This window comes from Magnetospirillum fulvum MGU-K5 (assembly GCF_000442515.1).
Classification (GTDB): Bacteria; Pseudomonadota; Alphaproteobacteria; order Rhodospirillales; family Magnetospirillaceae; genus Phaeospirillum; species Phaeospirillum fulvum_B.
The window spans coordinates 1-55,416 of sequence record NZ_AQPH01000003.1 but is presented as its reverse complement, the minus strand read 5'-3'; the positions used below and the strand labels follow the sequence as shown (position 1 = coordinate 55,416).

Below are 55,416 nucleotides of genomic sequence, written 5' to 3'. Positions count from 1 at the left end.
CAATGGAGCCGGTTCCTTCGAACGGTCGGCCTTGGCGGCAATCGCGGCGGCGATATGGCGATGGATCAAACCGCCTTCCCAACCGGGATCGGTGCGGCCCAGCCTTCGTTCCGCCTGACGATAGGCATTGATCGCCTTGTCGGCCCAGACGGTGGCCTGCTCGGCCGGAGCAATCGCGGCGACGGCGGCGGCGATATGACCGAACAGCATCTGCACCGAACGCTGCTGCGGCATCGCCATCTGGACCGGCGGCTTGGCGGCCAAGGGCTCGGCGGCGATCGCGGCGGGCAACAACAGGCGGCGCAACGCGGTGCGGCGCGGCTCGCTGCCCGGATCGGTCGCCGCCAGCAGAGCGGCAAACAGCAGATTGACCACCGGCTCGGACAGATCAAGCGGCAGTTCGATCCGGGTGGCGGGACCGAACCGTTCCTCGTCGCTGGCGGCGGTGGCCAGCCGCAGACGGTAGCCGTCCTTGGTCAGATCACCCCACAGCAGGAGATCGGCATCTTCCTCGACGACGGCATGACGGGTGTTCATCGTCACCGCGGCAACCAGGGCCGGGTCTTCCAACCCGTCGAGGCTAAACAGCTTGGGCAGCGCCTTGACCTTCAGCGCGGTCCGCGCCGACAGCGCCTGATTGAGCCGGGTTGCCCCCGCCCCATCGGCATCGTTGCCCAAAGCAGCGACGACGACGGTCAGAACCGGAGGATCGGGCAGCGGCGCGGCGGGCTGAGCCACTGCCGGTGGCTTGGGCCGCAACAAGCCGGTCAGCATCTCGATCAGGCTTTGCCGCAGGGTGCGGGTCAGGTCCGCCGAAGCGGGGGCCGGTGCGGCAGACGGAGAGGCAGAGGGGAGAACGGGGTCGGGTTTGACCGGCTCGGCGCGTGCGGGGGCCGCAGGGGTCCCGCCGCCGGTCTGTCCCGCCAGCGCTCGTGCCCGCTTCAGCCGTTCCGCGCGTTTATCGCCGTCATCCTCGTTGGCCATGGCGTACCCTATACGGCACCGGCGCGATGGGGGCAACCGGCCCGGCTCGAAACGGGGCGATCGCCGATGGCGACCGCCCCACCTCGGAGACTTTAGATGGCTTCGCCCTTGATCGCCTTGTCGAGCAGGGCGATGGTCTCGGGGATACCATAGAGGCGGATAAAGCTGCCCAGACGCGGCCCCTGCTCGGCTCCCAGAAGCACTTCGTAGCACGCCTTGAACCACGCCTTGAGGTCGGTGAAGCAGGGACGCTTGCCGATCTCATAGACCAGGGCCTGAAGGTCCTCAACCGAGGCATCGACAGGCAACGCCTCCAGCCCGGCCTTCAGCGCGGTAAAGGCCTCGGCCTCGTCCGCCGTCGCGGCCCGATAGCGCAGCGACGGTTTGACGAAATCGCGGTAATAGGCGATCGCGTAGCCGACCAGCGAATCGAGGATCGGCGCGGTTTCCGGGCTGGCGCCGGGAACATAGCGGCGGATGAAGCCCCACAGCACCGCCGGATCCTCGGAATGGCAGACGCTGGCAAGATTCAGCAGGATGCCGAAGGTCAGGTGAGCCTCTTCGCGGGGCGGCTGGCCCTGATGGATGTGCCAGACCGGATTTTCCAGCCGCTTGGCATCGTCCTCGGCCGGGAACTTGCCAAGGAAGGTCAGGTAATCATCGACCGCGCGGGGAATGACGTCGAAATACAGCCGCTTCGCCGCCTTGGGCTTCTGGTACATGAACAGGGCCAGGCTTTCCGGCGGGGCGTATTTCAGCCAATCCTCGACAGCGAGACCGTTGCCCTTCGATTTCGAAATCTTCTGCCCCTTGTCGTCGAGGAACAGTTCGTAGGTCAGGGTCTGCGGCGGCTGGCCACCGAGAATGCGGGCGATCCGGGTCGACAGCTCGACCGAGGGGATCAGATCCTTGCCGCTCATTTCGTAATCGACGCCGAGCGCGACCCAGCGCATTCCCCAATCGGCCTTCCATTGCAGCTTGCACTGCCCGCCGGTCACCGGGGTTTCGACCAGGGTTCCATCGGTGTCACGATAGATGATGGTGCCGTCGTCGGGACGGGTTTCGACCACCGGCACCTGCAACACGATCCCGGTCTTGGGACAGACCGGCAGGAACGGCGAATAGGTGGCGCGGCGCTCTTCGCCCAGGGTGGGCAGAACGACGTTGATGACCTCGTCATAATGACGCAGCACACCGAGCAGCGCCTGATCGTAACGCCCGGACTTGTACCAGTCGGTCGCCGACTGGAACTCATACTCGAAGCCGAACGCATCCAGGAACGAGCGCAGGCGGGCGTTGTTATGGTGGCCGAAGCTTTCGTGGGTACCGAACGGATCGGGGATCGAGGTCAGCGGCTTGCCGAGATGGGCGCGGACCATCTCCTGATTCGGGATATTGTCGGGAACCTTGCGCAGGCCATCCATATCGTCCGAAAAGGCAAACAGACGGGTCGGAATCTCGGGGGCCAGCAGCGAAAAGGCGCGCCGGACCATGGTGGTGCGCACCACCTCGCCGAAGGTGCCGATATGGGGCAGCCCCGACGGACCGTAGCCCGTCTCGAACAGAACGTAGCCTTTATCCGGTTTTTTCCCCTGCAAGCGGCCATCCAACAGAGCGCGGGCTTCCTGGAACGGCCAGGCGGCGGCGGAACGGGCGAGGTCGCGAAGATCGGGCATTTTCTAGAACTTCCAGAAGACGGATAAAGCCGGTGACGATATTCCCGCCGGGCGGTCGCGTCAATCGTCCGCCCCGAAATCGGCCGAGTCGACACAGTCTGACACCGATTGCCACGGCGCAGCCAACATTCGTCTTGCCCGGATCAGGAGTTCTTACCTATAGGTTAGGGCCGGAAGGCTGACTACACTGAATTTTCCCAAAGCTGGGCGATCGTCCCTGTCGGGCGGTCGTCGGGCCATCCTGCCACGGGGGGAGCAGATAAAGGTGAGGGACCCGCGAGCGATCCAGGCGGCCGAACAACGCCTCAAAGCGGTTCGTCGCGCCTTCGTCGCAATCGTGCCCGAATCCCGGGTGCTGATCCGCCGCGCCGACGGCACGGCTGTCCAAATCGCCCTGGGTCGGGGACGGCTGGTTGCGCTGGGCGCCGCCGTCGCGGGCTGCGTGTTGTGGGCGGCCGCCTCCACCCTGATGCTGCTCCATCATCCCGAAGAACTGGTCCAGCGCGAACAGCGGCTGGAAGAAATGCTGTCGGCGACCCATAGCGCCCAGCAACGATTGATCGCCTCGCAGAAGATGGTCGCCGACATCACCCGCGAGGTCGATCTGGTCCAGTCCAGCCTGATGGTTCTGGCCGAATCCAATGCCGCCTTGGTCAAGGGCGCCCCGGAAAAACAACGCTCGCTGCCCGGCCCGGTCGCCGATCCGGTCAAAACCGACGACGCCCCGGCCGAGTCCGAGGTCCGCGCCGTGCGCGATCAGGTCCGGCGGCTGGAAACCTCGCTGGAACGTCTGCGGATGGCCTATGCCCAGGCGGTGCAGACCACCAGCGACGCCGCCGCCGCTCGCATCGCCGATGCCGAACATTCGCTGTCGCGGCTGGGGATCGATCCCGGCCGGGTAATCGAAACGCGCCACCCCGAACGTGGCCGCGGCGGTCCGTTCGTCCCGGTCAACGCCACCGCGACCGAGCCCGGGCTGAACGGCCTGCTCGACCGGCTCGATCGCTGGAGCGGGGTCAAGGCGGCGATGCAGACGATGCCGTTGGGCGATCCGCTGCAAACCGACTACGACGTCAGCTCACCGTTCGGCCGCCGCAACGATCCGCTCAACCGCCGCACCGGGATTCACGAAGGCGTCGATCTGACCGCCCCGTTCGGCTCCCCGGTTCATGCCACCGGCGAAGGTCAGGTGCTGTTCGCCGGGCCGTGGGACCGCTATGGCCTCGCGATCGAAATCGACCATGGCGGCGGCGTTACCACCCGCTACGCCCACCTGTCCCGCATCCTGGTCCGCGAGGGCCAGCATGTCGGCCGTTCGACCGTGATCGGACTGCTCGGCAATACCGGCCGTTCGACCGGCCCGCATCTGCATTACGAAGTTCGACTGTCCGAAGTCCCCCGTGACCCCCTCAAATTCATCGCGGCAGGTGACCATGCTCTCAAGATTTGGTAAAGGCGGCGGCACGTCGTCCCGGAAGTCGCCGGCTGGGGGAACCCTGTCGCTGATCGGTGCCGATGTCCGCATCGTCGGCAACATCACCACCGAGGGCGAAATCCAGATCGACGGCCAGTTGGAAGGCGATATCGTCTGCCATCGGCTGTTGATCGGCGAATCCGGTCGGGTCACCGGCGAAATCACCGCCGAAACCACCCAGGTGCACGGCGAGGTGATCGGCAAGATCACCGCCGGGGCGGTGGTGATCGCGCGTGCCGCCCGCATCGCTGGCGACATCATTCACGACAGCATCGAAATCGAAGCCGGGGCGCAATTGGAAGGTCGTCTGGTCCGCAAGCAGGAAACGCCCGCCGCGGATGCCGCCCCCGCTCTGGCGGCGACCCCCACTCCGGCCCGGCTGGCCCCGCCACGCAAGGACACCGGGACGGACAAGGGCAAGGACAAGGCCGCCGAGGGCGATCTGTCGCCCGCCACCGGGGCCGCCTGAGGTCAGGCCGGTCCAATAGGAGCGCAAGCCGCGACCACGCCCCGGCTGGAGCGTCCGTTTGTTCTGATTTCACAACAAAGGGAAGTCTGGCGCGGGGCGGCCGACAGGCGGGATATTTGGGATTAGCGGCGGAAAACCGGGCGACGCCAGCGCGGACGATGGCGGCACACGATCGAAAGAGTCACACCCATGGTTCCGACCACGACCCAGGCCGGAAGATCGAGAACCATCGCCTGGACCGTATCGAACAGGCTACGACCGGTTTCGGCGGTGTCGGGGGTATGACCGGCAAGCAACAAAACGAAATCGGCGGTGATCAGTCCGACGTAATCGGCCGGGCCTAAGGCCATGACCGCGTCAGCCGATGCCATGATGACGGCGAGACCGACCAGCAGCCACCCCGTCACACGTCCGAAGAGCATGATTTCCCCCTGGGCAAATCGAATCATATTGTCTTGATAAGCGAGGTTTGCTCCGACCTGGGGATAATTTCAACACCTTTTCTATGGCATTACACATGCGTAATGTGCGGGCGCATTCGGCTCTCGCCAAGGCGACGGAATTTTGCCATGGTGCCGCCCATGAGCACCGCCCAATCCCTTCTCTTTCGCGGTTCTGAGCTGGCCTGCCGACGTGGCGGACGGCTGGTGTTTTCCCATCTCGGCTTCACCCTCGAACCGGGGGGAGCGCTGTTGCTGCTCGGCCCCAACGGATCGGGCAAATCCAGCCTGTTGCGGGTGCTGGCCGGTCTGTTGCGCCCGTGTGCCGGGCAGTTGGACTGGAACGGCCAGTCCCTAGCCGACGATCCCGAAGCCCACGCCGCCCGGACTCACTATCTCGGCCATCACGACGCGATCAAGCCGGTGTTGAGCGTGGCCGAGGCCGTGCGCTTCTGGGCCCGGCTGCACCGGAGCGACACCGCCGAGGCCGACCGTGCCGCCGATGCGGCGATCGACCGCTTTGGCCTTGGCCATCTGGCCGACATGCCGGGACGGATGCTGTCGGCCGGGCAAAAGCGCCGGGTCAATCTGGCCCGGCTGCTGGCCGCGCCCTGCCCGCTGTGGCTGATGGATGAACCGACCACCGCGCTTGACCGCGCCTCGATCGCGGTGCTGGAAACGGTGCTGGCCGAGCATCGCGCCGGTGGCGGGATGGTCGTTCTGTCGACCCATGCCGACATCGTGCTGCCCGACGCCGCAATCCTGACCCTCGACCGCTTCGCCCCCGCCCCCGAAGGCCTGTCATGACCCGTTTCTTCGAAGTGGTCCGCCGCGATCTGCGTCTGGCGCTGCGCCAGGGATCGGACAGCGTGATGGTGGTGACCTTTTTTATCCTGACCGTGATCCTGTTTCCGTTCGGGCTGGGGCCGGAAACCAATCTGCTTGAGCGGGTCTCGCCCGGGGTGTTGATGGTCACCGCACTGTTGGCCTCGATGCTGTCGCTCGATCGGTTATTCCAGGCCGATTACGAGGATGGCTCGCTGGAATTGCTGGCGATGTCGCCGATGCCGCTCGAACTGGCGGTCGCGGCCAAGATGCTGGCCCACTGGCTGACGACCGGCCTGCCGCTGATCGTCGTCGCTCCGGTGCTCGCGGTGCTGCTCCACCTGCCCGCCGACGGTTTTGCCCCCCTGCTGGCGGCGATGGTGTTGGGCACCCCGGTTTTGTCGCTGATCGGCGGGATCGGTGCCGCCCTGGTGTTGGGAGCGCGGCGCGGCGGCGTGCTGTTATCGCTGCTGATCCTGCCGCTTTACATTCCGGTGCTGATTTTTTCGGTGGGAGCGATTGATGCCGCGATCCAGGGACTGGAAGCGGGACCGCATCTGCTGATCTTGGGTGGAATTCTGATCGCGTCCCTGGCGTTGTCGCCTTGGGTTGCCGCTGCCGCGCTGCGTCAGGCGGTCGAGTAATCAAGCCCCAATCAGAGGATGATGATCGGTGACGGAGCGGCGGCGCGACGAAGCCCCCCGCCGTCTTCGGCTGGTCGCCTCGACATAGGGCCGCATCTCGATATCGCCCCGGGTGATATGGAACACCATCCAGGTCGCGAGCGAATCCCCGAGGGTGCGTAGAATGCCAGCCCGGATTTGATCGCAGCCCACGGCGAAATGGCTGAGCACGGCATCCAGGCGCTTCAACAGCATCTGGTGGCCGAGGCGGTGAGCCTCGATATCGGGAAAGCCGATGCGGTGCTGGAGCGCCTCTTCCCGCAGGAAGTGGCCGAAACAGAGATCGCGCAATTGGGAAATGGCCGAGACAATGGCTTCACCATCTCCCAGGCCGGACGTGATAGTTTGCAGCCTACCGATCAATGCCATCATCGCCCGATGGTCGGCATCGATCTCGTCGTCACCAATCGCAAACGAATCGTCCCAGGCGATCGCCATCGTTCCCTCCCGACCGACACGGTAACGCCTAATTTGTTACCATACCGCGTCACCCCCCATCCTGGGAAGCCCGATGGTGGTACGGTCAGATTGCCGTTTTTTCCGTCTGGATTGTGATTGGTGAAGATAATAGAGTTTCGTATATATTCTGACGTCTATATCGAATTTCCCGGCCCTTCCGCCACGACCTTAGGGGTTACCTCAAGATGACCGCGCGCCGCCCCAGCCACAGCACCGCAGCCCGCATTGCTGGCTCAATCATCGCCTTGGGCCTTCTGGCCGGGTGCGCCACCCCTCCCCCGGACTCCGATCCGGAGGCGGTGGCGGAATGGGAACAAGTCAATGATCCGCTGGAGCCGATGAATCGCGAGATCTTCGCGTTCAACGATTTCCTCGACACCTATGCGATTCGCCCCGCCGCCGAGGGCTATCGTACCGTGGTGCCGCAATTCGGCCGCGACCGTATCCACGATGCCCTGCAAAACCTGAAATCGCCGTTGGTGTTCGCCAACGACCTGTTGCAGGGCGAACCCGACCGTGCGGTCCAGACCTTCTTCCGCGCTGCGTTCAACACCACCTTCGGTCTGCTTGGCTTCATCGACATCGCCACCGAGGCCGGTATCCCCGCCCACGAGGAAGATTTCGGTCAGACCCTGGCAGTGTGGGGCGTCGGCGAAGGACCGTATCTGGTCCTGCCGCTGTTCGGCCCGTCGAATCCGCGCGATGCCTTTGGCACCGCCGTCGAATGGTATGGCGATCCGGTTGATATCGTCATGGTCAACATGGGCTACGAATGGGCACCCTGGGCTCGCAGCGGCGTTTCCGGTCTTGACCGTCGTGAACGGCTGATCGACACCCTGGACGATGTCAAGCGGACCTCGCTCGATTATTACGCCTCGCTGCGCTCGCTCTATCGTCAGAATCGCGCCTCCGAGATCGCCAACGGGCACGACCGCTCTCCGCTCACCCCCGCTCCGTCTTCGTCGGGAGCGGCAGTCCGATGATTTCCCGCCGTCCGTTTTTGCTGGCTGCCCTGGGCGGCATCTCGCTGCTGGTTGCCCCGCTCCGTTTCGCCGCCGCCGACACGGCACCGATTGACCCGGCGATCGTCTTCGTCAACCGTCTCGCCGATACGGCGATGCAGACAATGGTCGGTAAGGGCGTTCCCGATTCCGAACGGGCCGCTCGCTTCCGCACCTTGTTCACCACCGAAGTCGATCTCGCCGAAATCGGCCGACGCGTGCTGGGCCGCTATTGGCGGAGCGCCACCCCCGAGCAGCAGCAGGACTTCCTGCGTTTGTTCGAGGATATCGTCGTCCTCACCTGGTCGACCCGCTTCAAGGATTACGGCGGCGACCTGCGCCACACCGTCATCGGGCTGGTCGATGATGGCGAGCGCGGGCTCACCGTCACCTCGCGAGTCGAGCGCGACCGCCAGCAGCCAATTACCCTGCAATGGCGGTTGAAGAGGACCGAAGGCGGATTCCGGGTCGTCGATCTGATTGTTGAGGGCTCGTCGATGGCCGTCACCTATCAGTCGGAATATGCCTCGGTGATCCGGGCCAATGGCGACCGGATCGACGGTTTGCTGTCCGCTTTGCGCAACAAGGTGGCCGATCTTCAGTCCAGTAGCGCCGCGCCGCGCAACTAAGGCCATCGGATCCGATGTTTCTTCCCTTCCCTAAACTGAACCGTATGGTTTAGTTTAGGGAAGGTGTATGGAGGAACAATGTCGGACTCGAGTCGCTGTCACCGCCCTTCGGCCAAACGTGAGGCCATTCTTGACGCTGCGGGCAGCGTTTTTCTTGAAGTTGGCTATGCCGCCGCCAGCATGGACACGGTCGCCAACCGCGCCGGGGTGTCCAAGGCGACGATCTACGCCCACTTCACCGACAAGGACGATCTGTTCCGCGCGGTGATCCGGATGCGCTGCGAGCGCAACATGACCTTTGCCGCCGTCGATAACACGTTGGATGCCCGCGCCACCCTGACCATCATCGGCCAGCGCTTGCTGGGATTGCTGCTTCAGCCCGAGACGCTGGCGATGTTCCGACTGGTCACCGCCGAAGCCCACCGCCAACCCGATCTTGCCCGCGCTTTCTATGAATCCGGCCCCGGTACCGGCAAAGGCCAGATCGCCCAGGTGTTCGTCGATCTGGGTCGACGCGGCTTGCTGTCGGTTGACGATGCGTGGCAGATGGCCGACCTGTTTATCGGCATGTTGCGCACCGATCTGTTCATGCGCACCCTGCTGGGCCTGCCCCAGCCCGAAGGACGCACCGTCGACAAGGCGATTTCCGCCGCAGTCGAAACGATGCTGCGGGCTTTCGCTCCCTAAAACGCCAAAGGCCTCCCCCGTCCGGGACGGGGAAGGCCGCATCGGCACAAACCGATCGCGCTATTTCTTGGCAGCGGCCTTGGAGAACGCCTCGCGGGCTTCATCCAGGCTCTGGCTGAACCGCTTGTTGAGCAGATCGAAGGCATCCGAATTGGCCTTGGTGATCAGCTCGGCCAGCTCGCGGGCGTTGACCAGCGCGCGTTCGAACGCATCCTTGGCCAACTCGGCCTGACGAGCCGCCTTTTCATGCGGCGCCCCCGGCTCGACGATATCCTTAGAGAGATGAGAGACCTCATCAATGGCCTGGCGCAGAATCTCGACCTGACGCTTGACGACGTTCTGAAGGCCTTCGAAGGCCAGCTTGTTGGCCTGAGTCAGCGCCTCGATATTCTTGCGCTGGCTGGCAACGATGGTTTCAACATCGACACCGGGAACCTTGAAGTCACCGAGATATTTGCTGACGTCGAAATCAAAAATGTTATCGGACTGATTCGCGGCCATGCTGACACCCTCCATCCGCTGCACGATATTGCAGTGCAGCGGAGGGTGCCAAACCGCCATCGGAGAGTCAACAATTGTGACTCCCCTACGTACATTTCCCCGTTCTTTTTTAAATCATTACGGGGGGATGGTCCCCCCTATCCAGCCAGTTCGCGGCTGCGATGCTCGGCGGCGGCCAGGGCGTCGCGCAGCAACGGGCCGAATCCAGCCGCCTCGTCCATCAGCACCGCCAGAGCGGCAGCGGTAGTCCCTGCCGGACTGGTCACGGCGCGACGCAGATCACCCGCCGAATCGGCGGACAAACGAAGCAATTCGCCCGATCCGGAAACGGTGGTGCGGGCCAGACGCACCGCCAGAGCGGGATCGAGGCCCAGCGCCGCCCCGGCCTCGGCCATCGCTTCGGCCAGCAGGAAGACATAGGCCGGACCCGAACCGGACAGAGCGGTGACAGCATCCATCTGGGCTTCGTCGGCGATCCAGCCGACCTCGCCCACCGCTTCCAGCAACGATTCCGCCAGGGCGCGGCGGTCGGCGGAAACCGTTTCGTCGGCAAAACAAACCGTGATGCCACGGCGCACCGCCGCAGGCGTGTTGGGCATCGCCCGCACGATCGCCAGGTCGTCGCCAAAGGCGCGGCGGAAAATAGGCGGTCGGCTTCCCGGCGGCGATCGACAGGAACAAGGCCGACGCGACGAAACGACGATAGGGCGGCAACGCCGCCTCCATCATCTGCGGCTTGACCGCCAGCACGACGACATCAGGAACAAAACCGGCGGGGATCGAGTCGGCATCGGCCACCACATTCACCGGCCCGACGGTGGGGCGGGTGGGATCGACCACCACCAGATCGGCGGCGGCGATGCCGCGATCAAGCCAGCCCGACAGCAAAGCGGACCCCATCCGGCCGCACCCGACCAGAAGCACCTTCGTCATGTCAATTCGTCCCCGAAATAATTAGGCCTCGCCCGCCGTTTCCAGCATCGACGCCGCGACGGCGTCCCGGGCGCTTTTGCCGCCCCAGATCACGAACTGGAACGCGGGATAAAAGCGCTCGCACTCGCTGACGGCGATATCGACCAGATCCTCGACCTGCTCTTGCGACAGAGCGGTCCCGTTGCGGAGCAGCGAGGTGTGGCGGAACATCGGCACCGCCTCGTCCTCCCACAGGCCGAAATGACCCAGCCAGAGCTTTTCATTGACGATGGCGAGCAAATCGCAAATCGGTGCCCGCTTGGTTTCGGGCACCTTCATGTCGAACGCACAGGTGAAATGGATCGCGCCCATATCTTCGCGCCAAGCGAAGTAAAGCGAGTAATTACACCATTTCCCCGGGACCTCGGCGGCCAATTCCTCGTCGCTGCGCCGGTCAAAGGCCCAGTCGTTGGCGGCGACGAATTGTTCGACCAGATCGACCGGGTTGGCCTGAGGCTCATCGTCGTGACAAGCAGCGGTCAACGTCATGCCGTGAGTCCTCCTTGGCATGGCACCATTCGGCAGAAGCGTCCCGGAATCAAATTGTTGTATCCGGTACGCTTCTTTCCGACAAAGGATAGCCTAAGCACACGCTTTCCGAGGACGCAAGGCAATCCTCGGTTAAAGCGTGTGAATTTTTGTGGATAACCGGCCGATTACAGCCGGGTATCGCTCACTTCAGCCAGACGGGCTTCGAGAACCCGAATGCGCGCCTCAAGCGATTCCTGTTCCTGCCGCGCCTTGCGGGCAATCGCGCTCACCACCTCGAACTCTTCGCGGGTGACCAGATCAAGACCGGCGGTGAAGCGCTCGAAATGCTCGCGAAGCCGAGACTCGACCTCGCCACGCAGACCCGACAGCGCTCCCAGGGCGCCATTGGCGACGCGGCCGAAATCGTTGAGAAGCGGATTATGAATGGACATGATGATTCCTGGGCTGGAAAATTGCGGCGACATTATGGACAGGCCGACGCCGAAGCGCCAGCCTGTTGATTGTACTTTTCCTCACCCCTGCCCCACCGAGATGTCAGCCCTTGTCGCTGACACCCGCCTCGTCAAAGGTCGCCATCCCGTTATGGCAGGCAATCGCGCCGCGCAACAGGCCGACCGCCAGCGCCGCCCCCGAGCCTTCGCCCAACCGCAGACCGAGATCGAGCAACGGATCGGCCCCCAGCGCCGCCAGCAAACGACGATGGCCCGGCTCGGCCGAGACGTGGGCGACCCGGCAATGGGCCAGCGCGCCCGGCCGCGCCACTTCGAGCGCCGCCACCGCCGCAGTGACGACATAGCCGTCAAGCAGCACCGGCACCCGGCGGAACCGCGCCGCCACCGTCGCTCCGGCCAGCGCCACCAATTCGCGACCGCCCAGGGCGCGGAGGATTTCCAGCGGCGGCAGGCCGCGATGACGGGCCACCCCGGCGGCAACCACCTCGATCTTGCGGGCCAGCGCCCCGCCTTCGACCCCGGTGCCCCGCCCGGTCCATTCCACCGCCTCGCCGCCATAGAGCGCGCAGGCCAGCGCCGCCGCAGGCGTGGTGTTGCCGATTCCCATCTCGCCCAACACCAGCAGATCGGCGCCCTCTGGCACCGCGTCGATCCCGGCCTGGAAGGCGTTTACGAACTCGGCTTCGGTCAGGGCCGGTCCCTGGGTGAAATCGGCGGTCGGACGGTCGAGATCGAGCGAGACGACATCAAGGCCGACGCCATAGGCCCGGCACAATTGATTGATCGCCGCGCCGCCATGCTGGAAGTTGGCGACCATCTGCACCGTCACTTCGGCGGGAAAAGCCGAAACGCCCAGAGCGGCAACGCCATGATTTCCGGCGAAGATCCGGGCGTAAGGCGCGTCGAGCCGCGGGGGATGACGCCCCTGCCAGGTCGACAGCCAGCCCGACAAATCTTCAAGCCGACCCAGCGACCCAGCCGGTTTGGTCAGGCGCGGTTCGCGCGCGGCCCAGGCGGCGGCGGCGGCTTCATCGCCCTCCGGCAGTCGCGCCAACAGAGCGGAAACGTCGTCCAGACCGGAAATCGTCAGGGTCACGAGCTTGCCCCCAAGGTGTTGCTGTTAAAAGTGCTTCGACCTATAACCGAACCATCATGGCCGAGTCACCCCACATTCCCGCGAACCCGCCCCGCGGCTGGCTCGCTGATCTTCATCTTGCCGCCACCTTTCTGACCCGTCTGCCCCTGCCCGATCCGGGTGCGGTGCCGCCGGGCGGTCTGGCCGCCGCGATGCGCTGCTTTCCCCTGGTGGGCGCCGGGCTGGGACTGGTCGCCGGGCTGATCGCCGCCGCCGCCTCAACCGTGCTGCCGCCGCTGGCCGCCGCGCTGCTGGCGGTGCTGGTGCTGGTGCTGGCCACCGGGGCGCTGCACGAAGACGGGCTGGCCGATTTCGCCGATGGTCTGGGAGCCCGGGGCGGACCCGAACGGCGGCTGGAAGTGATGCACGATTCCCGCAACGGCACCTTCGGGGTGCTGGCGCTGGTGTTCTCGGTCGCGTTACGCGCCACCGCCCTTGCCGCCATTACCGGAGCCGCCGCCAAGATCGGCGCGCTGGTCGCGGCGGCGGCGCTGTCGCGCGCCCTGATCCCGGTGGCGATGCGTTGCCTCCCCCCGGCCCGGCCCGATGGGCTGGCCGCCCTGGCCGGACGACCGGGCGCCGATTGCGCCTTGACCGCCTTTGCCCTGGGCGCATTGTTCGCCGGGCTGGGATTGGGCTTGGCGGCGATTCCGGCCATCGCCTGTGCCGCCCTGGTTGGGCTGGGAGTGGCCGAACTGGCCCGACGCCGCCTGGGCGGCTATACCGGCGATGTGCTGGGTGCGGTGGCTCAGGCTTCGGAAATCGCCTTGCTGCTTGCCGCCGCCGCCCTGATCTCCGGTTGATCCGCCACCGTCGGTCTTAGGCGCGCAGGTCGGACTCTGACACCAGGGTTTCCAAGCGGTAAAAGCCGCCGTCAGGTGCCAGCACTTCGGTCAGCCAGGGCAGCAGGTCGGCCAGTTCGCGGTCGAGCCCCCACGGCGGATTGACCACGACCAAACCGCTGCCGTTCAGCCGGAACGGATCGACCGGGGGACGCAGCATCAGCTCGACCGCCAGCGTCTCGGCCGCGGCCTCGGTGCGCAACGCGTCATACAGCCGATCAATCGGCTCCATCCCCTTGATCGGATACCACACCAGGGTAACCGCGTTGGCCCAGCGCCGCCGGATCCGGCGCAGCGCCGACAGCAGGCGCTCGTGCTCGTTCTTGACCTCGAAGGGCGGGTCGATCAGCACCACACCGCGCCGTTCCGGCGGCGGCAGCAGCCCCTTGACCGCGACATAGCCATCCATGTGATGGACCCCAACGCGGCGGTCGGCGGCATAGCGACGGCGTAACACCTCGACATCCTCGGGATGCAGTTCGACCAGGGCCAGCCGGTCGGTCTCGCGCAGCATCCCGCGCACCAGCTCGGGCGAGCCGGGATAGGTGGTGCAGCCCCCGGCCGGATTGGCGGCCCGCACCGCCGCCAGATAGGGATCGAGCGCGGCGGGGGGAGCGGCAGCCTCGAGCAGCCGGGTAATACCGCTTTTGAATTCGCCGGTCCGCTGTGCTTCATCCGCCTCAAGGTTGTAAGAACCGATACCGGCATGGGTATCCAACGCGAAGAAAGGCTTATCCTTTCGCTTTAATGCCGATACTACCATCGTCAATAGCGTATGTTTTACGACATCGGCGAAATTGCCGGCGTGATAGGCGTGGCGGTAATTCATGGCGTTTCCGTGATTTTGATACAAATTGTTGCACGATGTCATAGACCGAAATCACCTATATCGTATAGTGTTTACCTCTGTCTGATTGGCCTAACCGATTAGGCGGGGAATAGCTTATTTCGTTCTTCTTTTTCAACGAGTGTCCGACATGAGCAAGCAGGATATATACCTGACTGGCGTCGAGCGTACTTTCGGGCGGGACGAGATTATCGTTAGCAAGACCGATCCCAAAGGACGGATCATTTATGCTAATCAAATCTTTCTAAATATCGCCGGCTATACTGAAGATGAAGCACTGGGGGCGCCTCACAGCCTCATCCGGCACCCGGCCATGCCCCGCTGCGTCTTTAAATTGCTGTGGGAAACGATTGAGTCGGGCAAAGAAATATTCGCCTATGTCTTGAATCGGGCAAAAAACGGCGACCATTACTGGGTTCTGGCCCATGTTACCCCGACTTTTGATAGTGCGGGAAATATCGTCAGCTACCACTCGAACCGCCGCTCGCCCCGACGCGACGCTGTCGCCAAAGCGGAAGCGCTGTATCGCGAGTTGTTGGCCATCGAGCAGGCGAACCCCGATCGCAAGGCGGGGATGGATGCCGCCTTCCAGGCCATGGTCTCCAAATTACAAGCGGCGGGAATTCCCTATGATGAATTCGTCTTCACTCTTTAAGGCCCTGGTCGCCGCCGCTCTGGCCTCGGTGATCTGCGCCGTGGCCGCGGGGCTGGCTCTGCTGCGGGGCCAGATCGTCGATGCCTCGATCATCGCCGTGGCGCTCAGCGCCGGATTGATCGCAATCGCCCTGATGCTGCGCACCAACAAGGCGATCAACCGCGCCACCGAGGTTCTGAACGCGGCGGCGGCGGGACGGCTTGATTCCCGCGTGATCCACATCACCGAACGCGGTCAGGTCGGCGCTTTGGAACACTCGATCAACCGCCTGCTTGATCTGACCGAAGTGTTCACCAAGGAAGCCGATGCCGCGATGGCCCTGACCTCCGAGGGACGCTATTTCCGCCATATCCTGACCGAAGGGATGGTCGGGGAATTCGCCGATCACGCCCGTCTGATCAATCGGGCCTTGAGCGAGATGGAACGCCGCTCACGCGAATTCACCATCGAAGCGACCGGGGTTGGCAACACCATCAAACACGTCACCAGCGTCGTCGCCTCGACCGCGACCGAACTGGAAGCGACCGCCCAGCAGATGTCGTTGATCGCCACCCAGACCAGCGATCAGTCGAGCCGGGTTGCCGCCGCCGCCGAGCAGGTTTCGTCGGGGATTCGCGAGGTTGCCAGCCGCATCCAGCATTCCGCCCACATGGCGCAGGACACGATGCACGTCGCCCTGTCGACCGATTCCGCGATCAATGGCCTGAACGAGGCGGCTCAGAAGATCGGCGAGGTGGTCAATCTGATCACCGAGATCGCCAGCCAGACCAATTTGTTGGCGCTGAACGCGACGATCGAGGCCGCCCGTGCCGGTGAAGCGGGCAAGGGCTTTGCCGTCGTCGCCAACGAGGTCAAGCACCTCGCCAACCAGACCGCCCGCGCCACCGAAGAGATTTCGACCCAGATCGGCAGCATGCGCGAAGCGACCCAGACCGCCGTGTCCGCCGTCCGGACCATTGCTGGCAAGATCCGTGAGATCAACGACGACGCCACCGGGATCGCCGCCTCGACCGAGCAGCAGAGCAGCGCCGTCGCCGAAATGAGCCGTTCGATCCGTACCGTCGCCAGCGACGTCCAAATCGTCGCCGACACGATCGGTCAGGTCGCCGACACCGCCGGTACCGCCACCGACGCCGCCGGTCAGGTGTTGATCGCGGCGGGCGATCTGGCCTCGCGGACCGTTTCAATGAATGACGACATCGAAGCCTTCGTCACCCGGGTCTGCTCGGGTCTGCGCCAGCAATAACCCAAAACGATCAGTGGAACAGCCAACTCTCGCCGCGTGATTGACAGCGGCCCCGGCATGAAGGAAATTTTCTGACATTCCTATTCGCGCCCTGGTTGGGGCCTGGGGCCGAGACATGACCGATACGGAATTCACCGAAACGCTGGCCCGGTTGGGGCTGTCTCAGGCAGCCCTCGCCCGGCTGCTCGACGAACTGGGAGAGCGCCAGCCCGCATCGACCACCGTCTGGCGCTGGGCCGACGGTCGCTCTCGCGTTCCGATTGGGATCGGGGCATTGCTCCGTCTGCTGGAATCCCTGCCCGCCGATCTGCGCAGCGACCTCACCCGCAAGGCGACCCGGCAATAGCGGGCCGCGCCGGGTGACAGTCGGCGCGGATCGGCTTCGATCAGCGGCCGAAGATTCCCTTCAACAGATCGTCGATGGTATCGCCCAATCCACCGCCGGACTCCTCGGTCGGAGTCCCACCCGGTTCGCCCGACGGCTCGCCCGGAGCGGGTTGTTCCATCGCAGGCATCGTCAGCGGCCGGGGCGGCAGACCCTGGTTGGCGGCGACCATCACCTGCTTCCACAATTGAGCGGGCAGACCGCCGCCGGTCACTTTTTTCATTTCGTTTCTGTAATCGTCATTGCCGAGCCACACCCCGGCGACGTAATCGGCGGTAAAGCCCATGAACCAAGCGTCACGGTAATCCTGGGTGGTTCCGCTCTTGCCTGCGGCGGGACGATCAAGCCGAGCCGCCTTGCCCGATCCGTTTTGAATCACGGCAGTCATCATGTCCTGCATCCGCGCCAGCGCGGTGGGCGAGATCACCTGACCAAAGCCGCCGCCCTGACGCTTATACAGGACATGGCCGGAAGGATCGGTAATCTGGGCAACGCCATAAGCGGTCACCCCCTGGCCGCCATTGGCAAAGGCAGCATAGGCGTTGGTCATCTCCAGCAAGGTCACCTCGCTGGTCCCCAGCGCCAGGGTCGCGTCGCGGCGCAGATCGGACGAGATGCCAAGACGGCGGGCGGTGGAAATCACCCGGTTGGGACCAACCGCTTCGACCAGCCGGACCGCGACGGTGTTGATGGATTCGGCCAGGGCCTGACGCAGGGTGATGGTGCCGAGATAGCGGCCGGTGTAATTGCCCGGACTCCAATTGCCCAGCTTGATCGGCGCATCTTCCATGGTGTCGTCGGGGCTATAGCCGCGTTCCATCGCAGTCAGATAGACGAACGGTTTGAACGCTGAACCGGGCTGGCGCAGGCCTTGGGCGGCTCGGTTAAACTGGCTGTCGTCATACTCGCGACCGCCGACCATCGCCCGCACCGCGCCATCCGGGGTCATCACCACCACCGCGCCCTGGCTGACATTAGCCTTGGCCCCCGGGCCGGCCAGCAGCGCCTTCAGATCGGCCTCGACCTTGCGTTGCAGGCCAAGATCAAGCGTGGTCTGGATCACGATGTCGCGCCCCGCCACTTCGCCGAACTGGTCGAGATGGCTCATCATCCAGTCGGCAAAGTACCGCCCGGCGGCGGGAGCGCGGTGGACCAGTTCGGCCGCCCCGGTGACCTGGGCAGCATCGGCGGTTTTCTGGTCGATATACCCAGCCTCGACCATGTTCTGCACCACGTCAGCGGTGCGACGCCGCGAGGCCTCGGGATCGTTAATCGGGCTATAGCGCGACGGCGCCTTCAACAGCCCGGCGATCACCGCCGACTGATACAGCCCGATCTTGCGGGCGGAAACATCGAAGTAGCGCCGCGCCGCCGCATCGACGCCGAACGTCCCCGATCCCAGATAAACCCGGTTGAGATACAGCGCGAGGATCTGTTCCTTGCTGAAGCGCCGTTCCAGCCACAGCGCCATCAACACTTCCTGCATCTTGCGCTTCATCGTGCGGTCGGGCGTCAGAAACAGGTTCTTGGCCAACTGCTGGGTGACCGTCGAGCCGCCCTGCACCACATGCCCGGCGCGAAGATTGGTGTAGAAGGCTCGGGCCAGACCGAACAGATCGATTCCGAAATGGCTGAAGAAGCGGCGGTCCTCGGTCGCCAGCACCGCCTGGATCAGATAGGGCGAAATCTCGGGCAAGGTCAGCGGCTCGCCGTACAGATCACCAAAGGCGGCGAACACCTCGCCTTCGACCGACTGGAACACCACGCTGGGCCGCCTCGTCGTCGCGGTCATCTTGTCGATATCGGGCAGATCGACCGCGTAATAGGCGACAACCCCGCCGATACCGACCCCGACCCAGATCGCCAGGGTCAGGCCCCAGATCAGCAAGCGGCGTCCCCAGCCACCACCGCGACGACCGCCACTGCCGTCTCCACCGCCACTCAAGCGACGGCGCAGCCCCTTCGATGCACGGGGCGGCGCGGGCGGCATCGGTTCGGGCCGCAACCGGCCTTCCTGCGACTTCGCCGCCTTGCGCGACAGACGCGGTTCGAACGCCTCGCGCGGGTCTGGACGCAAGGGGGGAGCGGGCGGCTCGGGCGGACGGGAATGCTGCTGCTGTACCTCGCGATAAAAGCGCGGCTCGCGCTTTGGCTCACGCGCCAACGCCGGAAAGGGCTTCGGCGGCGCGCTCTCTTCGCTCGAGATCAGACGATCGGACGGATCGACCGACAACGGCGCGGCAGGGGTTGCGGCGCGGGGGCCGGTCTCGGACACAACGCGGGGAGTGGAGGGAGCGGCCATGGCGAGTCTAAAACATGTCCCGGACACGGGGGAAAGGGAACGATCGGTCGTGGTGCGGGCGTCCCAGCAGGGCGATACCGATGGACGTCAGGCCCGGCCAGCCAGCAAGGAGGCGACACCGTTGGCGACGAGATCGTGACAATGCACCGTCAATTCCTTACGCGACGGAAACGAGGCCAGCGAGGTTGCCGGATGGAACGTCACCTCGATCGTGACCCGGCCCAACCCCAGCGCCCCCAACAAGTGACCAGCCAGCGTCATGTCGCCGTACCAGGCGAGAAACGGGCGCATCGCCCGGGTGAGCGGCAGCCCTTCCAGCCGGGTGTAGGCCAACGACACCGGCTGAACCGGCAAGGGACGGACAATCCCGTCCGGGCCGGTCAGGCCGGTTTCGGCCACCGACAGCAGCGCGCTTTTGAACGGCAGAACGTGATTGCCGTCGTTGCTGGTCCCCTCGGCGAACAAGATCAGCGAATCGCCGCCTTCCAACCGGTGGCGAACGCTGTCCCGCTCGCGCCGGGTCGCCGCGGGGCGGCGATCGACGAAGACGGTCCGGGCCAGACGGGCCAGCAGGCCGAACCCCGGCCATCCCGCCACTTCGGATTTGGCGATGAAGCAGGCGGGAATCAGACTGCCCAGCACGATGATGTCGAGATAGCTGGCGTGATTACAGACATAGAGTGCCGGACCGGCCCCGACGGCGGGCGCACCGCGCGCCACCACCTGAAAGCCGATCAACCGGACCACCACCTGCCAGTAAAACAGAACGACCCGACCGCCCAGGCGGTTGGAAAACAATCGCACCGCCAGATAGGGAGGAACCAGCAGCAGCGTCCACACCGTGAACGCGGCAAAACGCACCAGACCGAGAACCGGCGAGACCATCACGGTCTCAGACTTCAGAGGTGGCGTCACGCACGTTGCGTCCGTAGTGGCTGCGATATTTGTCGGTAATCAGGTCGGTCTTGACCAGGACGCAAATGTCGGTGGTGTTGAACTGGTGATCGATCACCGCGCCATCGCCGACAAAACCGCCCAGCCGCAGATAGCCCTTGATCAGCGGCGGCAGTTCGGCCAGGGCACGACGGGGATTGAGGCTTTCCTTCTCCGCCAGTTCCATATCGACATAGAGATGGGGCAAGGCACGCGGGCGCAGATGCTCGGGGGCCAGATGGTAATGGTAGAGATAGCCGAGATGCCCGGCCAGACGCCCGGGATCGGTGCCGGGCAGGCTGGCGCACCCGAACATCAGTTCGATATCGTGCTCGAAGACATAGGCGGCAATGCCGTCCCACAGCTTCTTCATCGTCGCGCCGTTGCGATACCCGGCATCGACGCAGGACCGCCCCAGTTCCATGAACCGGCAGCCATCGGCCAGAATGCGGGAAATGTCGTATTCGCCAGCGGTGTAAAACCGCCCGAACGCTTCGCCTGCCGCACGCGGCATCAGGCGATAGGTTCCCACCACGCCGTCCGGCCCGTCGCCGCGGGCGCGGTCGATCACCAGAAGATGGTCGCAAACGGCATCGAAATCGTCGACATCGCGGCGGCGGTCGCGGGTCGCCTCGGTGGGATGGGCCCCCATCTCCTCGTAGAAGACGCGATACCTCAGGGCCTGGGCAGCGGCAATTTCGTCCGGACCCGCGGCGAGCCTGACGTCGAGGCGGTCGGTTGGTTCATCTGCCGAGAGAGCGGATGGCATGATTCCTCTGAATCCGTCGGGACGCGCGGAAGGGCCGCGCTGCCTATTTCTCTGCCCGTTCGTCGTCGGGAGTCAACGGAACTCCGTACAGTTCCAGGCGGTGACCCACCAGCCGAAAGCCATATCGGCGCGCGATCTCGCGCTGAAGCGCCTCGATTTCGGAACTGGTGAATTCGATGACGGCCCCTGACTGCATGTCGATCAGGTGGTCATGATGATCCCCGGCCGCCTCTTCATAGCGGGCACGGCCGTCGCCAAAATCGTGGCGTTCCAGGATCGCCGCTTCTTCAAAGAGACGAACGGTACGGTAGACCGTCGCAATGCTGATGTTCGGATCGATATCGGTCGAGCGTCGATAGACTTCCTCGACATCGGGATGATCGGCCGAATCCGACAGCACACGGGCAATCACCCGCCGCTGCTCGGTCATCTTCATTCCCTTGTCGATACAGCGCTGTTCGATGCGCGAGACCATGGCGTATCCGTTGAGCGGCGACGGGAGAACCTGTTACCCACAAGCGGACGCCGCCGCACCTTGATCGACGGCGTCCGAATACCACCTGCGTTCGCTCAGACCGCCCGCTTGCGCGTCCGCGGCTTGGTCCCCAGGCCGATCTTCTTGGCCAGGCTGGACCGGTGCTGGGCGTAATTCGGGGCCACCATCGGGTAATCGGGCGGCAGGCCCCAACGCTCGCGATACTCTTCCGGGGTCATGTTGTAAGCGGTCTTGAGGTGCCGTTTCAACATTTTCAGTTTCTTGCCGTCTTCGAGGCAGATGATGTAGTCAGGCGTTACCGACTTGCGCACCGCGACGGCGGGCTGGGGCCGCTCGGGAACGGCCGGAGTGGTTCCGACCGACGACAGGGTGCGATAGACCTCCTGGATCAGGTGGGGCAGCTCTCCGATCGCCACGCTATTATTGCCGACATGCGCCGACACGATCTCGGTGGTGAGCGCAAGAAGTTCATTGTTACTCGAACGCTCCGACATTTAGAGCACCCCTCCCATTTCCTAACGATCGGCCTTATATAATTCCTTAAATCCGGCGAAGCAATAACCAATATGACAAAGCAAGATGACTGGAATCACATGACTGAAAACCCTAACTACTGTCTTGACATCACAGCGGAGGTCTGTCCGATGACCTTCGTCAAAGCCAAGTTGCTGATCGAACGGATGGCTCCCGGACAAACAGCCGAAATATGGCTAAAGGGTTGGGAACCTATTGAAAATGTGCCACGTTCGATACGCGAACTGGGGCACGAAATTCTGGAGATGACTCAAGTCATCGACGGCGATCCGCTTGGGCCGCATCGCCTTTTGATATGCAAGAAATAGTTTAGGGAGTTTTATCGGGATACTCTGCCGCGACATCGCTGAATTGCGGCTGATCCAGTGCCCGACGCATCGTTATCGCGTCAACACCTCCGTAATATCCCTTACGCCGCCCAAGATGAGCAAAGCCATGGCGGCGATAAAGCGCCTGACCGGCCGGGTTATCATCGGCGACTTCCAGGAACATCGCGGTCGCCCCCTGCGCTGCCGCGTCGGCCATCGCCGCGTCCAGCAGTCGCCCGCCCACCCCGCGGCCCCGCCAGGGCGGCAGCACCGCCAGGGTCAGGATTTCGGCTTCATCAAAGGTGCGCCGCCACATCACCAGCCCGGCCGGACCGGGCGGAACCGCGCTGGGCTGCCACTGGCCGCCATCGACGGCAATCAGCGCGCTGGTGCCCGGCATCAGCAGGACTTCAGCCATCGAGCGGGCGCTCCACGGTTCGGCGAAGCACACCGCATGCATCCCGGCCAGCAATTCGGCATGAAGCATCGCGGCCGGGACCAGCTCGATCATCGCTTCTGTCCGGGCAGAGTGACATCGGGAGCGCGCAGATACAGAGGCTCGGCCGACAAAGCCCGGCCTGTGCGCCACAAATCCTCTCCCACCCGCGCGACACAAGCCGCATCGGGCCAACCCGGCGAGGACGCCGCCACCGCCCCCGGCAGCACCGCCAGCAACCGCGCCCCGGCATCACCCGCCACCAGCACCGGGCCGGTCAGTTGCGCGGCAATCGCCTCGGGCTGGTGCGCCGCGACCGCGCCCAGCGGAGTCAGATCGGCGTCAAACAACTGAATCCAGGGATCGGCGCGGCGCGACTCGAGCACGACGGCGATGGTCTTTCCCTCGCGCTCCGCCTCGGGGATCGCCGCCGCGACCGCCAGCGAGGTCGGCACACCGGCCAAGGGCAGACCGGCAGCCAGGGCAAAGCCGCGCGCGGCGGCCAGACCGATCCGCAGGCCGGTGAACGCCCCCGGCCCAACCGTCACCGCCAGCAGATCAAGCCCGGAGACGGCGAGGCCGGATTCGTCCAGCACCGCCTTTATCATCGGCATCAGGGCTTCGCTTTGACCGCGAGCCATTACAGTCAAACGGCGGGCGACGACATGGCCATCCCGCAGCAGAGCCGCCGAACAGGCCGAGGTCGAGGTGTCGATGGCAAGAACATTCATCAGGCGGCTATACTGCGCCCGGCCAATCAAGGAAAGACCTAAGATGTCGCCTCTGGTACCCATTGCCCCGTCCGCCTTCAATATCGAGTTGGCTCTGGCCTATGCCACCGCCGACAACTTCACCGGCCGCCCGGTCTATCGTCCCGATGCCGGGAGCTGGCTTCATGCCGACGCCGCCCCGTTGCTGACCAAAGCGGCCGCGCTGGCCTATCCGCTGGGATTGCGGCTGCGCATCCTCGACGCCTTTCGTCCCGCCGAGGCGCAGTGGGTGTTGTGGGGCATTTGCCCCGATCCTGAATTCATCGCCGACCCGCATCTGGGCTCGACCCATTCGATGGGCGTCGCCGTCGATCTCGACCTGATCGATATCGCCACCGGCCAGCCGCTGGACATGGGAACCGGCTTCGACGCCTTTACCCCGCTCTCCCATCACGCCCGTCTCGACATCTCGCCCGAGGCCCAACGCCATCGCGCCTTGTTGCTGGGGCTGATGATTGCTGCGGGCTGGGAGTATAATCACCATGAATGGTGGCACTATCAGATGAAAGAGGCCCGCTCTTTGTATCCCATACTGTCCGATACGGTGCTTGGCGGTCATCCGATGATGCCCTGACGGCCTTGAATGGTTGCACCGGAACCCGGCCTGCAAAAAATTTGAAAAAAGTGCTTGCGCCGACCGATTCTTTTCGTAATATGCGGGCCTCCGGACGCCGGGACTTCCCGGCACCGGGCGCCAGACAGAGCGGGCGTAGCTCAGGGGTAGAGCACAACCTTGCCAAGGTTGGGGTCGAGGGTTCGAATCCCTTCGCCCGCTCCAAGTCTCTCACTTCGGTGAGAGCATCATCAAAAGGCTGGACCCTCCGGGTCCGGCCTTTTTGCTGTCTTTGCGCCTGCGTGTCGAAGAATAGTTCCGTGCTATCGGTAAGGCTTGTATTTTTCCACGAAAATCAGTCATGAACATGACTGGTCCGGATGCGGCAATTCCTGAGGCGCTGAATATTCGTATCTTCAGCAGCAAAGGCCCGGACTGGGCGCCGACGATGTCTCCGCCAGCCCAGCCGCGCAATTCACGCTCTGCACCGCACCGTGCCGCCTGTTTGGAGTCCGTCTGTATGATCCGCCTGACCTCGAAAATCGTGGCCGCCTACCTCCGCAACAACGCCGTGGCGACCACCGATCTGCCCGATCTGATCCGCAGCACCCACGCCACCCTGGTCAATATCGACAGCCCGGCCGCCGAAGCGCCGGAACGGCAGCAGCCCGCCGTCTCGATCCGCAAATCGGTGACCCCGGACGCGGTGTACTGTCTTGAGTGCGGCAAGCCGCAGAAAATGCTGAAGCGGCATCTCCAGACCGCGCACGATCTGTCGGTGGACGCCTACCGCGCCAAATGGTCGCTGCCGACCGATTATCCGATGGTCGCCTCGACCTATGCCGCACGCCGCTCGGAACTGGCCAAGTCGATCGGGCTGGGCACCAAGCCGCGGCAGGATCGCGCCTCCACCGCTTCCGAGCCGGTCGAGACCGCCGCGCCGGACTCGCAGCCGCAGCACCGCTACCCTGCGTCGCGCTGGTCCAAGCCGGTCGGCTGATCGAAGACCAAAGGAAGAGGCCGCATGGCGAGCGATCTCGACAAGCTCAAATCGCGGCTTCAGGCGTTGCGGGCCAAGACCACCGCCAACGGCTGCACCGAAGATGAAGCCCTGGCGGCGGCGGCAAAGGTCGCCGAACTGCTTGACCGCCACGATCTGTCGCTGAGCGATCTCGACCTGCGCGAGGAGCAGTGCGAACAGGTCGCGGTCGAGACCAACCGCAAGCAGCGCCAGCCGATTTCGGCCTGCATCCCCGCCATCGCCGATTATTGCGATTGCAAGGTCTGGCGCGAGAAAGACGAAACCGGACGGATCCGCTACATCTTCTTTGGACTGCGCCCCAGCCTGGAACTGGCCCGCTACGTCCATGACGTGATCGCCACCGCGATGCAGACCGCCTGGGAAGCCTATGCCCGCGACCAGCGCTTCATCCGCTATGGCCATGACGAACGCGGCTCGTTCCTGTTCGGCATGGCGGTATCGATTGCCGACAAGCTAGGCGCGATGAAGGCCGAACGCGACGAAGCCAACCGCCGTTCCAGCGGGCGCGATCTGGTCGTCGTTCGCCATGCCATCGTCGAGGCCGAGTTCGCCAAGCTTGATCTATCGCTGCGCCGTAGCCGCGCCTCGGGCAAGAAAGTCGCCGCCGCCGCCTTCGAAGCCGGGCAGTCCGCCGGGCAGGCGGTGACGATCCGCTCCGCCATTAGCGACTGAGGCGTTCGACCGCCGCCGGGCGTCGTTTTGATAAAGTAACGAGATTTCCGTTTCGGGACGAACCGACATGAGCAAACGCACCCCCGCCACCGCCGCGATGGACAAGGCCAAAAAGCCGTTCGACCTGCTGGAATATCGCTACGATCCCGAGGCGGCCTCGATCGGGCTGCATGCCGCGCAATCACTGGGGCTGCCCGCCTCCCAAGTGTTCAAGACCCTGATGGTCGAAGCCGCCGATGAGGCGATGATCGCGGTGGTCCCGTCCGACCACGAACTGAATTTGAAGGCACTGGCCCACGCCACCGACAAAAAATCCGTCCGGATGATGGCGATCCCCGATGCCGAACGCCTGTCCGGCTTCAAGGTCGGCGGCATCTCCCCGCTTGGCCAGAAAAAGCACCTGCGCACGATCTTCGATCAAAGCGCCCTGCTGCTGCCCTTCATCGTCGTCAATGGTGGCCAGCGCGGACTTCAGATCAAAGCCGCCCCGCTTGATCTGATCGAGGCCACCGGAGCAATCGTGGCGGCCATCGCGACGAAATAGCCGCGAACGTTTGGGGCGTTGCCCCAAACCCCACCGGGAGGACATCCTCCCGGACCCTCCCCGTTATCCAAGCGATCAATCAAACGGGTGTTTGCGGGCTGGCCCGCAAGCGGGTTTGGGCGGCAGCCCGGTCGCGCCAGCGACATCAATCCGGCACGTCCCGGAACAACCCGGTCAGATAATCGGCGACAGCGCGGACGCGAGGCACGGTGGCGAGATCGCACCGCAGCAGCAACCGCAATTCACGCTCAAGCGGCTTGGGGGCGATGCTAGGGTCCTCTGCCCTCGCCCTTCATGCTGTTCATTATACACACCCGAATTATATGGAATTTATGAAGAACGTATGCAGCCTGTTCCAGCTAAAAACGATTATAGATTCAATACGTAAACAATAAATATATAACCATATATTTAATATTCGAACCCCACACTCCCATCTTATCTCCCCCTTCCAATCCCTATAATAAATGTTGGACATGGGCACAATCCACCCAATGTCGACAAATATTACATCTACCTTAATGAGCAGAAAGGTTTCATTCTCCCAAGATGTGACCTTTGATTTATAACAAAGGGCTTGCTGGCATAATGAGTTCGGACATACATTGTATTATGTAGGCGTTTTGGCATAGGTCTCCGACTCGGAGGAAAGGGACTCGCTATGGCTCTCGTCAAAAAAAACCAGATGGCCAGCCCGGCGGCGGCGAAGCCCCTCGCTTCCGAAGAGCTCGGCGGCAGTCGGCTTCTGGCCGAAGCCCAAAAAAAGAAAAGCCCGCACCTTCGCCCGCCAGCAAAAAGCAGCCGAACGAATCGCCGCGGCAACCACCGAACTGGCCAGCGGCATCGCCGAGGCGGCATCGGCCTCTGAGGAATTGCGCAAAGCGGCGGAACAGATCGCTTCGGGCGCCGAAGAGGCCGCCGGTGCCGCCCAGCAATCGATGAAGGCGGTGACCCACGGGGGCGGATTAATCCGTAAGGCCAAGGAAAACGCCGACGTTTCTCTGGTCAAGGTCGACATGCTGCAAAGCCTGCTTGGTAGCGTCGCCGGGCAGATCACCAACTCGATCCTCGCCATCGGCCGCGCCGCCGAACGCCAGCTCATCTCTGTCGAAATGGTCGAGGAACTGGAACGTCAGGCCGCCGCCATCTCGGAAGTGGTCAAGGCCGTCGCCCGCATCGCCGACCAGACCAACCTTCTCGCGCTGAATGCCGCGATCGAAGCGGCCCGGGCCGGACAGCACGGCAAGGGCTTCGCCGTCGTCGCCGACGAAGTGCGGACCCTGGCCGAGACCTCGGAAAAGAGCGCCCGCGACATCCAGGATCTGGTCAGCCAGATTCAGAAGGACGTCAAGGCGATCGCCGAAGGGATCAATGCCTCGGCCTCCACCGCCAAGCAGGAGGTGGAAAAAGGGCGTCAAATCGCCGCCCAGCTAGATCAGATTCGCGCCGACATGACCGAGATCGGCGCTGGCTGCCGCGATATCGTCAATGCCTCGGAAGAAAGCGAAGCCGCCGCGAAGGAAGCACAGAAGGGGTCCGAGGTGATCGCCGCTGCCGCCGAGGAGCAGAGCGCCGCCTGTCAGGAATCGCTGAAGACCGTCGACCAACAGGGTACCGCGCTGCAACAATCGGAGCAGGCGGCGCAGGAATTGTCGGAATTGGCCGACGAATTGAAGAATTCCACCGACATCGCCAAAAGCAGCGAGGAAGTGGCCTCCGCCGCAGAGGAATTGTCGAGCGCCGTCGAGGAAATCAACCGCGCCGCCGCCCAGATTCAAACCGCCCTCGACCAGATTCAGCGCGGTGCGCAGCAGCAGGGCAGCGCCACCCACCAATCGTCCGCCGCCATCGCTCAAATCGAAAAGGGCGCCCAGGTTTCGGCCACGCGCGCCCGTGTGTTGGTCGAGAAAGGCACTCAGATTTCGGAATTGCTCAGCCGCAACACGATCGCCGTCAACGAATTGATTGATGGCGTGCTGGCCTCGGTCGAATCCGGTCGCCAGAGCCGCGAACAGATGGGAGCGCTCGAGCAGGTCAGCCGCCGCATCGACAAGATCGTCGATGCCATCACCACGGTGTCGATCCAGACCAACATGCTGGCGGTCAACGGCTCGGTCGAAGCGGCACGCGCTGGCGAATTCGGCAAGGGATTTGCCGTGGTCTCCACCGATATCCGCAATCTGGCCCGTGATTCGGCCGAAAACGCCGACCGCATCAAGGATACGGTGAAGGCAATCCAGGACCAGATCGGCACCGTCCGCCGCGATCTCGAAGAGATCGCCGCCGCCGCCGCCCTGGAAGTGGAAAAGAACAAGGCAACGACCGCCGACCTTGAAACCTGTTCCCGCGACATGGCGGTGGTGCTTGAGGGCAGTCGCGAGATTCTGGACGGCAACGACGAAATCGTTCGCGTGGTCAAGGAAGTGCAGACCGGGGTCGAACAAATCGCCGCCGCTGCCCAGCAATCCAGCCGAGCCTCGACCGAAGCCGCCGCCGCCGCCAAGCAGCAGGCCAAGGGGGCCGAGGAACTGGCCGCCGCGATCGAGGAAATCGCCTCGCTCGCCGACGAACTTCAGGCCGGGGCCTGATCGTCCGTCCAGACAGGTGCAGGTGAAGGAGGACTCCCATGTCCGAAATCGCACAGACGCTGGACGCCCCTGACGCTCCGCCCGATATCGTGGCGGTGGGTCAGGCCGGGCGCGACGACGACGGCGAAACCCATCAGTTCGTGATCTTCCAGGTCGCGGCGGAAAGCTTCGCCGTCCCGCTCTCGGCGGTCCAGGAAATCATCCGGATGCCGGACGTGGTGCATGTCCCGCTCAGTCCGCCCGCGCTGGAAGGACTGGCCAATCTGCGGGGCTCGGTGCTGCCGGTGGTCCGGCTGCGCCACGTATTCGGGATCGAGGCGGCAGCGCATGACGACGCCACCCGCGTGGTGGTGCTCGACCAGGGCCGCCCGGTCGGGCTGGTCGTCGATCGGGTCGCCAACGTCGTCTCGGTCGAATCCAGCCGGATCGAGGCGGCGGGATCGATCCAGGGCACCGTCGATACCGACCTTCTGACCGGCATGATCAAGGGCAAGGACGGCCAGTCGATGGTGATGATCCTGGATTCGGCCAAGGTGGTGTCGCGCGAGTTCGAAGCCTTCGCCCGCGCCAACGCGGCGGGCAGCGGACTTGGCGACCGGAGCGGCGATTTGGGCGACGACCGCCAGGACACTCGTCCTGGCAGCGACCTTGAAGACGAAAGCCAACTGGTCAGTTTCGACGTCGCCGACCAGGAATACGCGCTGCCGATCGAACGGGTGCAGGAGATCGTCCAGATCCCCGAACAGATCACCGAGGTCCCCAATACCGCCGCCCATGTCCTGGGGGTGATGACGTTGCGCAACCGCCTGCTGCCGCTGGTCTCGCTGCGGCGGATGTTCGGCCTTCCCCCGCAAGAGGTGTCGGACGCCAACAAGATCGTCGTCATCGCCCTCGACGGCGGTACCGCCTCGGTCGGGGTGGTGATGGACAGCGTCAAGGAAGTGCTGCGGGTTGGCCGCTCGGTGATCGACCCGATGCCACCGCTTCTCGCACGCGGCGGCACTCTGGGCGAAATCGAATCCATCTGTCGCCTCAATCAGGGGCAACGTCTGGTGTCGATTCTGTCAGCGGAAAAGATGTTCAACGTCAGCGACATCCGCGCCATCGCCCACGACGCGGAGGGGGAGCAGGGCCCGATGAGCGACGACACCACCCAGAGCCGCGCCACTGCGGCAGACGACGAGGAACAGTTCGTCGCTTTCCGGCTGATGAACGAGGAATACGGCGTGCCGATCGACGCCGTGCAGGAGATCGTCCGCGTCCCCGATGAACTGACCCGGGTGCCCAAAACCCCGGACTTCATCGAAGGCGTCGTCAACCTGCGCGGTGTGGTCCTGCCGGTGGTCGACCAGCGGCGCCGCTTTGGCCTGCCGCCGATGGACCGCACCGACCGCCAGCGGATCATGGTCTACACCATCAAAGGGGTACGAACCGGCTTCATCGTCGATTCAGTATCCGAGGTGATCCGCATCCCCGCGTCGGTGATCGAACCGGCTCCGGCGCTGTCGGACGAACAGCAACGGCTGATCCGCCGTGTCGCCAACATCGAGCGCCAGAATCGGATGATCCTGCTGCTCGACATTGAACAGTTGCTGGACGTCCGGGAGCTGGCGGCGATGGGCGAGACGATCCGGTAAGCGTGATACGGCACGGGGGCGTCACCGGGCGCCCCCGCCCAAGGATGGCGGCGATGGACGCAAGGTCATGACAAAAGTTCTCGTTGTCGACGATTCGGCCCTGATGCGCCGCCATCTTCGGGAAATCCTGGAGCAGCGGGCCGGGTGCGAGGTCGCCTTGGCCCGCAACGGGGTTGAGGCGTTGTCGGCGCTCGACACATTTTCCCCCGACGTCATCACGCTCGACATCAACATGCCGGAAATGGACGGCCTCACCTGCCTGTCGCACATCATGGCCCGCCGCCCGTTGCCGGTGGTGATGGTGTCGTCGCTGACCGAGGAAGGGGCCGAGATCACCCTTCAGGCGCTGGCGCTCGGCGCCGTCGACTTCATCCAGAAGCCGGAAGGCACCATTTCGCTGAACGTCAACCGGATCGAGAACGAGATCATCGCCAAGGTCACCGGCGCGGTGCGCGCCCGCATCCGCCGTTCGATCGGGCTGTCCGGCCGACTGCGCGCGGAACGCGACCGGACCAACTCGCGGACCGAGCGGCGCCCCCTTGCCGCCCTTCCCTCCTCCGACCCCGGTCTCTTCGGCGTGGTGGTGATCGGGGTCTCGACCGGAGGGCCGGGCACGCTGGAGCAAATTCTTCCCCGCCTTCCCGCCGACTTTCCCTGGCCGGTGGTGGTGGCCCAGCACATGCCGGGTAGCTTCACCAGCGTCTTCGCCCGCCGCCTCAACGAGCTTTGCGCCGCCACCGTGATCGAGGCGTCCTGTCAGATGCCGCTGGAAGCGGGGGTGGTTTACATCGGCAAGGGGGATGCGGACGTAGTGATCGGGCGACGGGCGACCCGCTATGTGATCAATCCGATGCCCTCGGGCGAGCAATATCTCTGGCATCCGAGCGTGGCGCGTCTGGTCGAGAGCGCGATGCACGCGCTGCCCGCCGAGCAGGTGATCGGGGTGATGCTGACCGGGATGGGCGACGACGGTGCCGAAGCGATGAACACCCTGTTCCGCAAGGGAGGACGAACCATCGCCCAGGACGAGGCGACCAGCGTGGTCTGGGGCATGCCGGGCGAATTGGTCAAACGGGGCGGGGCAAATCTGGTTCTTCCCTGCGACCGGATCACCGCGCAGCTTCTGTCCTGGCTGCCCGGCTCGCGGGAGAAACGCCATGGCCTTGCTTAGGGCAAAACCGTCGGCACCGCCGGAATCCCTGCCCGCTGCGCCCGGCGACGATCGCGCCTCGCTCCTCGCCAACCTGCACTCACCCGAGCCTGCGGTTCGGCGCGGCGCGGCGCGGGCGCTCACCAGCCACCCCGAGGCGGCGATGGCCCTGTGCGATCGTCTCGATATCGAAACTAGTCCTTCGGTTCGCGCGGTGCTGTTCACCGTGCTGATCCGCCAGGAAAGCCCGGCGGTGGTGGCCCGGCTGCTGGTCCACCTGCGGAGCGACGATGCCGCCCTGCGCAACGGCACGATCGAGGCGTTGCAGGAGATGCGCGGCACGGTCACGCCGCATGTCCGCGATCTGCTCGACGATCCCGACAGTGACGTCCGCATCTTCGCCGTCAACATCCTGGGAGCCCTGTGCGATCCCGAAACCCCGGCCCTGCTGGTCGATGTGCTGCGCCACGAACCACACGTCAATGTCTGCGCCGCCGCCGTCGATGCCCTGGCCGAGGTCGGAACCCCGGACGCGATCGAGGCGCTTGAGGCGCTGCGGACTCGTTTTGGCGACGAACCGTTCCTCACCTTCGCGATCGACACGACAATCCGCCGCATCCGGGGGGGCTGACCATGACCATCTCCGCCCGTCAGCCCCGCTCGCCCCCGACCATTACCGAAGACGAATACGCCAAATTCTGCGAGTATTTTTATCGCAAGACAGGCATTCAGTTTCAAGACACAAAAAAATATTATGTCGAAAGACGAATTGCCGACAGAATAGACAAAACAGAAACAGAGTCATTCCGCGACTATTTCACATTCCTGAGATTCCAGGCATCGGGCGAGGAGCTTCAACATCTCGTCAATTCGATGACTGTCAACGAAACCTATTTCTTTCGTGAAGATTATCAGTTCGAAGCTCTGGTCAAAGGGATTTTGCCCGCCCGAACCCACAACCGCTCTCAGCGCGACCCGATCCGTATCTGGTCGATTCCCTGCTCGTCGGGCGAGGAACCGTATTCGATCGCGCTTAGCATCCTGGAGCGCTGGGACCAGGCCGACAATTGGGACATCGAGATTTACGCCTCCGACATCGACAGCCGCATCCTGAACGAAGCGCGGACGGGACTTTATGGCGCGCGCTCGTTGCAGCGCGTCCCCCCGGCCCTTTTATCTAAATATTTTCTTAGCCGGGGGGAAGATAGCTGGCAGATTTGCGAAGATTTGCGCAATTCAATCGACTTCTCTCTGGTCAATGTCGTTGACCCGATGCAAACACGCCGCTTCCGCAACGTCGATGTGATCTTCTGCCGCAACATGCTGATCTATTTCGATGATGTGGCGAGGCGCGAAACCGTCGAAATGTTCTACGAATTGCTTTCTCCGGGAGGATTCGTCTGCCTGGGTCATTCGGAAAGCATGAGCCGGATGACCTCGCTTTTTATCCCCCGCAAGTTCCAGGACACGATTGTCTATCAAAAGCCGTCGAAAGCGGAATGAACGCCATGAGCGACACCACACCTCAAGCAAGCGGAGCCCGTATTCTGGTGATCGACGACGGAATCACCATGCGGCTCTATTACCGCACCGTGCTCGAGGCGGCCGGGTTCACGGTCGAGGAGGCCACCAACGGCGTCGAAGGCTACGAGAAGGCCGTGGCCCAGTCCTATGACCTGCTGATCGTCGACATCAACATGCCGAAGATGGACGGCTATTCCCTGCTGCGGGCGATCCGCAGCGAGGCGGCGATCCGCTCGGTCCCGGCGGTCACCGTCAGCACCGAAGCCGGACCGGACGACGCCACCCGCGCCTTCCAGTCCGGGGCCAATTTCTATCTGGTCAAACCCGTCGCGCCCCAGGCCCTGACCGAACTGGCGCGGTTGATGGCCGGGGGGCGCTCATGACCACACCGCTTCTGCTGCGATTCGTCGCCGAAGCCCGCGAGCTGCTCCAAGCCGCCGCGTCGGGTCTTCTGGCGCTGGAAAAATCTCCCGATGACGAAACCATCATCAACACGGTGTTCCGCTCGGTCCACACCCTGAAGGGATCGGTCGGACTGTTCGACTTCCCCGCCTTCGCCAAGCTGGTCCATGCCGGCGAGGACGTGTTGAGCGCGGTGCGCGGCGGTCAATTATCGCTGACCTCGGAGATGGTCGATCTGTTGCTCGACATGCTCGACCGGGTCGCGGCCTGGATCGACGATATCGAGAGCGACGGGACTCTTGGCCCCGGTGCGGATGGATTATCGCACGAGATGACGGCCGATCTGCGCTCCCTGCTGCCGATTCCGGCCGGTCCCGCCCCGGCCCCGGATTCAGCCCCCGGCGTAGCCGCCGCGTCGATCGATTGGGTCCCTGACCTGCCCGAGGCCGACCGGCTCGACGCCTTCCGCGCCTGGGGAACCGGCGCTCCACTGGTGGCGATCGAGTACGAACCGGCGGAGGATTGCTTCTTCAGCGGCGAAGACCCGGTCAATCTGCTGCGGCAGATTCCCGGTCTGCACGGACTGGAGATTCGTCCGCGCGAGCCCTGGCCGGATTCGGCCTCTCTTGACCCCTATCGCTGCGTTCTGCGGCTGCGCGCCCTGGCCTCGACCTCGGCCGAGACGGTCGAGTCGGTGTTTCGTTACGTGATCGAACAGACCCGGCTGGGCGACGTTCCGCCGCACCTTCTGATCCGGCCCGCCGGTGCCCCCAATGGCGGTCTGGCGCTGGACGATTTCCTCGACGAGGCCGACGCCCTGGTTGAAGCGGGGGAGTGGGAGCGTCTGCGCCGCGCCGTTGCCGCACTGACTGAACTGACCTCCCCCGCTTTGTTCGCCGCCTCGTCCCTGCGCTGGCTGGCGGCGGTTCTCGCCCTGCCGTCGCCCGAACCGGCCTGGGCCAAAGCGCTGATCGCCAGTCTGGCCACGGGGCAAGCCCAGCCGGTCCCACCCCGCGGCACAGCAGCCATCTCCGCTGACGCCGCGCCCCCTCCGGTCCACGGTTCCGCCGAGGCCCCAGCGGCTCCCCTTCCCGCCTCCTCCCCGGCGGGCGGAGCCGCGGCGCGTCTTACCCCACTGGCCCGCGACATCCTGGCCGCCCAGCGCACGATCCTGACCCTCGACCTCGATCCCGACGCGTTCACCCTTCGCCTGCCCTCGGTCGCCCACACGGTAAGCAACGTGCTGGGCGGAACCGTCCGCCAAATCGACCTCGAATCCTGGGACGATGCGGTTGAGTCCGCCCGCGCCCAGGCCAATCCGGGACCAATGCTCGCCGTCCTCGCCCACCTGCTCGACGGGCCGGACGACACCGTCCACCGCGCCGCTGCGATCGACACGGGGCTGGCGGCGCAGGGCGAGCTACGAACGACCGGCGGCCCCCGGGTGCTGAAAGTCGATCAGGCCAAGGTCGATGCGCTGATGACTTTGATCGGCGAATTGGTGGTGTCGAAAAACAGCCTGCCCTTCCTCGCCCGTCGCGCCGAATCGGTCCATGGCTCACGCGAGATGGCCCGCGAGATCAAGGATCTGTTCGCGGTGATCGACCGCCTTGCCCAGGAGATGCAGGCGGCGATCATGGCGGTGCGGATGCTGCCGGTGTCGGAAGTGCTCGACCGTTTCCCCCGTTTGGTGCGCGACGTCGCACGCAAACTGGGCAAGCGGGTCTCGCTGGTGATCGAGGGCGAGGACACCGCCGCCGACAAGAATATCATCGAGGTCCTGGGCGACCCGCTGCTGCACATCATCCGCAACGCGCTTGATCATGGCATCGAACTCCCGGACGACCGCGTCACGGCGAGCAAGGCCCCCGAAGCCACCGTGCTGATCCGCGCCTTCCAGGAAAGCGATCAGGTCATCATCGAAGTCAGGGACGACGGACGCGGCATCGACCCCGACAAAATCCGCAAGGCGGCGGTGACCAAAGGACTGATTGACGCCGAACAGGCCGAACGGATGAGCGACCAGCAGGCGGTCAATCTGGTGTTCCTGCCCGGATTTTCCACGGCCGCCCAGGTGTCCGACCTGTCGGGCCGGGGGGTGGGAATGGATGTGGTGGTGACGGCGGTCGAACGGACCGGCGGCACCGTCTCCCTGACCTCGGTCAAGGGGCAAGGCACCACCGCCCGTCTGTCCCTGCCGCTCAGCATGGCGGTGACCCGGGTGATGATGGTCGAGGCGGGAGGCGGGATGTTGTTCGGCATCCCGATGGACCATATCGCCGAAACCGTCCGCATCCACCGCAGTCAGGTCCGCCGCTTCAAGCAGTCCGAGGCGTTCGTCCTGCGCGACACCATCGTTCCCTTGCTGCGGCTCGATCGCCTGCTGGGAATCGCCCCACCGGCCTGGTTCGGCGATGACGATCAGGAGGATTCTGTTCTGGTGGTCCGCGTCGGCAACGCGGTCACCGGGCTGGTCGTCGATCATTTCCGCGAGGGAATGGACATCATCTTGAAACCGTTCGAAGGGATCTTGTCCGGCATTCCAGGCTACGCGGGCACGGCGCTGCTGGGCGACGGGCGCGTTCTGCTCGTCCTTAACCTGAAGGAGCTGCTGTGATGCCGATCCGCTTCGAAGAGAGCCGGGCGGTGCTGGACGGCGTCTGCGGCGTCGAAGAGGCGTTACCGCTGCTGGAATTCGTCCAGGCCATCCCCGATGCCGCGTTCGATCTTGGCTCCTGCACGCTGATTCATTCGGCCGTCTTGCAGGTGGTGGCCGCCAGCGGCCGCCCGGTGGCGGTACCGCCCACCGAGCCATTCGTCGTCCGCCTGATCGCCGCCTTGGGCGAGGGGCAATCATGACCAGCGGCCTGCGGGTGCTGACCGTCTCGAACCGCAAGGGCGGAAGCGGAAAGAGCACCACCGCGGTCAATCTCGCTGCCGAATGGGCGGCGCGTGGCGCGCGCACCCTGGTGGTCGATCTCGACACCCAGGGCCATTCCGGCCTCGGCCTGGGCGTCGCAGCCCCGCGCGGCGGTGCCACCGCCCACCACATCTTCCGACCCGGCGGCGGCGATTTGCTGGCGGCGACAACCCCCACCGCCTGGCCGGGGCTGTTCTGTGCCCCTGCCGACCCGTTATTCGACGGAAGTGAAGGCCCGGCGGCGATCGACACCCTGGCCCGTCAATTGCGGCGCCCGGAACTGACGCAAGCCTTCGACGTGGTGATCCTCGACACGCCCCCCTCGCTCGATTTCGTGCTGATGAACGCGATGGCCGCCGCCGACGGCGTGCTGATCCCGATGTTGCCGCACGCGCTGTCCGGCGAGGGGGTGAAGCAATTGTCGCGCCTGTTCTTTCGCATCGCCTCGACCGAGAATCCCCGGCTGAAGCTGGTCGGGTTGCTGCCGGTAATGCACAACGCCCGGATCACCCACCACCGAACCGTTCTTGCCGAGATCGCCCGCCAGTTCGGCCCCGACCGGATGCTGCGCGGGATTCGTAGCGACATCCTGCTGGCCGAAGCGTTCTCGGCCGGGCGGCCGATCCGCGCGTTCGCGCCCCGATCGCGCGGCGCGATGGACTATTTCCTGCTCGCCGACGAGTTGATCCGCTTGTGGCGATGGCACCCCCCTTCCCTGGACGCAAAGGACGCCCCATGAGCACGATCTTCCTCATCGACGATTCCGCTACCATCCTGATGAGTATGGAAACGATCCTGGGCAAGGCCGGATACGGCATCGCCAAGGCGTCTAGCGGAGAAGACGCCGTCGCTCAGTTGGAGAAGGGCCTGAAGCCGGGCCTGATCATCACCGATATCCACATGCCCGGAATGAACGGCATCGAGCTGATCCGCAAAGTCCGCGTCATGGCCGGGCTTCAGTTCATCCCGATCCTGGTGGTCACCACCGAATCCCAGCAATCCAAGCGCGATGAGGCCCGTGCCGCCAAGGCCACCGGGTGGCTGGTCAAGCCGGTACAGCCGGATGATCTGCTGAGAGTCGTCAAACAGATCCTGCCCAATGGATAAGCCGTCATGACCCCCGCCGATCCGGCCCCCCGACGGCGCGTGCCGCCCCCCGAGATTCCCCCCGCAGCCTTGGCCACCCTGGCAGGGATGCTGGGAGCCTTGGGAGCGGCCGAGCTTTTCGGCGCCCCCAGCCCCGGACCGGCCGTCGCCGGTTTCGCGGCGGCGGCGGCGATGGCGGCCGGGTTATGGCTGGGAGGACGCAAGGCGGCCGCCGAAACACGGCTGCGCCAATACCGGGTCGCCGACGAACTGGCGCAATATCGCGCTTTTACCCGACTGATGCGGGCCCAAGGCGAGCGGATCGTCGATCAAAGCGCGGAGTCCGCCCTGACCATCGCCCATGGCCTGCGCCGGATCGACACGGAAATGTCGGTGCTGGACTCCGGTCTGTCACGGCTAGAGGCGAACGGAGCCGACCCGGCGGAGATCGAGTCCCTGCGCCAAGCCGTCGCCGCAGCGGCTGAACCCGTGGTGGGGATGCTGGCCGCGCTCCAGTTCCAGGACGTAACCCGGCAGCAGACCGAGTTCCTGGCCCGGCTGTCGCTGCTGCTCGAAGAGCATATGGACGATCTTGCCCGAATGCTGGGCGATCGCCGCTCGCTCGACCGGACCACGCGGTTCAAGGAACTGTTCGAACAGGCGCTGAATGACACGGTGATGAGCTCGCAGCGCGACGATCACCGCGCCGCAAACGGTATCGACCTCCAGGAATCGACAGGCCCCGCGGTCGAACTGTTCTTCGACGAAGAGGGGACAAAATAATGCGCATCTTAGTGGTCGATGACGTGGCGGTGGTGAGGATGGTGATATCCCGCGCGCTGACACGGGCCGGATATGAGGTGGTCGAAGCGAGCAGCGGCGAAGAAGCGCTTGGCCTGCTGGAGACGGAGCGGGTCGATATCCTCCTCTCGGACGTATGGATGCCGGGCAGCGGCGGACTTGCTTTGATCCACAAGGCCCGAAGCATCAATCCGTCGCTGGCCGTAGTGGCGATGAGCGGAGGGTCTCCACAAACGTCGCTGGCCGGGTCGCTCGACGACGCCGAGGCCGCAGGCGCGATGGTGACCCTGATGAAGCCAATCGATCCGGAAGAACTGCAAACCGCGATGAAGGACGCGCTGCACTGCATTGGAAAGGACCTGCCATGAAAACGCTGAGTGACGTTCTCTCCCTGCACAAAGACAAGATCATCGCGGCGTGGATCGACCGTCTGGCCGAAGCAGGCGACGGTGATTCCGAAACCGAGCCGATGATCCGCGAATTGCTCGAACGCCTGATCCGCGCCCTGAAAAGCGACGGCCCCCCCGACATCAAGGCTCCGACCTTTCACGACCTGACCAAACACATGATCGAGGTCAGCGCCAGCCGTGCCCGTGAAGGCTATTCGCCCTCGTCCACCGGGCGGCTGATCCTGGGGCTAAAAGCGGCAGCCGATTCAGCGATCGCCGCCGAATACAGTGCCGATCCCGACCGCTGGCGCCGGGAAAGCGCCACCTTGAGCGAGGTGATTGACGGCTTGTCGATTCTCACCTTCGAAGCCTTCATGCGCGCCCGGGAAGAGATCATCACCCGCCAAAGCGACGCGATGCTGGAAATCTCGACCCCATCGCTGCTGATTTGGGACGAGGTGGTGATGATGCCGCTGGTCGGCGTGATCGACACCGCCCGCGCCCAGCACATCATGGAGGAAATGCTGAACGCGATCTCGCGCGAGCAGGCGCGGGTGGCGATCCTTGACGTCACCGGCGTTCCGGTGATCGACACGCGGGTCGCGCTGCACCTGACCAACGTCGTCTCTGCCGCCCGGATGCTGGGTGCCGAGATCATCGTCACCGGATTCAGCCCTGAGGCGGCCCAGACCCTGGTCAAGCTCGACGTCGATCTGCGCACGATGCGGACGCGCGGTACGCTGCGGGCCGGGTTCGCCGAAGCTTTGCGTTTGTTGCAGTGCCAGATTCGGCCCATCGGGTGACGGAGGACGTTATGCGCATCCCCATTCTCCGCCTGGGCGACATTCTGCTGACCTCGATCCAGTCGGACATCACCGACGACCAGGCTCTGACCCTTCAGGTTGACATCCTGAAGCAGCTCGGCGATTCGCGGGCCTTGGGGGTGCTGCTCGACATCACCGCGCTGGACGTGGTCGATTCCTACATGACCCGGATTCTGTCTGAAACCGCCCGGATGGCGCGTCTGATGGGAGGCGAGGTGGTCATCACCGGCATGAGTCCGATGGTGGCGCTGTCGCTGATCGAAATGGGTCGCGACCTGCATGACGTGCTCACCGCCCTCGACGTCGAGCAAGGAGTCGAAAAGCTGAAACGCCGCCTTGATGCGACCGGGGACGAGGATGACGACCGCCCCAGGTGCGAAAGAGGATCGGCCAATGCGCGGGACTGATTCCTCCAGTGTCGTCCTGATCGCCACCCCCGAAGACGTGGTGCGCGCCCGTCAGGCCGGGCGGATGGCGGCGGCGGCGCTGGGGCTGGGGCTGGCCGACCAGACCCGTCTTGCTACCGCGATTTCCGAAATCGCCCGCAATGCCCTGCATTATGGCGGCGGCGGGCGATGCGAGATCAGCGCCTGCCAGGAAGAGGGGCATCATCGGATCACCGTGCAGGTCACCGACCACGGTCCCGGCATTCCCGAGATCGAACGGGCGATGAGTCCAGGGTTCAGTACCGGCAACAGCCTGGGGATGGGTCTGCCCGGCGCGGCGAAACTGGTCGATTCGCTGGCGATCGAATCACGCCCCGGCCTGACCCAGGTGACCCTCGCGATGCGGCGAAAGGCACGCTGATGCCAGACTCCGCCCACAAACTCCGCCAGATCGAGATCGTGGTGACACGCGAAGTCGATATCTCGCACGCCCGACAGGCGGCGTTGGCGCTGGCTCAGGCCTTGGGCTTCAGCCGCGCCGCCGCCTATCGCCTTGCTACGGCCGTCAGCGAATTGGGAACCAATCTGGTGTTCCACGCCACCCACGGCGGCATCATCAGCCTGTCCCCGCTGGATGCGCCCGGCCGGGTCGGTCTCGAACTGGTGGCCAGCGACGATGGCCCCGGCATCGCCGACATCGACCACGCCATGTGCGATGGCGTCTCAGAGAATGGCGGCCTGGGCAGCGGGCTGCCCGGCACCCGGCGGCTGATGGACGAATTCGAGATCAGTTCAAGCCCCGGCATCGGAACCCGCGTGGTGGCCCGGCTATGGCTATGAGGGTCGGCATCGCGCGGGCCTCGGCCAATGCGGCGGAACGATGCGGTGACATGGCTGCGTCCTGGACGACCGAAACCGGCGTGCTGCTGACGATTGCCGACGGTTTGGGCCACGGAGCCGACGCAGCCCAGGCCGCCGAGGCCGCGATCGCCTATGTGGGGTCTCATCGCAGCCAGCCATTGCCCGACCTGTTCCAGGGCTTGCATCGCGCTTTGGCTCCGACGCGCGGCGCGGCGGTAGGCGTCGCGGTGATCGACCCCTCGCGGGGACGCCTGACCTATGCAGCAATCGGCAACACCCGTGCCGCCCTGATCGGCTGGCACATCCAGCGGCTGGACGCGATGCCCGGCATCGTCGGGGCCGGGTCGCGGCGGGTGACGCCGCTCACCCTTCCCTGCCGTCCCGGTGACACCCTGGCCTTGTGGACCGATGGACTGGCCGACCGCCTGTCCCTCGACGGCCTTGATCCCGGCGCATCCGACATCGACGCCCTCGCCCTCGACCTGTTGCAGCGAAACACCAAGGGCACCGATGATTCCTGCGTCGTTATCGCCCAGTTGCGCCCGCATTGAAAAGGCCGCGCCGATGCCAGCCCGCCATCCGATCGACCCCGAGGAATGCTTCGGCCGACTTCAGACCGAATTTGTTGCCGCCCCCGATGAAGCAATTCTTGAATCGATCGGCGACCTGGGGCGGATGATGGCGGTGTCCGGGCTGCCGCTCGAAGGAGTCCTGGACGTCCATTGCGCCGGGTTGAGCGAAGCCCTGCGCCTCGCTCCGACCCAATCCGACGAGGTGGTCAGCGCCGCGACGATCTGCCTGTCCGAACTGATGGTCGCCTGGCGAACCACGACGGAGAATATCGGCCTGCGCCCGGCCGAGACCCCCGAGCACGGCCCCCCCTTGTTCCTCCGCTTTTTCGCCGATGGACACATCGCGGTGGAAGATTGGGACGCGCCCGCCGCCCTCCCCGTCACCGACGGCCCGCCGCCATCGACCCTCGACAACCTGCTGGCCGATCTCGCCCCCCTCGCCCGCAGGGATCACCTCGCCGCCGCGCTACGCAACCGACGGATTCTGGTGGCGGAGTGCCGCCCGTTCGCGTCGGGCCGCCGCTTCAAACTGGTGATCTGCCCATTCCAGCAGGGAGACGGAATCGTCGCCCTCCACGACGTCACCGAGCAACTGGCGCTGGCCGAAGCGCGCCAGCAACGCCAGAAGCTGGAGAGTCTGGGTCAATTGGCTGGCGGCATCGCCCACGAGATCAACAATCTGCTGCAACCGATTCTCTACGCCGCCAAGTTCATCCAGGAGGATCATCCCGACCAGCCCGACATCGTCGAGAACGCCCAGATAATCGTCGATAGCGCCAACACCGCCGCTGGCGTGGTGCGCGGCATTCTCGCCTTTAGCCGACGCAACGCGATGCGGCGGGAAACGGTGCGGTTGGGGCCGACCGTCGCGGTCGAACTCGACCGGCTGCGGACCACGCTGCCTGCGGGCGTGGCCCTGATCGCCGACCTTGACCGCGCTGGCGACGCCACGACCGAGGCCAATGCCGGGGAAGTGTCGCAGATCCTGCGCAATCTGGTCGGCAACGCCGCCGACGCGATGACGGGCGAAGGCCGCGTTAGCGTCGCCCTCGACCCGCTCGACCTGGGCAAGACCGAGGCGCTGCGGCTCGCCGTGCCCGAAGGCCGCTATCTTCGCCTGTCGGTCTCGGATGACGGACCCGGCATCCCGCCCGCCGTGGTCGGCCGGATCTTCGACCCGTTCTTCACCACCAAGGGCGTGGGCAAGGGAACGGGTCTCGGCCTGTCAATCGTCCGGGGCATCATCGAATCGTGGAAGGGCACGATCGCGCTCCGCGAGGGAGGGCCGGGCACCACCTTCGATCTGTTTTTCCCGATCAGCACTGTCGTTACCGCCGCCGCCTCAGCCGCCGCCCCGGCCATCCCGGCAGGCGATGGGCGGGTGATCCTGGTGGTCGATGACGATTCAAGAATCAGAAGCGGGGTGGTGCGGATTCTGGACCGGGCGGGATACCGCCCCCGCGAGGCGGCCTCGGCGCGCGAGGCCTTGGCCTTTCTCGACACGGCATCCGCCGATCTGGTGCTGACCGACCTGATGATGCCCGACGGTGATGGGGTTGAACTGATCTCGCAGGCCCGCGCCCGCTGGCCCACCCTGCCGCTGTTGGCGATCACCGGATCGGGCGAGTCCGACATCAAGGCCCGGGCGGAACAAGCCGGTGCCTCCGCCTTTTTGTCAAAGCCGGTTTCGTCCGAGACTCTGCTGAAGACCATTGCCGCGTCGATCCGGAGCCAACCGGATGGGCACGCCGATGACAACCCGACCCGCGTCTGACCAAGCCGGATTACCCTGGGGCGGCGTTCTCGCCAGTGGCGATCACCCGGCGATATCTTGGATCGCGGAATACAATTGGGCCAACGAGAACGGCTTGCGGATCAGCTTGTTCACCCCGGCGCCGCGAGCCATCTCCTCGGTCAGTTCCTGACCCGCAGCGGTCACCAGGATCACCGGCAGGGCGGGATCGGCTCCCTCCTCTCCCGCCCGGATGCGCCGGGTGCATTCAAGCCCGTCCATGCTCGCCATCTTCCAATCAAGAATGGCAAGACCAGCCCCGTGCGCCCCGATCGTCGCCAAGGCCTCCACCCCGCCGGCGACCTTCACGATCTCCCAATTCCCGGTCCAGGCCAAAGCGCGAGCGATGATCTCCCGCAATATCTGGTTGTCTTCGGCGATGACCGCCCGTTTTGCAATGCTGGTCATGGATTCCTTCGTAACAGATCGGGAGACGCTAACAAAAGGACTCAGAACAGTTCGATCGCGGTGCCGCCGGTTTCGGACGGCTCGGCTTCGAGGCGGGACAGCGCCTGCTGAACCATAGCGTCGAGTCGGCCACGATAGCGGGCATTGACGTCTTCGTGGCTGATGGACGAGGGATCGGACATCTCGATCACCGTCTCCTCGATTCCTTGCGAGATTTCCTTGAAACAGGTGGACAACCCGGTCAGACGCCGTTTGACGACGTCCTGGAACTGGATCGACCCGATCATCCGCATGATCGGCTGGGACAGGTTCTCGTTTTCCTGCTGAACCTTGGCCAGGGTATCACTCTGCTGGCTGACCAGGATTTGAAGGTTCTGGGTCAGTTCGGTCACCGCCCCGGCGATCACGCCAAACCCTCTTTCTTCCTTGGCGATGCGCTCGTTGACGATGGATTGCAGGCTCTCGCTGACGGCACGTTCAAGATTGGCGATCCCCTCGCCAATCGCCACCGCCGCCTGGTCGGATTGCTGCGACAACGAGCGAACCTCGTCGGCGACAACGGCAAACCCCTGCCCCGCCGAACCGGCCCGGACCGCTTCGATCATCGCGTTGAGCGCCAGCATCCGGGTCTGGCGCGCGATCCCCCGCACGGTGCCGACCGTCTCGCTTAACGACGACACGACCCGACCGACATCGTCAACCTGGGACTGGACCATCTGGATGTCCTGTTGACGCTCGGTCGCGAACTCTTCGATCAGACTATGGCAGCGTTCGAGTTGGGCTTCCGTTCGCTCGATGATCCGCGTCGCCCGGCTGTCCGATCCGCTGGTGCTGATATAATCGAGCAGGCGCCGCAGCCCGGATTCCACCTCTTTAAGCCCGTTCATCAGCGACAGGGCGTTGGTCTCGGTGTCCTGGATTACCTCGGAGGTCTCTTTTTCCATCAACCCGGAAAAATCACCGAAATATTTGATCTTTTCGGCGATGCACACTCCACAGCGGAACGAATCGAACACCGGTTCTGGTACGAGGGCAGGCTCGCGGGATGTGGCAACGGCGCTTTGCGCCACCACCGGAGCGGCAGCAGAGGAGCGAACGACAAACAGAACAAGCGGGACAAGACCCACCACGGCGAAAACAAGGCGGAGCAGAACCGCTGCCCCCGCCCCCAGGCCGGGAAGCGCCCAGAGCACCCCTTCCCCAGCCAGAACAGCAACCGGCACCAGGGTAGCCAGAACGGCGATCCCCCTGCCTTTCGTCATGTCTCCAACACGTCGCATGGGTCGCCCAATCAATCCATAGGTAGTAACATAAAGAGATTCATCCTTACCCGTAAGAGGAATCACGCATCCCCCATCGCGGGCCGTGCCGAGCCATCGCATTCACGGTGAGGACAAAACGGTGGGTTCCAGACGCAGAATCGCCTCGATCAGGGGAGTCAACGCCGTTTCCAAACGGTCGATGGCCTTGGAACAATCGTCGAAATCCTGGGCCCGAACGGTGAATTCCAGGTCCACGGCGGCGTTTCTCACCGCCTCGGCCCCGATCATCGCCACCAGCCCCTTCAGGGTATGGACACCCTGTTCCAACGCGGTGAAATCGCGGGCGGCCAGGGTCAGACGCAAATCGTCGGCACGGCGGCTGTTCTGCCGGGCAAAGCTGCTCAACACGTCGAGATACATTTGCGCCATTCCCGACAGGTGGCGCAGACCGGCGCGGACATCAAGGCCGGGAATATCGACGGCAAGTCCGATATCCCCGTGGTCGGCTTCGACCAGACCCAGCAGCCCCTGGGCCTCGGCATGGCCGATTCCGGTTACCCATTTCAAGATGGCCTCGTACAGACGCACCGGCTCGAACGGCTTGGCCACGAAATCGTTCATGCCCGCAGCCAGGCAGTCTTCTTGCTGGCTGCGCATCGCGTTGGCCGTCATCGCGATGATCGGCAGGTCGATCTCGCTCTTGTGCTCGCGGATCAGCCGGGTCGCGGCCAGCCCGTTCATCCGCGGCATCTGAACATCCATCAGGACGATTTCATAATCGCCCGCCAACGCTTTCTCGACTGCCTCTTCCCCGTTCTCCACCACGTCGAGGCAGGCCCCGACCGCCTCCAACAGCCCGGTGGCCACCAACTGGTTGGTTGGATCGTCCTCGGCCAAAAGGATGCGGGTTCCTTTCAGCAGAGCAACCGACGCCCCGGTATCGTCTTCGGCCTGCGTCGTGGCGGGGGCCAGATCGTCGGAGTCGCTGTCGTCACCGGGAAGAATCCCCAGTTCGGCGGTGAACCAGAACGTGCTTCCCCGTCCGGGGACACTGTCGACACCGACCTCGCCCCCCATCAGTTCGGCCAGTTGGCGGCAGATCGACAGGCCGAGGCCGGTGCCGCCACGTGCGCGCGACAGTTCGGTGTCAACCTGCTGGAACGACTGGAACAGCCGCGCCATCTGCTCGGGGGTCATACCAACCCCGGTATCGCTGACCGCGACTCGAAGCCGCGTTTTCGCCTCGCCGCACGGTATGGCGGTCACGTCGAGTCCGACCGATCCGGCCTCGGTAAATTTAATCGCATTGCTGAGGTAATTGCCGACGACCTGAATCAGCCGCATCGGGTCGCCCACCAACCACGACGGCACCTGGGAATGGATCGAGACGTGCAGGGACAGACCGCGTTCCTCGAGCTTGGCCCGGAACGTCGCCAGCGCCTCTTCCAGGATCGTGTCGAAGCGGAACGGCACCGACTCGATCGCGAGGTGACCGGCCTGAAGCTTGGAGAGGTCCAGGATATCGTTGAGGATTCCCATCAGGTTACGGGCCGAGGTAACGGCGACCTTGACCTTCTGGCGTTGCGGCTCGGACAGGGGACCTTTCAGCACTAGATGCAGCATGCCGATGATGCCGTTCATCGGCGTGCGAATTTCATGGCTCATATTGGCCAGGAACTCGCTTTTGACCCGTGACGCCTCGCTGGCGCGCAACTCCGCCTCCTTGAGCGGGGTGATATCGACATGAGTGCCGAGGATACGCCCCGGCCGCCCGTGGCTGTCGAGGGCGACCACCCGCCCCCGCCTCAAAATCCAATGCCAGCCGCCGTCTTTTCCACGCAGGCGAATTTCCTGGGAAAAGTCCTGGGATCGGCTGGAGACGAGGGCGCGGTTGGCGTTTAAGGCCTTGTCGCGATCATCGGGATGGATCAGATCGCCCAGACCGTGTTCGGTGATCGGCTCCTCGCTGGACTCATAGCCGAGCATGCGGAAATAGCTGGGGCTGTAATAGGTGGTGTTGTTCTCGACATCCCAGTCCCACACCCCGTCATGGGTCGCTTCCATGGCAAAGCGGAACCGTTCCTCGCTCTCCGACAGCGCCCGACGCGCCGCCAGATGACGCGATTGCCAGTTGCGGTAATAGGTCTTGGCCCACACCACGCTCAGGATGAAGAAGATCGCCGTCGAAATGGTCGACCATTGCGCCTGCTGGTGCCACGGCATCAGATAATCGCTTTCGGCCAGACCGACGGCGACGAAGAAGGGATAATCGCCGATGCGAACGAACGACACCGTGCGCGACGTCCCGTCCCAGGTGGTTCCGCTCCAATAATCGCCCTGACGTGCCCCCTGGGCGACCAGGGCGGACAATTCGGGCGACAGAACTTTGTTGCCACGAAAGCTCCCGACCGGATCGGGATGGCGGACGATGTTCGCCATCGTCTCGTCGCGCAGACTGATTCCGCCTTTGCGACCGACGTCGATCTGCGACAGAACCTTCTGGAGGTAGTCGAGGGCAATCACCGAATTGACCACGCCGATGAAATTTCCATCGGCATCGGCGACCCTGCGGGCCATGAACAAAGACGATTTGCCGGTGAAGCGGCCGACATGCGGGCCGCCGAACACGGTCCGTCCGCTGGTTTCCTCCCGCGCCTTCACGAAGTAATCGCGGTCGCTCACCTGAATCGCATTGTGTTCATCGATATCAGTGCCGTACAGGATCGCGCCACTCGGGCTTAAAATCCGCAAGGAATCGATGTAAGTCGATTGCGACTTCAGGTCAGAGGTCAAGGATTTGAGAGTCTGAATGTCAAGATGGCCACCCTGGAAGTGTCGGCTCATCTCCTTGGCCAAGGCGAACATCGCCAATTCATTGATGGCAAAGGTGTCGTTAAGGGATTTTTCCACCGATTTGGCGATATTGCGGGCATCGACCGCCGCCTGGTGGCGATATTGCCCCAGACTTTGCCAAACGGCCGTTCCAGCTCCCCCCGCGACGAAAAGGTTGGCCACGAGGACGGCCAACACCAGCCGCACCAACAGGCCACGACTGGCATAAGACGCGACAGCCCTGTCCTCGGGCGTTTCGTCCCTCATCGTCACCTCTCCGGCCCTCGCGCCTCGAATGCCGCGTCGCGTCGATGGCTCGGACACGCAGGCCGACGACACAACGCTTGGAACGTACCAGAGAACCGTACCGCGTTTCTCCGTCCAAACCAATACTTATCGCATATACTTATGGGCAGATTTCATCCGGGGGGGGAGATGGCCAGACACCATCGCCCAGATAAAAAACCCCCGGGTAAAAACCCGGGGGCAAAGTCAAACAGGGAGGCTTCACGTCTAGGAGACTGGAAACATCGGCTATTTTGCCGAATTCCCCCGGATCGTGGTGGACGGATATGAACGTCCCAATCAATTGATATTGAATGAATATAGTGCCATGATGCCACTCGTGGCCGTCCAAGCGTGTTCGCGGTCATCCACGTCCCACCGAATGTTTTTGCCACTGGGATGCCACTTGGAAATTGGAGACCGCATGCCGAAGATCGCCAAGCCGCTGACCGACTATGTCGTTAAGACCCTCAAGCCGGGCCGGGACCAGACCGGTTCGAAGGAGATTTCGGACGGAGGCTGCCGGGGGCTGCTACTGCGTCTGACCGCTCGCGGCGAGAAGTTGTGGTGCCTCCGCGTCATGGTAAACGGCAAACGCTCCTTCCACCCTCTGGGGGCCTACCCAGCGGTCTCATTGACCGAAGCACGCGAGCGCGTGCGGGTCTATGCCTCGGAGGCGCGGGCAGGTGTTTCCCCCGCCGAGATGGATGCTCGCCAACGTGCCGAATCACTGACCGTGGCCCGTGCCCATGCTGAATACATCGAGGCCCTTCGGCCTGCCCTCCGGGCCAGCACGATCAATCTGAAGGAATCGATGTTCCGCGATCACGTCGCCCCTGCCCTGGGCAAGCGGATCATCGGGACCGTTCGAAAAGCCGACTTGATCGAGGTGGTTGCCGCCGTCACCGCCAAGGGATTTCCGGTTCAGGCCAACCGGGTCTATTCGGAATTGATGGCCCTGCTGCGCTGGTGCGAACAGAAGGACTATCTCGACGGAGTGCCATCAGCGCGAAAGAAGGACATGCGCAAGGTGGCGGGAACCGCCCAGGAACAGGCCCGCCGCCGGACATTGACCGAAGCCGAGCTTACCGCCGCATGGATCGGAACCGCCGACATGGGCGATTTGTCGCGGGATTACATCCGGCTGTTGATGCTGACCGGCCAGCGCCGCGATGAAGTGCGCCTGATGGACTGGTCCGAGGTCGACCTTGCCGCTGCCCTCTGGACGATCCCTGCCGTCAGATACAAGACCAACATCGCCCAGGCCGTCCCGCTGTCGTCCCAGGCCATGACAATTCTCCGGGCGCGGTGGGCCGAAGGGGCAACCGGCCCGGTGCTGCTCGGGCGGGGCGACGGGAAACCATTCAATGGCACATTGAACGCTCTGCGCCGGTTGCGAGTCCTCGTCGGGGGGAAGGGCGATTTTACCCTTCACGATATCCGCCGCACCCTGCGAACCGGCCTCGCCCGCCTCGGCGTGGATGAGACCACCGCCGAACTCGTGATCGGCCACGTCCCCCAGGGGATCGTTAAGGTTTACGACCAGCATGACCGCATGGACGAACGCCGCGCTGCGCTTCAGCAGTGGGCCGATCACCTCGACCGTCTGGCCGCCCCGGCGACGAACGTGATTCCGCTTCGAGCCTAACCGAACGGTCAGGGTGATCCTGCCGTCAGCAATCATCTTTCGGAACGACTAAGGGTGGCAAACGCCACCCTTTTTTAATGCCCAACAAGAATCGGACTCGCCATCAAAATTCAATATGTGGTATGCCTGCGTCCAGATAAACCCAATATGCAGGAACGCATAATGATTAACCGCATCACCGAACCTCGCCCCGCCCCGCTGGCTTACAGCATTCGTGACGCCCTGGCTGCCGTTGGCATCGGCCGGTCGTCTCTTTATTCCGAGATCGGCGCAGGCCGGTTGAAGACCTTTAAAATTGGATCAAGGACGCTGATCGCCGCCGAGGACCTCGAATCGTGGCTCGACTCCTTTCGCACTCCCGCTGCCCTCGCCGCGAACTAGACAAGGACAACCCAATGAAACGCCCCCGCCCGATTCTTGACACCGTTCTCGACGGCACCGCCGCGATTCCGCCCGATTGCGGCACGCCGTGCGCCCCTCGCAACCTCACCCGCCCGCCCCCGATCGCGGACCAGATCGCGGCAATGCAGGCCGCCACGCCTCCCCCAAAACGCCGCCCCTCCAAAAAATCGAGGGTTCTGGCCCGCCGCCGCGCCATCTGGCTGGCGCTTCAGGCCCGTCTTCAGGCTATGGAGCGGATGGCGATCAACAGAGGCTTGATCACGGTTGGCGACGTGTATGAAAAGCTGATCAACGAGATTGAGAACATCATCGCTCGTGACGCCTCAACCCCTCGAAACCGCAATCTGGGCAAGGTCGGCATCCCCGGAGTAGACCCGGTCGCCGACGAAATCTGCGACCTGCTGACCGAGGGCAAGCGGGTGGTGATCGATCTGATCGAGATGATTCCCGAGCAGTTCCATCGCCACCACCCGGCCCGCTACACGGCAGCGGAATCTGAAGGCCTTGCGTCGGTCGGGATGTTGTTCATGTGGGCTGCCGATCCTCGTGAACATCGTGCCGATCCGGCAGAACTGGTCGCCTGGATGTTCGACGTTCCGGTCTCGCCCGAGATCGGGCATCGCGAAGAGGCCGCATAGGATGAAGGCGCGAAAGGACGATTCGAAGGGAATTGATGACGCCCTGCGCGCCTCTACCGAGGAGTTGGTGTCCTATTTCCGGGGGCTGCCGAACAAGTCATTGTCTAGCCGGAATGAAATGCGGTGGGGGAATTGCGGTTCCCTCGCCGCCGTCATTCACGGCCGCAATACCGGCAAGATCACCGATTACGAAGGCGGTCCTGGCAAGTCGTACAGCCCGCTCGGATTCATCGCGGCCGAACTTCGTTGCGATATGGCGGGAGCCTTCAAGTTTGCACGCGACTGGTTAAATCTTAGCGATGATCGCCCTGCACCGACTGCCAAGCAGGTCAAGTCGCCCGAACCGGTGCCCGCTGCTGACGCCGCCTCGCGTCGCAAAGCGTCTCGGCTCCGTAATATCCTCGCGAGCCTTCGCGACCTTTCCGGCACGCCGGGCGAACTGTATCTGCGAAATCGCGGCATCCATATCGACCGTTTCCCCGATGCGGTTCGTTGGATGACGCCGACCTGGGGTGGGCTCATCGATGGGGTCCCCCAGCGCGGCGGCGCATTGGTCGTCATCGCCACCAATGCCGCCGGAAAACCGCAAGCCGCCCAGGTCGTCCATGTCACCGACGACGGCCTGAAGGCACCGCAGGAGTTGGTCGGCGGGGTGGTGAAGCGGACAGCAGGCACCTTGGCAGGGGCTGCCGTCCGCCTGCCGGGCACCGGCTCGGTGGTGCTGGCCGAGGGACCGGAGACCGGCCTATCTATCTGGGCCTCGACCGGGCGCGAAGTCTGGGTTTGCCTGGGGGTCTCGAATTTCGCGAAACAGGTTCTGCCACCCGGTGCCACGGTCGTCATCGCCCGCGACCACGACAAGCCCGGATGCCCAGCCGATAAGCAGGTTGCCAAGGCCGCCACCACTCTGACCGAGGCTGGCCACGCGGTGCGGATCGCCCGCCCGCCCATCGTCGGCGACGATTTCAACGACGTCTTGAGGCGCGATGGTGCCGAGGCAGTCCGCGCCCTGATCGACGCAGCGGTGCTGTTCGAGCCGACGCCGGAGACGGTCGAGCCGTCCTGGCCGATGCCGACCCGCACCATCATCGAAATCGCCGCCACGGTCGAGGCGGAGATCTTCGCCTTCTTCGATCAGGTCGCGCGCAATCCCGGCAAGAAGCTGTGCATCGGAATCATCGGAGACTGCGCAGCCGGCAAGACCCGAGCCGTGATCGCTGCCAGCCGCCGGATCGCCGCCGCCGAGCGCACCGCCGCTGCCGCCGCCGCTTGGGTCCATTGATATGAGAATCGCGACGTTCAGCCCTGGCCATGTTCAAACTCGCGATCTCGTTGACCGGTGGGGAATCGGGGAGGCGCGCCAGTGGCTCGGGGTCGATCAGCCCGACCCGATGATGAAGGGACAACTGGACGAGGTCGGCCAACCGATCCGTATGTGCCGGTGCGCCGGGGCACTCGCCGAGGTCATCAAAGCCGGCGGCCATCAGGGGCACCTCTGCGGTTCCTCCGAGACGCGAGGATATTGCCCGTATCACCCGAACAGCGGCGGCGATGTGTGTGGCGTCTTTCGGCAGCACGGCGAGGCGGAGACCGGGGCTGTTCAAAATTGGAATTTCGCTCACACCAACCTCGCCCATCCGATTCCGAAACCGATGGTTCGATGGGGTTTCAGTGCCGCCGCCATCGATGAAGGATTCTGGTCGGCGATGCTCGGCGGGTTCGGCACGCCTTGCAAAATCGCTGCACAGCTCGTGAGAAACAGTTGGTCCGCCGGACCATGGGCCATTCCCGATCATCCCGGCGAGCGCGAGGGCTGGGCCGGCGAGGTGGTCGAGCACGTCTGTCGGCTTATCGCCAACGCCATCCACGACACGTCGGAGACTGGGCGGCTGCGTCGCTCCAGCTTCATCGACCCTGGAAAGCCGATGGTCGGCTTCACGTTTGCCGCCCTGCTCCGGTCCGCTCACGGGTACGTCTGGAGGGCCAAAATTGACCCGACCGACCTGATCACCCCCGGCATGTCCGAACGAGCTGCGAAGGCGAAACTGAAGAAGATCATCGAACACAACAACCGTGTCCAAAAGACCAGCAAGCTTCTCGAATTGATGCTGCTGACAATGAGCGGCAACGGTGATGGATCTCCCTATATCAGGGTCATTGAGGACAAGATTGACACTCCTGAAGGAGAGGTTCTGGTCGATTATTTTCACATGAAGTGGCGCACTCCTATCCATGATGATTGGCTCAAATTGCCGACCCTCTGCGCGGACGCCACGATGCGCCCGGAAATCACCAGGGTCTGGTTGCCTGACCTCGACATCGGGGTGCCGGCCGAGACGGCGAAGGTTCCCGAGGGCGTTCGGCTCCGTCAGCTCGAGGACCGCGCCGTCTCGTACACGATGATCCGCCCCGATCAAAATGCGAGCGAGGAGACCCAGAAGACGCAGCGTAACAACTGCGCAAAGATCGCGCGCCATATCGAGGTTAAGGTGCATCAATACAGGGGCGCTGGCGGTGCTGGAATCGACACCGCCGTGATGATGCCGAAAGCTACCGAAGAAGAAGTCCTTCGGAGCTTCACGCCGACCGAAGCCAGCGGAATCGGCCATTTCGGGAACATTCGCGGCTTCGACGGCTGGAAGGAGGTCGGATACGAAGGTGTTTATGGCCGTCCCGCCATCAGCCCCGCCGCCGCCGAAGATATCGCCTGGGTGATCTTCGGAGAGGTCGGCCTGTCGCTCAACGGCGAGGACTACCCCAAACGCCCGGTTGGCCGGCTCATGGCTGACGGCACCGGGCGGCCGGCCCAGCAGGTTTACCACCCGGACCCCCAGGTCGAGGCGGTGCGCTGGTCCACCACCGAGGGCGAAATGATCCAGGACATCGCCCGAGGTCGTCACGTCTGGCGCGATGTCGCCCACCCGCTCGCCATCGACATCGGCACCAACGTCTGCTTGCCGATTCCGATGCACGAACTGATCAGTTGGGACCAGTTGATGGCCGAGGGCGGGCCGGTCGAGTTGATGGTGGCTCGAGGGATCGTGCCGGCCGATTGGGTTGGTACTGCCGCCCTCCTGAATTTCCCGACGCCGAACGCAGCCCGCCAATGGTTCAACGACAACCCGACCGCAGCCGCCGCACGGAACGAATTGCTGAATAGCGCAGAAATCCCAATGGAAGACTCTCTTATTGGGATTTCTGCGCTATTCGCATGGTCAGCGTTCAGCTACCGCCGCCAGGGTGAGCGGAAAGGTTCGACCCTCCTGGCACGCTCCGACCTCGCCGACCCCCGCGCCGTTGCAGAGAAGTATCTTGGCCCGCTTGATCGCTGGGAACCGGCCGGCACCGCCGAGAAGAAGCCGCCCCGCAAGACCATCACTCCCGACATCGCCGCCGCCCCGAAGGAGATCGCCACCATGACCGTCGCCGCCGTCGCCCCCCAGGTTGCGCCCCGCCCGGTCAAGGTGCCGTCTGCGCCGGTCGTTCGGGACTACCTGCTCGGCGCTCCCGGCACCCCGTATGTCGCCCCCGCGCCCGAAGCTCAACCGGCGGGGCGGGCTGAAATCGTCGAACGGCGGGGCCAGGGCGGAGCGATCCGGCGGATCATGGTCTTCAGCTCTGCCGTCGTTCACCTCGACGTGCCGCTCTATGCTCCGCAACCCAACACCCCACCCGAACAGCCCGGCATCGTCAGGGCTGTCGGCGCGGTACGACCGATCATGCCGAACGTTCCGGTCGGTCCGAGCTATGACCAGATATTGGAACAAGTGACCGGTGGACTGCTGGCCGACGATGCCGACAGGGCCGAGGCGTTGAGGCGCTGGCATGCCGCCGAACTGCCCGCTCAAGCCATGCTGGCGGCGCTGGGGGCAGGTAGATAGTTTCCGGCCACAGACACCACCCAGCCGCGAACTGCCGCCCAAGGTCCGCGCAGCCCTTTGGAATAGGTCGGCGCGGTCGGGCGAGACCGGGTGCGGGGCGGGGGTCGGTGCGGGATCGTCGGCCAGGGCGCGGCGAACAGTCTTCGCCGAGCATCCCAGTTCTTCGGCGATCAGTGATGCGGCGCTTTTCGGGCGGCCGCCGCCAACGCCACTGCCGACCCCTTTGTTACGAGGTTTCGCCGCAGGCTGCGGCGAAACCTCATCATCCTTCGCCTCGACCAGCTCCCCCCAGGCCCGAGCGTTGAGTGGCAGTCAGAGCGACCATCTTAGGCATTGATTGCGCGAAACATTTTTGGCGTGATATGGTCAACAACTACTTTGGGAGTTGCGCGTAACATGGGCAGGAAGCGAGATGAGACCCCAACACCAGCAGCCGCGAGGATGCGCCTCGCGCGCGAACGCAGGGATCGGGGTGACGCGGTAGTAACCATGTTGATTGGTAGGCGCGCCGTTGAAGCGCTGGCCGAACGCGGTTTGCTCGATCCGGGGGCGGCTGGGGACGCAAACGCCGTGACGTGGGCGGTTAGCCAGCATCTCCGGAACACGCTGTTCGTTTCGTGAAACAAATCGCGCGCCGGTCTGAAGGTCTGAAGGTTCGCGAAACATTTCCCGGATCAGTCATGCGAGGTCGGCGGTAGGCGGGAATAGCACACACTTTCAAGCGTGTTACGCGTGCGCGCGCGAGGCCGTGTCAGCGGCGCGCTCCTTCCCCGTCACCCGGCCAGCCGGGCCAGCCGGGCCAGCCGGGCCAGCCGGGCCAGCCGGGCCAGCCGGGCCAGGGCTGCCATTGCTGCACCCGCGCTGAAAGAGCAATTCGGGACACCACACCCAGAAATAGGAATATTCCCCTACACA

General features: G+C 64.1%; 60 protein-coding genes, 1 tRNA gene and 1 pseudogene (1 of these 62 only partly in view). 40 read left to right on the top strand and 22 right to left on the bottom strand.

Annotation, left to right across the window (positions count from 1 at the left end):
* Positions 1-984: the 5' portion of a hypothetical protein gene (locus K678_RS01540; RefSeq protein WP_021130697.1), read on the bottom strand. The gene continues 597 nt to the left of window position 1, outside the view; 984 of the gene's 1,581 nt are visible here — the first part of the coding sequence; it begins with the start codon at positions 982-984; its stop codon lies off the left edge, out of view.
* Between the two features lie 92 nt (positions 985-1,076).
* A complete protein-coding gene (locus K678_RS01535) occupies positions 1,077-2,660 on the bottom strand; it encodes a lysine--tRNA ligase (RefSeq protein WP_021130696.1) in 1,584 nt (527 codons plus the stop codon).
* Between the two features lie 265 nt (positions 2,661-2,925).
* On the opposite strand from K678_RS01535, the gene K678_RS01530 reads away from it, so the two are divergent.
* Complete coding sequence (locus tag K678_RS01530; protein ID WP_021130695.1) at positions 2,926-4,113, top strand: M23 family metallopeptidase; 1,188 nt, start codon at positions 2,926-2,928, stop codon at positions 4,111-4,113.
* A complete protein-coding gene (locus K678_RS01525; protein WP_021130694.1) occupies positions 4,094-4,603 on the top strand; it encodes a bactofilin family protein in 510 nt (169 codons plus the stop codon). Before K678_RS01530 ends, K678_RS01525 begins: the two co-directional genes overlap by 20 nt.
* 122 nt (positions 4,604-4,725) lie before the next feature.
* On the opposite strand, the gene K678_RS01520 is transcribed toward K678_RS01525, so the two are convergent.
* Positions 4,726-5,025, bottom strand: coding sequence for a hypothetical protein (locus K678_RS01520; protein ID WP_039851809.1), 300 nt, complete (start codon positions 5,023-5,025; stop codon positions 4,726-4,728).
* A 147-nt stretch (positions 5,026-5,172) separates the two neighbouring features.
* Here K678_RS01520 and ccmA point away from each other — a divergent pair, with 147 nt between their 5' ends.
* Positions 5,173-5,850 carry a heme ABC exporter ATP-binding protein CcmA gene (gene ccmA / locus K678_RS01515; RefSeq protein ID WP_021130692.1) on the top strand — a complete coding sequence of 226 codons (678 nt, stop codon included), beginning with the start codon at positions 5,173-5,175 and terminating at the stop codon, positions 5,848-5,850.
* Positions 5,847-6,512 (top strand): heme exporter protein CcmB, encoded by a 666-nt coding sequence (gene ccmB, locus K678_RS01510; RefSeq protein WP_021130691.1) that lies wholly within the window; start codon positions 5,847-5,849, stop codon positions 6,510-6,512. The genes ccmA and ccmB overlap by 4 nt, the downstream gene beginning before the upstream one ends.
* On the opposite strand, the gene K678_RS01505 is transcribed toward ccmB, so the two are convergent.
* Positions 6,513-6,989: a bacteriohemerythrin gene (locus K678_RS01505; RefSeq protein WP_021130690.1), complete on the bottom strand. Its 477-nt coding sequence runs from the start codon at positions 6,987-6,989 to the stop codon at positions 6,513-6,515. It abuts the gene before it with no gap.
* A gap of 206 nt (positions 6,990-7,195) precedes the next feature.
* Between K678_RS01505 and K678_RS01500 the strand changes: the two genes are divergently transcribed.
* The 3 genes from K678_RS01500 (at position 7,196) to K678_RS01490 (ending at position 9,327) form a co-directional block, all read left to right on the top strand.
* Positions 7,196-7,993 carry an MlaA family lipoprotein gene (locus K678_RS01500; protein ID WP_021130689.1) on the top strand — a complete coding sequence of 266 codons (798 nt, stop codon included), beginning with the start codon at positions 7,196-7,198 and terminating at the stop codon, positions 7,991-7,993.
* Positions 7,990-8,640 (top strand): MlaC/ttg2D family ABC transporter substrate-binding protein, encoded by a 651-nt coding sequence (locus tag K678_RS01495; RefSeq protein ID WP_021130688.1) that lies wholly within the window; start codon positions 7,990-7,992, stop codon positions 8,638-8,640. The genes K678_RS01500 and K678_RS01495 overlap by 4 nt, the downstream gene beginning before the upstream one ends.
* A gap of 78 nt (positions 8,641-8,718) precedes the next feature.
* Positions 8,719-9,327 carry a TetR/AcrR family transcriptional regulator gene (locus tag K678_RS01490; protein WP_021130687.1) on the top strand — a complete coding sequence of 203 codons (609 nt, stop codon included), beginning with the start codon at positions 8,719-8,721 and terminating at the stop codon, positions 9,325-9,327.
* 60 nt (positions 9,328-9,387) lie between these two features.
* Here the strand turns inward: K678_RS01490 and K678_RS01485 are convergent, their stop codons facing one another.
* The 6 genes and pseudogenes from K678_RS01485 to cobT form a co-directional block, all read right to left on the bottom strand.
* The gene (locus K678_RS01485) at positions 9,388-9,828 is read right to left on the bottom strand and encodes a phasin family protein (protein ID WP_021130686.1); all 441 of its coding nucleotides are present in this window, start codon (positions 9,826-9,828) and stop codon (positions 9,388-9,390) included.
* A gap of 137 nt (positions 9,829-9,965) precedes the next feature.
* Positions 9,966-10,427, bottom strand: coding sequence for a pyrroline-5-carboxylate reductase family protein (locus K678_RS19815; protein ID WP_021130685.1), 462 nt, complete (start codon positions 10,425-10,427; stop codon positions 9,966-9,968).
* Positions 10,428-10,545: 118 nt separating this feature from the next.
* Positions 10,546-10,728 (bottom strand): annotated as a pseudogene (locus tag K678_RS19810) (pyrroline-5-carboxylate reductase); the annotation flags it as partial.
* A gap of 54 nt (positions 10,729-10,782) precedes the next feature.
* Positions 10,783-11,289: a type III secretion system chaperone family protein gene (locus K678_RS01475; protein WP_021130684.1), complete on the bottom strand. Its 507-nt coding sequence runs from the start codon at positions 11,287-11,289 to the stop codon at positions 10,783-10,785.
* A 167-nt stretch (positions 11,290-11,456) separates the two neighbouring features.
* Entirely contained in the window at positions 11,457-11,723 is a 267-nt protein-coding gene (locus K678_RS01470) for an accessory factor UbiK family protein (RefSeq protein ID WP_021130683.1), read from the bottom strand.
* Positions 11,724-11,826: 103 nt separating this feature from the next.
* Positions 11,827-12,840: a nicotinate-nucleotide--dimethylbenzimidazole phosphoribosyltransferase gene (cobT, locus tag K678_RS01465; RefSeq protein ID WP_021130682.1), complete on the bottom strand. Its 1,014-nt coding sequence runs from the start codon at positions 12,838-12,840 to the stop codon at positions 11,827-11,829.
* A 56-nt stretch (positions 12,841-12,896) separates the two neighbouring features.
* On the opposite strand from cobT, the gene cobS reads away from it, so the two are divergent.
* Positions 12,897-13,682 (top strand): adenosylcobinamide-GDP ribazoletransferase, encoded by a 786-nt coding sequence (cobS, locus tag K678_RS01460; RefSeq protein ID WP_021130681.1) that lies wholly within the window; start codon positions 12,897-12,899, stop codon positions 13,680-13,682.
* 16 nt (positions 13,683-13,698) lie between these two features.
* Here cobS and K678_RS01455 read toward each other — a convergent pair whose 3' ends face one another.
* Entirely contained in the window at positions 13,699-14,550 is an 852-nt protein-coding gene (locus K678_RS01455) for a 23S rRNA (adenine(2030)-N(6))-methyltransferase RlmJ (protein WP_021130680.1), read from the bottom strand.
* 148 nt (positions 14,551-14,698) lie between these two features.
* On the opposite strand from K678_RS01455, the gene K678_RS01450 reads away from it, so the two are divergent.
* From K678_RS01450 to K678_RS01440, 3 genes are all read left to right on the top strand, one after another.
* The gene (locus K678_RS01450) at positions 14,699-15,223 is read left to right on the top strand and encodes a PAS domain-containing protein (protein ID WP_021130679.1); all 525 of its coding nucleotides are present in this window, start codon (positions 14,699-14,701) and stop codon (positions 15,221-15,223) included.
* Positions 15,198-16,469, top strand: a complete 1,272-nt coding sequence (locus K678_RS01445; protein ID WP_051185807.1) for a methyl-accepting chemotaxis protein — start codon at positions 15,198-15,200, stop codon at positions 16,467-16,469. The genes K678_RS01450 and K678_RS01445 overlap by 26 nt, the downstream gene beginning before the upstream one ends.
* Positions 16,470-16,584: 115 nt before the next feature.
* Positions 16,585-16,815: a helix-turn-helix domain-containing protein gene (locus K678_RS01440; RefSeq protein WP_021130677.1), complete on the top strand. Its 231-nt coding sequence runs from the start codon at positions 16,585-16,587 to the stop codon at positions 16,813-16,815.
* A gap of 40 nt (positions 16,816-16,855) precedes the next feature.
* Here K678_RS01440 and K678_RS01435 read toward each other — a convergent pair whose 3' ends face one another.
* The 5 genes from K678_RS01435 to K678_RS01415 form a co-directional block, all read right to left on the bottom strand.
* The gene (locus K678_RS01435; protein WP_021130676.1) at positions 16,856-19,156 is read right to left on the bottom strand and encodes a transglycosylase domain-containing protein; all 2,301 of its coding nucleotides are present in this window, start codon (positions 19,154-19,156) and stop codon (positions 16,856-16,858) included.
* Between the two features lie 87 nt (positions 19,157-19,243).
* Positions 19,244-20,071 (bottom strand): lysophospholipid acyltransferase family protein, encoded by an 828-nt coding sequence (locus K678_RS01430; protein ID WP_331270942.1) that lies wholly within the window; start codon positions 20,069-20,071, stop codon positions 19,244-19,246.
* Positions 20,049-20,858 (bottom strand): GNAT family N-acetyltransferase, encoded by an 810-nt coding sequence (locus K678_RS01425; RefSeq protein ID WP_021130674.1) that lies wholly within the window; start codon positions 20,856-20,858, stop codon positions 20,049-20,051. The genes K678_RS01430 and K678_RS01425 overlap by 23 nt, the downstream gene beginning before the upstream one ends.
* Positions 20,859-20,901: 43 nt before the next feature.
* On the bottom strand, positions 20,902-21,333 hold the full coding sequence (locus K678_RS01420) for a Fur family transcriptional regulator (protein WP_021130673.1): 432 nt from the start codon (positions 21,331-21,333) through the stop codon (positions 20,902-20,904).
* A 95-nt stretch (positions 21,334-21,428) separates the two neighbouring features.
* Positions 21,429-21,848 (bottom strand): Ros/MucR family transcriptional regulator, encoded by a 420-nt coding sequence (locus K678_RS01415; RefSeq protein WP_021130672.1) that lies wholly within the window; start codon positions 21,846-21,848, stop codon positions 21,429-21,431.
* Between the two features lie 72 nt (positions 21,849-21,920).
* On the opposite strand from K678_RS01415, the gene K678_RS01410 reads away from it, so the two are divergent.
* Entirely contained in the window at positions 21,921-22,196 is a 276-nt protein-coding gene (locus tag K678_RS01410) for a sulfurtransferase TusA family protein (protein WP_331270941.1), read from the top strand.
* Between the two features lies 1 nt (position 22,197).
* On the opposite strand, the gene K678_RS01405 is transcribed toward K678_RS01410, so the two are convergent.
* Complete coding sequence (locus tag K678_RS01405) at positions 22,198-22,707, bottom strand: GNAT family N-acetyltransferase (RefSeq protein ID WP_021130670.1); 510 nt, start codon at positions 22,705-22,707, stop codon at positions 22,198-22,200.
* Positions 22,704-23,363: a tRNA (adenosine(37)-N6)-threonylcarbamoyltransferase complex dimerization subunit type 1 TsaB gene (tsaB, locus tag K678_RS01400; RefSeq protein ID WP_021130669.1), complete on the bottom strand. Its 660-nt coding sequence runs from the start codon at positions 23,361-23,363 to the stop codon at positions 22,704-22,706. The genes K678_RS01405 and tsaB overlap by 4 nt, the downstream gene beginning before the upstream one ends.
* A 43-nt stretch (positions 23,364-23,406) precedes the next feature.
* On the opposite strand from tsaB, the gene ddpX reads away from it, so the two are divergent.
* The 5 genes from ddpX to ybaK all read left to right on the top strand — a co-directional run bounded on the left by ddpX (position 23,407) and on the right by ybaK (position 26,213).
* Entirely contained in the window at positions 23,407-23,976 is a 570-nt protein-coding gene (gene ddpX / locus K678_RS01395; RefSeq protein ID WP_021130668.1) for a D-alanyl-D-alanine dipeptidase, read from the top strand.
* Between the two features lie 129 nt (positions 23,977-24,105).
* A tRNA-Gly gene (locus tag K678_RS01390) sits at positions 24,106-24,180 on the top strand.
* A gap of 295 nt (positions 24,181-24,475) precedes the next feature.
* A complete protein-coding gene (locus K678_RS01385) occupies positions 24,476-24,955 on the top strand; it encodes a Ros/MucR family transcriptional regulator (RefSeq protein WP_021130667.1) in 480 nt (159 codons plus the stop codon).
* A gap of 24 nt (positions 24,956-24,979) precedes the next feature.
* Positions 24,980-25,669, top strand: a complete 690-nt coding sequence (locus tag K678_RS01380; RefSeq protein WP_021130666.1) for a DUF7168 domain-containing protein — start codon at positions 24,980-24,982, stop codon at positions 25,667-25,669.
* A gap of 67 nt (positions 25,670-25,736) precedes the next feature.
* Positions 25,737-26,213 carry a Cys-tRNA(Pro) deacylase gene (gene ybaK / locus K678_RS01375; protein WP_021130665.1) on the top strand — a complete coding sequence of 159 codons (477 nt, stop codon included), beginning with the start codon at positions 25,737-25,739 and terminating at the stop codon, positions 26,211-26,213.
* 610 nt (positions 26,214-26,823) lie between these two features.
* Here the strand turns inward: ybaK and K678_RS19320 are convergent.
* Positions 26,824-27,093 (bottom strand): hypothetical protein, encoded by a 270-nt coding sequence (locus tag K678_RS19320; RefSeq protein ID WP_231376184.1) that lies wholly within the window; start codon positions 27,091-27,093, stop codon positions 26,824-26,826.
* Between K678_RS19320 and K678_RS01365 the strand changes: the two genes are divergently transcribed.
* From K678_RS01365 to K678_RS17500, 18 genes are all read left to right on the top strand, one after another.
* A complete protein-coding gene (locus tag K678_RS01365; protein ID WP_021130663.1) occupies positions 27,086-28,801 on the top strand; it encodes a methyl-accepting chemotaxis protein in 1,716 nt (571 codons plus the stop codon). The two genes, K678_RS19320 and K678_RS01365, sit on opposite strands and share 8 nt — an antisense overlap.
* Before the next feature lie 38 nt (positions 28,802-28,839).
* A complete protein-coding gene (locus K678_RS01360) occupies positions 28,840-30,438 on the top strand; it encodes a chemotaxis protein CheW (RefSeq protein WP_021130662.1) in 1,599 nt (532 codons plus the stop codon).
* A gap of 67 nt (positions 30,439-30,505) precedes the next feature.
* Positions 30,506-31,609, top strand: a complete 1,104-nt coding sequence (gene cheB, locus K678_RS01355) for a chemotaxis-specific protein-glutamate methyltransferase CheB (protein ID WP_021130661.1) — start codon at positions 30,506-30,508, stop codon at positions 31,607-31,609.
* Positions 31,596-32,219 carry a HEAT repeat domain-containing protein gene (locus tag K678_RS01350; protein WP_039851789.1) on the top strand — a complete coding sequence of 208 codons (624 nt, stop codon included), beginning with the start codon at positions 31,596-31,598 and terminating at the stop codon, positions 32,217-32,219. Before cheB ends, K678_RS01350 begins: the two co-directional genes overlap by 14 nt.
* Positions 32,220-32,221: 2 nt before the next feature.
* Entirely contained in the window at positions 32,222-33,091 is an 870-nt protein-coding gene (locus K678_RS01345; protein ID WP_021130659.1) for a CheR family methyltransferase, read from the top strand.
* Positions 33,092-33,096: 5 nt separating this feature from the next.
* Positions 33,097-33,495, top strand: coding sequence for a response regulator (locus tag K678_RS01340; protein ID WP_021130658.1), 399 nt, complete (start codon positions 33,097-33,099; stop codon positions 33,493-33,495).
* On the top strand, positions 33,492-36,131 hold the full coding sequence (locus K678_RS01335; RefSeq protein ID WP_021130657.1) for a chemotaxis protein CheA: 2,640 nt from the start codon (positions 33,492-33,494) through the stop codon (positions 36,129-36,131). The genes K678_RS01340 and K678_RS01335 overlap by 4 nt, the downstream gene beginning before the upstream one ends.
* Complete coding sequence (locus K678_RS01330; protein ID WP_021130656.1) at positions 36,131-36,373, top strand: hypothetical protein; 243 nt, start codon at positions 36,131-36,133, stop codon at positions 36,371-36,373. Before K678_RS01335 ends, K678_RS01330 begins: the two co-directional genes overlap by 1 nt.
* Entirely contained in the window at positions 36,370-37,173 is an 804-nt protein-coding gene (locus tag K678_RS01325) for a ParA family protein (protein WP_021130655.1), read from the top strand. Before K678_RS01330 ends, K678_RS01325 begins: the two co-directional genes overlap by 4 nt.
* Positions 37,170-37,541 carry a response regulator gene (locus tag K678_RS01320; protein WP_021130654.1) on the top strand — a complete coding sequence of 124 codons (372 nt, stop codon included), beginning with the start codon at positions 37,170-37,172 and terminating at the stop codon, positions 37,539-37,541. The genes K678_RS01325 and K678_RS01320 overlap by 4 nt, the downstream gene beginning before the upstream one ends.
* A 6-nt stretch (positions 37,542-37,547) precedes the next feature.
* Positions 37,548-38,303, top strand: coding sequence for a hypothetical protein (locus K678_RS01315; RefSeq protein WP_021130653.1), 756 nt, complete (start codon positions 37,548-37,550; stop codon positions 38,301-38,303).
* The gene (locus K678_RS01310) at positions 38,303-38,689 is read left to right on the top strand and encodes a response regulator (protein ID WP_021130652.1); all 387 of its coding nucleotides are present in this window, start codon (positions 38,303-38,305) and stop codon (positions 38,687-38,689) included. Before K678_RS01315 ends, K678_RS01310 begins: the two co-directional genes overlap by 1 nt.
* Positions 38,686-39,513: an STAS domain-containing protein gene (locus K678_RS01305; RefSeq protein WP_021130651.1), complete on the top strand. Its 828-nt coding sequence runs from the start codon at positions 38,686-38,688 to the stop codon at positions 39,511-39,513. Before K678_RS01310 ends, K678_RS01305 begins: the two co-directional genes overlap by 4 nt.
* Before the next feature lie 11 nt (positions 39,514-39,524).
* Positions 39,525-39,941 (top strand): STAS domain-containing protein, encoded by a 417-nt coding sequence (locus K678_RS01300; RefSeq protein WP_021130650.1) that lies wholly within the window; start codon positions 39,525-39,527, stop codon positions 39,939-39,941.
* Entirely contained in the window at positions 39,928-40,341 is a 414-nt protein-coding gene (locus K678_RS01295) for an ATP-binding protein (protein WP_021130649.1), read from the top strand. Before K678_RS01300 ends, K678_RS01295 begins: the two co-directional genes overlap by 14 nt.
* Positions 40,341-40,760 (top strand): anti-sigma regulatory factor, encoded by a 420-nt coding sequence (locus K678_RS01290; RefSeq protein ID WP_021130648.1) that lies wholly within the window; start codon positions 40,341-40,343, stop codon positions 40,758-40,760. Before K678_RS01295 ends, K678_RS01290 begins: the two co-directional genes overlap by 1 nt.
* On the top strand, positions 40,757-41,332 hold the full coding sequence (locus K678_RS01285) for a SpoIIE family protein phosphatase (RefSeq protein WP_051185806.1): 576 nt from the start codon (positions 40,757-40,759) through the stop codon (positions 41,330-41,332). The genes K678_RS01290 and K678_RS01285 overlap by 4 nt, the downstream gene beginning before the upstream one ends.
* A 13-nt stretch (positions 41,333-41,345) precedes the next feature.
* On the top strand, positions 41,346-43,127 hold the full coding sequence (locus tag K678_RS17500; protein ID WP_021130646.1) for a hybrid sensor histidine kinase/response regulator: 1,782 nt from the start codon (positions 41,346-41,348) through the stop codon (positions 43,125-43,127).
* A gap of 42 nt (positions 43,128-43,169) precedes the next feature.
* Here K678_RS17500 and K678_RS01275 read toward each other — a convergent pair whose 3' ends face one another.
* The 3 genes from K678_RS01275 to K678_RS17495 form a co-directional block, all read right to left on the bottom strand.
* Positions 43,170-43,553, bottom strand: coding sequence for a response regulator (locus tag K678_RS01275; protein WP_021130645.1), 384 nt, complete (start codon positions 43,551-43,553; stop codon positions 43,170-43,172).
* 41 nt (positions 43,554-43,594) lie between these two features.
* Complete coding sequence (locus tag K678_RS01270) at positions 43,595-44,815, bottom strand: methyl-accepting chemotaxis protein (protein WP_021130644.1); 1,221 nt, start codon at positions 44,813-44,815, stop codon at positions 43,595-43,597.
* Between the two features lie 120 nt (positions 44,816-44,935).
* On the bottom strand, positions 44,936-47,914 hold the full coding sequence (locus K678_RS17495; protein WP_021130643.1) for an ATP-binding protein: 2,979 nt from the start codon (positions 47,912-47,914) through the stop codon (positions 44,936-44,938).
* A gap of 442 nt (positions 47,915-48,356) precedes the next feature.
* Here K678_RS17495 and K678_RS01260 point away from each other — a divergent pair, with 442 nt between their 5' ends.
* From K678_RS01260 to K678_RS01240, 5 genes are all read left to right on the top strand, one after another.
* Positions 48,357-49,580: a tyrosine-type recombinase/integrase gene (locus K678_RS01260; RefSeq protein WP_021130642.1), complete on the top strand. Its 1,224-nt coding sequence runs from the start codon at positions 48,357-48,359 to the stop codon at positions 49,578-49,580.
* 162 nt (positions 49,581-49,742) lie between these two features.
* On the top strand, positions 49,743-49,961 hold the full coding sequence (locus tag K678_RS01255; RefSeq protein WP_021130641.1) for a helix-turn-helix domain-containing protein: 219 nt from the start codon (positions 49,743-49,745) through the stop codon (positions 49,959-49,961).
* A 14-nt stretch (positions 49,962-49,975) separates the two neighbouring features.
* Positions 49,976-50,620 (top strand): hypothetical protein, encoded by a 645-nt coding sequence (locus tag K678_RS01250; RefSeq protein WP_021130640.1) that lies wholly within the window; start codon positions 49,976-49,978, stop codon positions 50,618-50,620.
* Position 50,621: 1 nt separating this feature from the next.
* Positions 50,622-51,902, top strand: coding sequence for a toprim domain-containing protein (locus K678_RS01245; RefSeq protein ID WP_021130639.1), 1,281 nt, complete (start codon positions 50,622-50,624; stop codon positions 51,900-51,902).
* 1 nt (position 51,903) lies between these two features.
* On the top strand, positions 51,904-54,501 hold the full coding sequence (locus K678_RS01240; protein WP_021130638.1) for a hypothetical protein: 2,598 nt from the start codon (positions 51,904-51,906) through the stop codon (positions 54,499-54,501).
* Positions 54,502-55,416 lie beyond the last annotated feature (915 nt).

Excerpts from the sequence above, each read along its gene's own strand:
- K678_RS01495 (WP_021130688.1), top strand. The coding sequence starts at position 7,990 with ATGATTTCCCGCCGTCCGTTTTTGCTGGCTGCCCTGGGCGGCATCTCG.
- K678_RS01420 (WP_021130673.1), bottom strand. The coding sequence starts at position 21,333 with ATGGTCTCGCGCATCGAACAGCGCTGTATCGACAAGGGAATGAAGATG.
- K678_RS01335 (WP_021130657.1), top strand. The coding sequence starts at position 33,492 with ATGACCACACCGCTTCTGCTGCGATTCGTCGCCGAAGCCCGCGAGCTG.
- K678_RS01350 (WP_039851789.1), top strand. The coding sequence starts at position 31,596 with ATGGCCTTGCTTAGGGCAAAACCGTCGGCACCGCCGGAATCCCTGCCC.
- K678_RS01345 (WP_021130659.1), top strand. The coding sequence starts at position 32,222 with ATGACCATCTCCGCCCGTCAGCCCCGCTCGCCCCCGACCATTACCGAA.
- ddpX (WP_021130668.1), top strand. The coding sequence starts at position 23,407 with ATGTCGCCTCTGGTACCCATTGCCCCGTCCGCCTTCAATATCGAGTTG.
- K678_RS17500 (WP_021130646.1), top strand. The coding sequence starts at position 41,346 with ATGCCAGCCCGCCATCCGATCGACCCCGAGGAATGCTTCGGCCGACTT.
- ccmA (WP_021130692.1), top strand. The coding sequence starts at position 5,173 with ATGGTGCCGCCCATGAGCACCGCCCAATCCCTTCTCTTTCGCGGTTCT.
- K678_RS01290 (WP_021130648.1), top strand. The coding sequence starts at position 40,341 with ATGCCAGACTCCGCCCACAAACTCCGCCAGATCGAGATCGTGGTGACA.
- cheB (WP_021130661.1), top strand. The coding sequence starts at position 30,506 with ATGACAAAAGTTCTCGTTGTCGACGATTCGGCCCTGATGCGCCGCCAT.
- K678_RS01285 (WP_051185806.1), top strand. The coding sequence starts at position 40,757 with ATGAGGGTCGGCATCGCGCGGGCCTCGGCCAATGCGGCGGAACGATGC.
- K678_RS01330 (WP_021130656.1), top strand. The coding sequence starts at position 36,131 with ATGCCGATCCGCTTCGAAGAGAGCCGGGCGGTGCTGGACGGCGTCTGC.
- ybaK (WP_021130665.1), top strand. The coding sequence starts at position 25,737 with ATGAGCAAACGCACCCCCGCCACCGCCGCGATGGACAAGGCCAAAAAG.
- K678_RS01340 (WP_021130658.1), top strand. The coding sequence starts at position 33,097 with ATGAGCGACACCACACCTCAAGCAAGCGGAGCCCGTATTCTGGTGATC.
- K678_RS01275 (WP_021130645.1), bottom strand. The coding sequence starts at position 43,553 with ATGACCAGCATTGCAAAACGGGCGGTCATCGCCGAAGACAACCAGATA.
- K678_RS01305 (WP_021130651.1), top strand. The coding sequence starts at position 38,686 with ATGAAAACGCTGAGTGACGTTCTCTCCCTGCACAAAGACAAGATCATC.
- K678_RS01250 (WP_021130640.1), top strand. The coding sequence starts at position 49,976 with ATGAAACGCCCCCGCCCGATTCTTGACACCGTTCTCGACGGCACCGCC.
- K678_RS01505 (WP_021130690.1), bottom strand. The coding sequence starts at position 6,989 with ATGGCGATCGCCTGGGACGATTCGTTTGCGATTGGTGACGACGAGATC.
- K678_RS01260 (WP_021130642.1), top strand. The coding sequence starts at position 48,357 with ATGCCGAAGATCGCCAAGCCGCTGACCGACTATGTCGTTAAGACCCTC.
- K678_RS01535 (WP_021130696.1), bottom strand. The coding sequence starts at position 2,660 with ATGCCCGATCTTCGCGACCTCGCCCGTTCCGCCGCCGCCTGGCCGTTC.
- K678_RS01405 (WP_021130670.1), bottom strand. The coding sequence starts at position 22,707 with ATGATCGAGCTGGTCCCGGCCGCGATGCTTCATGCCGAATTGCTGGCC.
- K678_RS01245 (WP_021130639.1), top strand. The coding sequence starts at position 50,622 with ATGAAGGCGCGAAAGGACGATTCGAAGGGAATTGATGACGCCCTGCGC.
- K678_RS01440 (WP_021130677.1), top strand. The coding sequence starts at position 16,585 with ATGACCGATACGGAATTCACCGAAACGCTGGCCCGGTTGGGGCTGTCT.
- K678_RS01360 (WP_021130662.1), top strand. The coding sequence starts at position 28,840 with ATGTCCGAAATCGCACAGACGCTGGACGCCCCTGACGCTCCGCCCGAT.
- K678_RS01320 (WP_021130654.1), top strand. The coding sequence starts at position 37,170 with ATGAGCACGATCTTCCTCATCGACGATTCCGCTACCATCCTGATGAGT.
- K678_RS01485 (WP_021130686.1), bottom strand. The coding sequence starts at position 9,828 with ATGGCCGCGAATCAGTCCGATAACATTTTTGATTTCGACGTCAGCAAA.
- K678_RS01255 (WP_021130641.1), top strand. The coding sequence starts at position 49,743 with ATGATTAACCGCATCACCGAACCTCGCCCCGCCCCGCTGGCTTACAGC.
- K678_RS01435 (WP_021130676.1), bottom strand. The coding sequence starts at position 19,156 with ATGGCCGCTCCCTCCACTCCCCGCGTTGTGTCCGAGACCGGCCCCCGC.
- K678_RS01295 (WP_021130649.1), top strand. The coding sequence starts at position 39,928 with ATGCGCGGGACTGATTCCTCCAGTGTCGTCCTGATCGCCACCCCCGAA.
- K678_RS01270 (WP_021130644.1), bottom strand. The coding sequence starts at position 44,815 with ATGACGAAAGGCAGGGGGATCGCCGTTCTGGCTACCCTGGTGCCGGTT.
- K678_RS01385 (WP_021130667.1), top strand. The coding sequence starts at position 24,476 with ATGATCCGCCTGACCTCGAAAATCGTGGCCGCCTACCTCCGCAACAAC.
- ccmB (WP_021130691.1), top strand. The coding sequence starts at position 5,847 with ATGACCCGTTTCTTCGAAGTGGTCCGCCGCGATCTGCGTCTGGCGCTG.
- K678_RS01470 (WP_021130683.1), bottom strand. The coding sequence starts at position 11,723 with ATGTCCATTCATAATCCGCTTCTCAACGATTTCGGCCGCGTCGCCAAT.
- K678_RS01300 (WP_021130650.1), top strand. The coding sequence starts at position 39,525 with ATGCGCATCCCCATTCTCCGCCTGGGCGACATTCTGCTGACCTCGATC.
- K678_RS19815 (WP_021130685.1), bottom strand. The coding sequence starts at position 10,427 with ATGCCCAACACGCCTGCGGCGGTGCGCCGTGGCATCACGGTTTGTTTT.
- K678_RS01445 (WP_051185807.1), top strand. The coding sequence starts at position 15,198 with ATGATGAATTCGTCTTCACTCTTTAAGGCCCTGGTCGCCGCCGCTCTG.
- K678_RS01380 (WP_021130666.1), top strand. The coding sequence starts at position 24,980 with ATGGCGAGCGATCTCGACAAGCTCAAATCGCGGCTTCAGGCGTTGCGG.
- K678_RS01520 (WP_039851809.1), bottom strand. The coding sequence starts at position 5,025 with ATGCTCTTCGGACGTGTGACGGGGTGGCTGCTGGTCGGTCTCGCCGTC.
- K678_RS01450 (WP_021130679.1), top strand. The coding sequence starts at position 14,699 with ATGAGCAAGCAGGATATATACCTGACTGGCGTCGAGCGTACTTTCGGG.
- K678_RS01475 (WP_021130684.1), bottom strand. The coding sequence starts at position 11,289 with ATGACGTTGACCGCTGCTTGTCACGACGATGAGCCTCAGGCCAACCCG.
- K678_RS01325 (WP_021130655.1), top strand. The coding sequence starts at position 36,370 with ATGACCAGCGGCCTGCGGGTGCTGACCGTCTCGAACCGCAAGGGCGGA.
- K678_RS01525 (WP_021130694.1), top strand. The coding sequence starts at position 4,094 with ATGCTCTCAAGATTTGGTAAAGGCGGCGGCACGTCGTCCCGGAAGTCG.
- K678_RS01455 (WP_021130680.1), bottom strand. The coding sequence starts at position 14,550 with ATGAATTACCGCCACGCCTATCACGCCGGCAATTTCGCCGATGTCGTA.
- K678_RS01410 (WP_331270941.1), top strand. The coding sequence starts at position 21,921 with ATGACAAAGCAAGATGACTGGAATCACATGACTGAAAACCCTAACTAC.
- K678_RS01490 (WP_021130687.1), top strand. The coding sequence starts at position 8,719 with ATGTCGGACTCGAGTCGCTGTCACCGCCCTTCGGCCAAACGTGAGGCC.
- K678_RS17495 (WP_021130643.1), bottom strand. The coding sequence starts at position 47,914 with ATGAGGGACGAAACGCCCGAGGACAGGGCTGTCGCGTCTTATGCCAGT.
- K678_RS01310 (WP_021130652.1), top strand. The coding sequence starts at position 38,303 with ATGCGCATCTTAGTGGTCGATGACGTGGCGGTGGTGAGGATGGTGATA.
- K678_RS01415 (WP_021130672.1), bottom strand. The coding sequence starts at position 21,848 with ATGTCGGAGCGTTCGAGTAACAATGAACTTCTTGCGCTCACCACCGAG.
- K678_RS01500 (WP_021130689.1), top strand. The coding sequence starts at position 7,196 with ATGACCGCGCGCCGCCCCAGCCACAGCACCGCAGCCCGCATTGCTGGC.
- tsaB (WP_021130669.1), bottom strand. The coding sequence starts at position 23,363 with ATGAATGTTCTTGCCATCGACACCTCGACCTCGGCCTGTTCGGCGGCT.
- K678_RS01240 (WP_021130638.1), top strand. The coding sequence starts at position 51,904 with ATGAGAATCGCGACGTTCAGCCCTGGCCATGTTCAAACTCGCGATCTC.
- K678_RS01315 (WP_021130653.1), top strand. The coding sequence starts at position 37,548 with ATGACCCCCGCCGATCCGGCCCCCCGACGGCGCGTGCCGCCCCCCGAG.
- cobS (WP_021130681.1), top strand. The coding sequence starts at position 12,897 with ATGGCCGAGTCACCCCACATTCCCGCGAACCCGCCCCGCGGCTGGCTC.
- K678_RS01425 (WP_021130674.1), bottom strand. The coding sequence starts at position 20,858 with ATGCCATCCGCTCTCTCGGCAGATGAACCAACCGACCGCCTCGACGTC.